The following is a 57,671-nucleotide window of genomic DNA, read 5'->3' on the forward strand; positions in this document are numbered from 1 at the left end:
AACAGACTACAGTTAAAGATTCTACAGTGAAAGATACTACTGTAAAAGCTACTACAACTACTACAGAAGAAGTTAAACACTAGTTTAATTTTACTCATAAAAAAACGGCTTGAAGATACCTTCAAGCCGTTTTTTATTTTTATTTCATTTTTTTTTATTTTTTTGGGTTACCTTTTTAAATAACCCGTATTAACAGGTAAATTAATTAATTACTTAAAAATACTCAAAAATGAAAAATGCATTCAAATTAGGCTTTTTAGCTTTAGCTTTATCTTTATCAGTTGTTGCTTGTAACTCAGAAAAAAAAGCAGAAGGTGCTGATACTACTTTAACTGATTCTTCAGCTATCGTAACTGACACTACAGCAAAAGATACAACTGTAAAAGATTCTACAGTAAAAGATACAACTGTAAAAACTACTACAGAAAAAACTGAAGTTAAACACTAGTTTACCTTACCCATATAAAAAGCCTCTTGATGTTAAATCAAGAGGCTTTTTTATTTTTTATACAAAAATGGGTTACCTTTTTATCTTTTGAGTATAAACAGTATATTTTAACCTAAAACAAAGATCAAAATGAAAAATGCATTCAAATTAGGCTTTTTGGCCCTAGCTCTATCTTTAACAGTTGCTGCTTGTGGCGGTTCAGACAAAAAAGCTGAAGGTGCTGATACTACAGTTACTGATTCATCTACAATTGTTACTGATACTACTAAAGTTGACACTGTTGTTAAAGATTCTACAGTAAAAGATACTACAGTTAAAGCTACAACTGAGAAAACTGAAGTAAAACACTAGTTTAATCAACTAATTATAATAAAAAAGGTCGCGATATTAATATCGCGACCTTTTTTATTATCTAAAAACGAATTAATTTTTGAGTATTTTGCATAAATTAGTAAATAATTAATTTTAGAACCACAACAAAACACAAAAACATGAAAAATTTATTCAAATTAGGCTTTTTAGCTTTTGCTTTATCATTATCGGTAGCTGCATGTAAATCAGAAAAGAAAGATGGTGCTGCAGATTCTTCTACAGTTGATTCAACAGTTGTTGATACTACAGTAAAAGATACTACTATGAAAGATAGCATGGCGAAAGACACTGCTAAGATGGACAGCACTAAAAAAATGTAGTTTTAGCAACACCTATTTTAAAGGCTTTAGATTTATCTGAGGCCTTTTTTATTTTAGCTTCATTCTTTAAGGGATAAACCGACCATTTATAGTAAATTTGCGGCAAAAATATAATCCGCATAATGAATTTAACATCACTACAAGCTATTTCACCTGTTGATGGGCGTTACAGAAAAACTACCGAAGGTTTAGCTGCTTACTTTTCTGAAGAAGCCCTGATTAAATACCGGGTTTTTGTAGAAATTGAATATTTTATCGCCCTTTGCGAAATCAACTTGCCTGGCTTGGAAAATTTTGATCGAAATCTTTATGCACAATTGCGTCTGATACATGAAAATTTTTCAGAAACAGATGCTTTAGAAATCAAGGAAACTGAAAAAGTAACCAATCATGATGTTAAAGCGGTTGAATATTTCATAAAAAGCAAATTCGATACCTTATCACTTCAAAATTATAAAGAGTTTATCCATTTTGGATTAACCTCTCAAGACATTAACAATACGGCCATTCCATACTCAATTAAATTGGCTTTAAATGAAAGTTATTATCCTGCAATTGCTACCTTAATTGAGAAAATAAATGCCCTGGCAACAGAGTGGAAAGATATCCCGATGTTGGCCCATACCCATGGCCAACCTGCCTCTCCTACCAAATTAGGTAAAGAATTCTTAGTTTTCGCCGAACGTTTGAGCATACAGTTGGCGGGCTTAAAGGCCATCCCGAACAGCGCAAAATTTGGTGGTGCCACCGGAAACTTTAATGCACACCATATTGCTTACCCTGAAGTAAACTGGGTTGATTTTTCGAACGATTTTGTTAACGGAACATTAGGTTTAACAAGAGCGCAACATACCACTCAAATCGAACATTACGATCAATTTGCAGCGCAATGTGATGCATTGAAACGCATCAATAACATCATTATCGATTTGGACAGGGATATCTGGACATATATCTCTAAAAACTATTTTAAACAGAAAATCAAAGCAGGGGAAATTGGATCGTCGGCCATGCCACATAAAGTTAATCCGATTGATTTTGAAAACGCTGAGGGAAATGCAGGGATTGCCAATGCATTATTTGAGTTTTTTGCAGCAAAATTACCGATTTCACGCTTACAGAGAGATTTAACAGATTCTACTGTATTAAGGAATGTTGGCGTACCTTTTGGCCACACTTTGATTGCAATTAACGCTACTTTGCGTGGATTAAATAAAATTTTATTGAATGAAGCAGCTTTACATGCTGATTTAGATGATAACTGGGCTGTTGTTGCCGAAGCCATTCAAACGGTATTGAGAAGAGAAAATTACCCTAACCCATATGAAGCGTTAAAAGAGCTGACCAGAACCAATTCTAAAATCAATGCAGTAAGTATTGCCGAATTTATTGAAGGTTTAGCTGTTACAGAAACAGTAAAAGTACAATTGAGAACCATTACTCCTTTTAATTATACTGGCGTTTTTTAGTTGAATTAAATTGACGTTAAGCAGACAGCACCACAAGGTTTTATTAATGAGTAATTGTTAATTTTGTTTATTCAAATTGATTAAGACATGACGATTAACGTATATACAGAACAGACTCCAAATCCAGCTACCATGAAATTCATGGTAAACAAGCTGTTAATTAATGGCAGTGAGGATTTTGCTACTAAAGAAAGTGCAGAACACTCGCCGTTTGCTAAAGAGTTATTTAAGTTCAACTTTGTTTCTGGAGTATTTTTCGCCAGTAACTTTGTAACCATCACCAAAACAGAAGATGCAGAATGGGCAGATATTGAAGCTATTTTGAAAGAATTTGTTAAAGGTGCTGTTGAATCTGAATTAAAAATTAAAGAAGCAACTGCTGAAGAAGCTCCTGCTTTTGAAGGTTCGGAAACTGAAATTAAAATTCAGCAAATTCTTCATGACTACGTTCGTCCGGCTGTAGAGGCAGGATGGTGGTGCAATTACTTACAAATCTTTTGATGAAGGTGTTGTTACTGTAGAATTACGTGGTTCTTGTAGCGGCTGTCCATCTTCTACCATTACGCTTAAATCGGGTATCCAAAACTTATTACAAAGAATGGTACCTGAGGTTACAGAAGTTGTTTCTGAAGCGCTTTAAAATTGTGCATTTTTCATAGTATATATAGTGAAAAGGTCCCGATGAGAATCGGGACCTTTTTTTATTGCAAATCAGCCGTCCTGTAAATATTTGTCAAGCTAAATTTATTTCAGCATCTTCAAGACTAGACACTGAATTAAATCCAGGGTGGCGACATCAATTAAAAGTATTGCTTAATCGCAGTCAACATTTCGGCAGTAAGCTTACCGTTAGTTGCTAAAATTTCTCTTTTTTCAAAGTAATCGTTACCCCCGGAAAAGTCGTAAACTTCTCCTCCAGCCTGTTGAACAATGAAGCATCCGGCAGCAAAATCCCATTGTTGCAGGTTAAATTCGAAGAATGCATCAAAACGTCCGCATGCTGTATAAACAAGGTCTACTGCGGCTGCACCAATTCTGCGTACACCATGGCTTTTCTGCATCATCTCAGCCAATAATTTCAAATACTGGGGCTGTTTATCAAATTGGTAATATGGAAAACCTGTAGCGAGCAAACTCGATTTCAAATCAGGATTTACAGAAACCTTAATTTCCTTCTTATTTAGAAAGGCCAATCCGCCTTTATAAGAATAAAACATTTCTCCCCTATTTAATTCATACACTACCCCAATTACAGGCAAACCATCTTCGTAAAGCGCTACGCTTATGCCATAAGCAGGAATACCATGTATAAAATTGGTTGTACCATCCAAAGGATCGATAATCCAGGTGTGTGTTTTACCTGTTCTGTTGATGGTTTTTTCTTCGGTGATAAAACCAGCATCAGGAATTAGTTTTTCCAGGTTTTGAACCAGTTTCTGCTCTGCTGTTTTATCAACATAAGAAACCATATCATTTAAACCTTTGTATTCAATTTTTTGGGCATCAAATTGCATCGCTTCTTTGCGGATAAAGTTTCCGGTAAGTTTTACAATAGAGATTACCTTATTGCATAGTAATTCGTAATTCATAGTTATTTAACAACAAAAATGTACTGTTGTTGGATTTTAAATGAACTTATTGATCTTATTGAGCCAGTTTATTCTTATTTCTTAAGGCATAAGCACTTAAAGCAATGCCGCCAACCACAAGAAATGTAGAAATCATTTCGGCTTGTGTAAAACTTAAACCAAAAACATGGTATTTTGAATTAACACGAATTAATTCAATGCAGAAACGTTCTATACCGTTCAAAATCATATAAATACCAAACATTAAACCAGGTGCTTTTATTTTATCTCTGATGCGCCATAGAAAAGCGAAGAGAATTAAACAGATTATTACTTCATAAATTGGTGTTGGATATACACCCTGCGCAAGTTCGTTACAAAATTTACCATTGCAGCCCGGAATTGGAATCCCTTCTCCTACTACATTGTTTGGGTATTTGTACGACCAGAGCCAATCTGGCAACCAAGAAAATGGCTTTGGATTATTGTTTACAATTCCCCAGTCTCCATCTCCAGCCAGGTGGCAACCGATACGACCTACAGCGTAAGCGAGCATCATGCCTGGTCCACCAACATCAAGCATGTGCAAAGGTTTAATACCATACCTTTTTGCAATGATTAGTACTGCGGCACCACCACATATTAAGCCACCATAAAATGTAAGCCCACTAAATGACAACAACCTTTCGATGGGGTGCTGAACGAAATCATCCCAATATTCTAAATTATCAAAGAATTTTGCACCCAGGAAACCCCAAATTGCTGCCCAAACAATTAAATTGCTCATGGTTTGGTAAGGGTGAATGGTTACCAGTGTTTCTTTTGGTTTATCCAGTTTATGTTTATTTTTTTCGGTATAATCCCAGTAGGCAAATAGCCCTGCAAAAAACAAACCCCCGATTAAATTGCCTTTGGTAGACATTAAAATACCTTGAGCATCGTTTACAAAAAGTTTGTAATTCAATAATGCATAAACCAATTTATAGCCAATTACAAAACCAAAAAGCCCATTCATGATCAGCTCTGAAGTGGTGGCTGGTTTACCAACTGTAATTGTCTTTTTTAAATGGGTGAAGTATGCCCAGTGCTTCTTTACGCTTAAGTTCTTTGGTAAAAGCCCAATAACCAGCTACAAAGGCCAATGCTACAAAAACACCGAACGTATTAAATGGAAGTGGCAAATTAATGCCAAATAAATATTCTAAAAAATGTGAAACGGTAGGAAACATACAAATAATTTGTTGCGAAGATAGGAAAGAAAGACCAAAGCTGAAAGCTTAAACACTCGAGGCAAATGAGAAACACTTAAATGGAAAATTCGATTTAAAAAGACTGACTGTTGAAGATTGAAAATCATAAATAATACCCTAATTTATAGGTATTTATGAAATAAACTCAAAAGCATCATCTGTTATTTGAAGAAATAAAAAAATCCCCTGGCTTTATGCCAGAGGATTTAAATTTATTATCATTAAAATAATTTCAGCTCTTTAATTTGAGCATTAATGCTGTAATACTTTAGCGATTTCTTTTTCGATAGATTTTATCTCTTTAGGTTTAAGCTTTTTTGCTGCATCAGCCTTGTTACCAGTTTTACTTTCGGGGTATTTTACTCCTACTCTTAAAGCTTTTAAGCCAGAAACACCTTGTAATTCATCCAGTTCCAATTGCTCTAAATCATCATTTAAATAACCCTGAACCTGCATGTATTTAATGTACTCCATATATTCTTTGGCTTCTTCGGGGTTGAAATAAACCATGGCAATTTTATGGGGCTGTGTTAAACGTTCGGTTGTTCCTTTAATTAGAACTTTATCTATTCGTTTCTTAACCACTTCATAACGAATGTTATATGCACCTTCTACATCAAACCTACGTTCATCATTTCTAAAACTGATATCGATCGCATTTGAATGGATAAAAATCAATTGTGTAGTTTCCAATGGCCGTGGCATTTCGCCAATTAAGCCTTTAGATAAACGTGCAATATCAACCATGGATGTTAACTGCCAAAGGCGGATATTTTTCAGGTATAACAGATCAAAAGGTTTATCGGGAGCAATTTCCTGACCGATGTAAATATCATACTCCACACCATCTGTTCTAAATTTGGCAAAATAACATGGATAGGAAGCCTGTAAATTTGCTTGTGATTTTTCTAGATATTGACTAACCTCTGTATTGATTAGTTGCATTGATATTTCCAGTTGCCTGCGGTTTGCAAAAGCTGCTCCGGTTTCTGGAATAATAACTTCGAAATAACGGTCGACAAATTCAGCAGTCTGAGGATAATTTCCTTTAATAATCGACAGGAAAGGGTAAACTTCTACCTCTAAAAACTCATTCAGTTTATTTTCTTCGTTTGATGAAGCGAAATCTCCGATACGTTTAATCCAATCTTTACAATTGAACAATAGTTTATCTGTTAGCTCTAAAGAAACATGTTTGCGAATTGATTTTAAGGTATCAATTAAACTGTTCAATTGCACTTCCATATCATCTTTTAAAGCCTTATTGCGCTCAATAGTGGAGTTACGGATATCAATTGCACCAAATAAAGGATACATGTGTTTAAAAGTGATGGTTTCAATCTCCTTTAACTTATGGTAACTGTTGTTTTGTTGAAGAAAATGCCAAACAGCCTCGTTAAACTTCCATTGTACAGAGGGTTGCAAAGCTGTAAATTTATCCATCAATACTTCATCCATTTTCGAATCGAATTCTTCGATACTGTATTGGAAAAGCTGACCTATTAGCGGCATTGCAGGACGTAATCTTGATAACAACTTATCATCAACCAAAACTTCCTCGTTAGAATACACTTCTAAAACACCAGCCAATTGGGTATTGTAATAAATTGGCAGTACTGAATAAGAACAAACACCTGCTGCTTTTAAAACCCTTAAAAACGGATCTTTATCAATCTGATCGTCGTTTATTGCACTAACGAAAATGGCCCTTGGGTTTTCTTTATATTTATCTACCAGTGAGTAAAAAACTTCTTCTTCGAGATTGGATGATTTAGCGGAGTTGATGAGCATACTCTGCGAAAATTCCTTGTTATCAAAAACCAGCTTATTGTTAACGGTTAAAAAAGGCATTAAACCAAATTCCAGTTTTCCGTTTCCGCTAAGGGTTTTTAAAGCATGGATTACGTGGGTATATGCTTCTGTTTGGTAATTGTGGTTAACCAAGGCATCGCGTATACCATCAATTGCATGCTGTAGGGTAACATCTGTTATCGAAATGATACTGAAACCCTCGAAAAGGAAATTTTGCAATGGTAAATGCTCTACCAGGTAGTCCAATTCGGTTTCATCCTGAAAATGTTTACCAAGTTCTTCAAAATTAAGTTCTGGCAGATCTCCTTTGTGCATAATATCAACAAACTTTGTATCTGTTTGAATATTATAGTATTGCGTAAGGGTGGTTTCCTGATTAATGTGAGCATAAATAATCTCATTTTTCAATACTGAGGTGAAATTATAAAAACGCCCCAAGATGATATTGTAGATAAATTTAAGCTGTTTTTTCTCAACAGGCTCGTTATCTTTCGTTACCTTATTTTTAGGATCATGATCCTTAAAAAATTTATAGAATGCATTGGTACTGAAGAAAATCTGATCTGGAATTGGGGTACTTAAAGCCCAAAACAAATCATCTTCGTTATCCATTAAAGGTGTTAGAATGGTAAAAATTAATTCTAAAGTATCTTTATATTGGGATAAATCTTCGGCACTGATGTTGCCAAGCAGCACATCGTCTTTTTCAATTTTTTGAAGTAAGAACCTGTAAAATTCTGATTTTACTGATTTCTCTGTTTTTAACCTGCCTTTTAAATACTCCACAAGGGGACGAAAAGACAGTGAGGATTCTACCTGGCAATGTATACATTCATTTTTGTGTATCTGTATTACATTGGTATTCATTGTATAAGTTTGCTATAGTGTAAAATTTATAGTTATCTATTTAGTTACTAATTCATTGCAAAGATACAAACTCCTCAAAGCAATGTTAGTCTGCTGAACGTAATACTTGAATATTACATCTATTAATATGTTACACAAATTTAGTACCTAAAATTAAGTGATACGTATGGATACCAGCCATCAGTGGAGTGTCCCATCACAAATCGCACAACTGTGAGTGATGCCGGGGCAAAATAAACGCCCCCTCCTACGCCGTGGTGCCATAATGTTGATGCTTCGTCACGTTTCCATACCCTGCCAACATCATAAAAACCCAATAAGCCAATTTGGCCGGGTAAAACATAACTTACCAGATCGCCAAGTTTGGCCCTAAGCTCTAAGTTGTTATAAAAGGTATGCTCACCGGCAAATCTAAACTGGCGATAACCGAGTAAATTGCCCTGTCCGCCGAGATAAAGTGCCTGATAAAACGCTGGTTTGCCAATGGTTACTCCTCCGCCAAAACGATCTGCCAAAATGAAGTTTTTTCTGCCATCGAGGTTTTTATATAAAGCAATGCTTGCGGTAAACTGTCCATAAGAATTGGAATATTTGTTAACTCCTTTATATCCTAAAAGCTTAAAATCTACGTAACTCCCTAAGGTTGGCAATAAATCGTTATCGCGGGTATTGTTGGTAAAGTTTATAAAAGCACCTGCAAACATCTTTTCGTTACGTACGGTTAAAGAATCGGCTGAGTGCAGAAGCGAAGGATTTTCGATAAAGCGGCCATCGTTATCTTCTTTGTTATACTTATAATACTGCCAAGACGGGCCAACACTGAAAGTAGATTTCGGACGGCGCCACCTGATTGCTGCATCAACCTGATAGAGGTTAAAGCGTGCGCGGTAATACCTGATGTTGTCTCCATCGTTAAATGGTGTTTCATTGCCCAGACCAAAGAAATTTTGTGTATTGTTAGGGGCAAAAGCATCGGCTTTTAAAACAAAATCGGCTTTGCCTAATGCTTTTAACCATTCGCCTTTGTAGTTAAACCTAAAAGCTTTTGTAGAGAAAGAATGAAGAAAAGAGATGGTTTGTGAATTGCCATAAGGCTGTTTTCTGAAACCTGGATTGGTTTGTTTGTAAATTAATCCCAATAAAATACCATCATCCTGATTATAACCTGCATTTAACAGCCAAGAACTGCGGCGATACATATCTTTTGGGATGTAGCTAAAATTCGAGGTATCGTTAGAAATTATTTTTCTGATTTTACTGGCATCTTCTCCATTATAAGTGGCTTTATCTTTTCTACCGTATAATTTTACCGGACCGTTACTGTTTGCAAAATCATAAACCTTGTTTCCTTTGCCGCCTATAATCCTCAATTTAATGTTCGAATTTTTATTGTTCAGGATTAAACTGTCGTTACCATTGTGCATGTAAACCCTAATTTCCTTAGTTACCTTGGGATCGAATTTACGGTCGAAAAGTTCATCTTTAATATTGCCTTCTTTCGAAATTTTATTGATTTTAACACGCAAACCATTATCAGCAGCATCAGAAATGTGGATGAGTTCGTTTTTATTGGTTACTTCAATGTCCACAATCCGGTTAAAGAAATGATAATACTGGTTCATTAACTTTGGCAAAGTGGCTATCCTGTTGCGCATTTGCGCCAAAAAGGCATCGTGGTGTAGCGAATAACTTGGCTCAGGAAGCTTTTTTAATGCTTTTTCAAAAACGGCATCGTTGTAGTTTGCACAAAAATCTTTTACAATTTTATCAAATTCTTCTTCATCAATATTTGCTGTCCAGCGGCTGCTTATTTCTCTACCTTCCCATAAAAACCAATTGATATTTTTGATGCCACGTTCGTAGCCTTGCATCATTGGCAAAAGTGAAGATGATTGGGTGTAACGCTGTAAAAAGCCGTCTGATCTGAAAAATACCTGGTCGCGATCTCTCGGAACCGGCGAATACAAGGATCCATCTTTGGTTTTGGTTTCTTTCCAACGCCACTGGTCTTCGTGCCTGTCCCAATCGCCCAGTAAAACATCAAATGCCCTGGCTTTAACCCAGGCTGGGCCATCTAGTTTATTGTCATTATCTTCCGTTAGTTTTTTGTCCATTTTTGGCGAACTGTCCGATTCTCCCGTAGGTTCTCTTTCCTCGAATAAACAAAGGGTATTGGCAAATGCGGATTCAAATTCTCCAAGATTATCATCTGGTGAAACCCATCCAATAATCGGGTTACTGTGCGCAATACCGCCTGCTTTGGCCAATTCGGGCACTACAAGGGCCGAAAACGGATGCTGGGCCGACATATTATCTTTAATTACATCTTTAGCAAAAGTTTCGCGCAGGGCTGCTGGCAAAAGCACTTCCGGATATTTTTCTACACTACGCAACACATATTCTTTGCCGTTTTTATCTTCCAATCGTAATGAGCGCGATTGATTTCCTCCGCCACGCTGTGTAGCCTTTAAGCCACCCATCATCTGCGAAACCCTTAAAACTGGCACTTTCGTTCGTGCAGCATATTCTTTACGGTAATTTTCACCAAAAACGTAGCGGTGAAAACGCCCAACACTATCGTATTCTGGTTTAACACGAACAAAAATACTATCGGCAGTGAGTGGTTTATCTCTGTTTCTTACCTTTTGAGGAATGGTTTCGAACTTTTTGATGTAACTGTATACTTTTTTAACGCTGGTATCGGAATATATATAATATTCGTAACGCATATCATTGTTTTTTAGCTGATCGGCTACTACATAGCCTTGTTGCATTTCGTGAAAAAGCGAAGTTCTGCCTTCTTTGTTTGGCGATACTTTTGAACCTGAACCGCTAATAATCTGTAACTGTTTTCCTTTAATTAATTGTAAGCCATGCTCGTGCCCGGCAACGTAGGTAACATTTGGATAATCACCAAATACGCCTGTTATTGATTTGATCATATCCTTATAAGCAGGATGATTTAAATCTTCTGGACTCAGTAATGTTGAACGCAACATTGGGTAAACAGAGCCTAAAACAGGCATTGGGATGTATAGATTTTTATTAAGTGAAGTTAAGGGAAAGAGGTGATTGCGCAGGTTAAAATAACCTCCATGTGGCCCATAACTTTGAAATGGATGGTGAGAAGCCAACAGGATTACTTTATCTTTATTTTCTTCTAACAGCTGCTCCATTTTAACTAAAACCTCATCTTTGCTACGGCAATCGCACTCGCCATTTGGATTGGATTTATTATAAGGAAAAACCCACCATTCGCTATCATAGGCAATAATGGTTAATTTATCGGTAAGTTTAATGGCAACGGGATCAGGACATCCGTTTGCAGGAATTAACTTAAGTAAAGGATCGTTTTGTGCGCTAAGATAGTCACCCTGTGCTTTAATTTTTGCCAAACCTTTGGGGCCGGATTTGTCCCAATCATGGTTGCCGGGAACAAAATAAACTGCTGCCCCCATTTTACGCATGGGTTCGAATTGTGAACGGAGAATTTTTTTAGTTTCTTCTTCTTCCAAACTTCCCGGAAGCCCCATACCGGTTGGGTAAATATTATCACCCAAGTAAACAACGGTGGTTTTTTTTGGAAGAATCTGCTTTGCAGCATTTTTGAGATCCTGCATTTGGGCAGGGTTCATTTCCCCTGCATCCCCAAAGAGAATGACCCGATATTTTACATCATCCTGAGCAATGGCAATAAAATTGATTAAAAATAAAATTGTAAAAAGAGTAAATCTTTTGATCATAGACTCAGCGTTTGTATAAATATAGTTATTTTAAAATTATTATGTTTTTGGATTTTATTCCATAATAACGTCACACTGAATTCAATTCAGGGTCTTTCGTGTGGAAAAGACGCTTACATAAATTCAGCATAACGTAAGATTGAGGAAACAACACCAACCTTTATTTTTTCAATTTAAACATCAAAATGTTACCGGCCGCTAGGGTTCCGCCTTCATTAGAGATGTAGAGGTTATTATCGCGATCGAAAGCTATCCCTTCTGGCTGGTTAAAAAGGTTGCCATCCAATGGATATGTTGCCTTTACGTTAAAATCGGCATCGGTTACCACAATCATTTTATTTATTGAAGAAAGCACATACCACTCGTTCGTTTTTGGGTTTTTAGCCAGTGCAGATGGGCGGAACCTTGATTTTGAACTTCCTGATGCTTTTTCAATCGCTTTATGCGAAAGGCTAAATTCTCCGGCAGGGGTTAATGTGGCATCAGTTCCAACCTTAAAGCCATAAATACTTGATGCTTTTGCCTTTGAATCTGGCTTGCTATCTTTTGTTAGCACATAAACCATGTTGTTTTTTTCATCCGCAGCCAAACCTTCATATTCTGCCTTTGGTACAAGATCTTTGGTTTTAACAACATTGGCAACCTCGGGTTTGTTAATTTCAGAAATCGGAAATGTATGCAGCTCACCATTACTTTTTAAAACAATAATATAATTGTTAATGATGGTTAGATCTTCGTAATCGCCTTTACCTCCAAATTTGGTGTATTTAGAATCCTTATCGCTTAAACCCAGGTGAAAAAGATCTCCATCCTCATCCTGGATAGCAAAAACTTCTTTTGGGTCGCCGTTATGAAACACAATTCCAGAAATTTCAAAGAGGTTATGTGGCATGTTGTATTTAACGGGCGCAGATAAATCGTAAGGAAAATCTGATTTTGTAGCACTACTTGTTGATACTGTTTCAGTAGAATCACTTTTTTTATCATTGCGGTTACCATTAACGCAGGATAGGCCTAAAAAGGCGGCTGAAAGTAGTAAACTGGAAGCAAGGAAAGTTTTATTGTATTTCATAAGGGTACAAATTAATTTTAATGGTCTGTGTTATCACAGCTCATCAATAAGTAAAATCATGCGTTATTTATTTTTCAATAATGCATAAATATCATGTTGAGACTGGACAAGAATCCCGCCACTTTTTACGGGAATGTTATTCATGTTATCATCTATACAAACTGCCTGCACATTATCTTGTTTTTGTATTTCGATAATGGCTAAAATTTCTTCTTTAATCTGTTCATTGTAAATCGGGAAACAAACCTCTATTCTTCGATAAATGTTCCGGTTCATCCAATCTGCCGAGCCGAGGTAAACATCATTTTTCCCTAAATTATGGAAGATAAAAACCCGTCCGTGTTCTAAATAACGGTCAACAATGCGCGTTACCTTAATGTTTTCGCTCATTCCTTTTACACCTGGAATTAAGCGGCAAATGCTCCGCACAATCATTTCTATCTTCACTCCTGCCTCGGATGCTTCGTAAAGTTTGTTAATCAATACTTTTTCTTCGAGATTGTTCATTTTAATGGTAATGCCCGATGCTTTACCTTGTTTGGCATGTTCTATCTCTTTATCAATCAATTGAAGAAAAACCTGCTGCAGATTAAACTGCGCCACCAATAAATGCTTAAAATTAATGAGATCTGCACTACTTGGTTTAACTCTTTTGGCCAAAAAGATAAAAAGCAACTCCACTTCTCGGAGCATTTCCTTATTGGCTGTCATTAAAATATGATCGGTGTAAAAAGCAGCGGTGCTTTCGTTAAAGTTACCGGTGGCAAACAAACCCGAATAGCGCATTCTATCGCCTATCTGCCTTTTTACCAGTGCTACTTTGGCGTGTACTTTTAAAGCTGTTACACTGTAAATAATGTCTACACCAACTTCCTTCATTTTTTTAGCCCATTTGATGTTGTTGGCTTCATCAAAACGGGCTTTAAGCTCTACCAAAACCGTAACTTTTTTACCATTTTTGGCTGCACTGATTAAGGCATTTACAATTTTAGAATCGCTGGCCACGCGGTATAGTGTCACATAAATTTCTTTAACATCAGCATCAATGGCGGCTTCGTTAAAAAAGCGCAATACGCTATCGTAACTTTGATAAGGTGTATGTACAATAATGTCGTTTTTGTAAATTGCCTCTGTCAGCGATCCTTCAATTACATCGGTATTGCAAAGTTTTGGCCAATTTTGGTTGGAAAGCTGGGGCACATTTACCGGGAAACCCATAAAATCTTTCAGGTTGTGGTATTGCCCGCCTTCTATCCTGTTGGCTTTTTTTAAATTGAAAAGTTTTTTTAGCAGCTCGAAAACATTTGCTGGTATGCCTGGCTGATGCAGAAAGCGTGTAGCTAAACCTGCATCGCGTTTGAGCAATTGTTTTTCCAATTGTTCTGATAAACTGCCTGAATATTCATCTTTAAGATCAATTTCGGCGTCCCTTGTAATTTTGAAACTGTAGCAACCTGTAACTTCTCCATCAGGAAAAATACGGTCTAAATGAAAGCGGACGATATCATCCAAAAAAACGATAAAGGTTTCGCCTTCGGCTTCTACCTTATAAAAGCGAGGCAGCTGGTTGGAAGGGATGTTTAAAATGATAACTTCGGCATCAAGCTCTTTTTTTAGCGTAACCAGGAAGTACAGTTCATTGTTTGAAGGAAAAAAATCGGTGTTTTGATCAACGTAAACAGGTTGCAGAAAAGCCATTACCTGACTTAAAAAATACCGTGTGATGCTTTTCTGAATTTCTGCTGGAAAGGGCTGACCATAAATTAAATTTATTTTATTTTCTTTCAGCTGAGGAATGATATCAGACTTTAGAACAACGCCATATCGTTGTTGTTGATCGGAAATTAGCTGATTGGCGGTATTTAGTAAATTATCGTCAATCCTGATGTCATTATTTTCCTTATTGCTCAACTTTTCGAGTGCCAGTAATACAGGCATCCGAACACGGTAAAACTCATCTAGATTGGAAGAAAATATAGACAAAAATTTAATTCGTTCGAGTAACGGAACGGTATTCCGCTCGGCTTCCATCAAAATACGCTCGTTAAATTTTAACCAGCTTAAATCTCTGTTAAAAAAAGAGGTTTCTGTAATTTGTTCCATTAAAGTTTACCGTAAGCTGCGTAAGCGATTACAAAAGCCAAAACTGCTGCAATTAAGCCAAACATAAATATGTTATATGCCAGACGGATTAATTTGTATTTACGGCCTAAAACCACACCCTGAGAGTAAACATCGGTAATTAATGTTCCGTATAAAAAATCTTTATCGCTCATTACCTTAATCATTCCATCGGTATAGCTCGGCAAACTCATTTTATAGAAATTACCGAAAAACAGGAGATTAACTTTTTTATTGTCCATATCTTCTTGAGTAAATTCTCCTTTGGGAATGGATGGACGGGTGGACAGGATGGACACCACTACACAGGTTAAACTCACCATTAATAATATAAAGGTTGGTATAATTAGGTTGCCGTGATCTTCTAACCGCCTTAGCAACAAACTCACAATCAACGATAGCATGATTGAATTTACAGTAATGAGAATATGTGCTTTATTATCGGCCATATCGCTCAAACGCTGGTTATTTGCCGAAGTAATCCTGAACATGGTTTCAATTCCTTTGTCTGGACGGTCGTCTTTATCCTTTTTCTTTTTCTCTTTTACAATTTCAGGTGCAAAGTTTTTAGGTTCTTCGAGTTCTGTGCTGATTTCTTCCTGTGCGGTTAATTTACTTTTCAGCTTATCGATATTTTTCTGTTTCTGATCACTTAGCAACAAATTGGCATAATCGGTATGGTAATGGTGAGATTCCATAAACTGGATATCTTTTTTACGCCAATCGAGTTTGCTGATGTCTTTTTTATAGATCAACTCGTTTTCTTTGTGCATCAGTTTTCCTTTCGCTCGGAAATCGGATAACCCTAAATGGAAAAGATCTGCATCGCAAATAATCTTATCGATTTCATTTTTAGGATGCTGAGGAATTTTGGTGGCCAATATGGCGCTTTTAACACTATCACGAACTTCCTGATTTACTTTGTGTTTGGCCAAAAACTGGTCGGCAAGTTCAGCACCTTTAGCCTCATGATTTAAGGCATCTTCAAAATAACCAGTATCGTGGAAGTAGGCGGCTACAGTTATGGTGAAAAAATCTTGCTCATTCAGCTGGTAGTGGTTGGCAATCTGTTGTGCAGCATGTACAACTTCCTGAGTATGTTCCAGATTATGATAAACCAATCGCGGATCGCTGTGGGTATGGAAGTAATCGCTAACATGCTTTTGTACATCTTCCTGCAATTGTTTATAGTTCATGTGTGGAGCGGGATTGTGGTAATTTGTGGTTATGAGGGAAATGCATTTGTTTAAAATGTTTAAAACTGAAAATTGTTTGGTTTTATGGTTATAAAATTACGCTAATTTTTTAAAAACAACGCTGCTCTGCCTTGAACAATAATAATGCCTTATTTATTTTACAATGAGCTTTAATGGATAAGTAGAAATTAGGGGTGGTATAATCAAGGTTAGGAAGTAAAAACTGACGTATTAAAGTGCATTAAGATTGGCATTGAAGTTTGGTATGATGATTTAATGATGGGTCCGATTCGAGCGGAGCACAGTCGAGAAATCTTTTAAAGTTGCACAGAAACATGTTCAAAGATTTCTCCACTTCGGTCGAAATGACGATTCGACTAATATTTAATTCACCGGTCGTCATCCTCGCGCAGGCGGGGATCTTACAACTCAGGCAATATTTAAGCATTAAGAATTCCCAATCAACCCAATAGCTATCTGGTGGGAATGACGATTACACGAGGATTTATCGCTTTTTCCGTTATTTCGAGAAAGCGCAGCGCAGCCGAGAAATCTTTTAAAGCTGCACAGAAACACGTTCAAAGATTTCTCCACTTCGGTCGAAATGACGATTCGACGAGGATTTATCACTATTTCCGTCATTTCGAGCGAAGCGCAGCATAGCCGAGAAATCTTTTAAAGTTGCACAAACATGTTCAAAGATTTCTCCACTACGGTCGAAATGACGGTTACGAGAAATGAAGAGTTGTTCAATTAGTGTCCTTCCTCCTCTTCGTTTTTAACTTTGCTCAATAAATCATAAGCTCCTTTTACCACTATTTTCGGTTTGGGAAGTGCTTCTGCAAATGATACCTGAGTAAAGCCATTTTCTGATACATCTGTTTTCACCTCTATCATTTGGTAATGAAAGGCTGATTTTGAAGCAGATTTTTCTATAAATACATATTTTTTACCTTCAAATTCAACAATAGCGGCATCGGGCAAAGCTTCTACCTTATTGGTACCACTTTCTACATAAGCTTTGAGGTACATGCCAGGCAGCAGTTGCGTATCTTCTTTATCAAGGTGGCAATGCACCTGCACTGTACGTTCTTTACTAATTTCCCTGCCGATCAGGTGCACGGTAGCCATGCGCTCTTTATCTTCGTTCGCTAAAGTAAACCGCACTTTTTGGCCAATTTTTAGTTTGGGTACATCTTTTTCGAACACGGTAAGTTCTGCATGTAAATGTTCGGTATCGGCAATTTTAAAAAGTTCATCCGTAGTACTCGCGAAAGCACCGATATTGGTGTTTACTTGTGTTACGTAACCTGCCATAGGCGCATAAAGGTTAAAAGTTTTTAGAATCTCACCTTTCTCAAGCGCAGCAAAACTGATGTTTATAAGCGAAAGTTTAGACCGCTGACCAAGCAATCGGGCACTTACACTTTGGTATTCGCTCCGGGCTTTTTGCAATGCTTTTTTTGAATTTACGTTTTCTTTTGCCAGTTCTTCCTGCCGATCTAACTCTTGTTTTAAAAATTGCAGCTGACTTTTATAATCCAAATAATCCTGCTGCATCTGAATAAATTCGGGATTTTGCATTACAGCAACCAAAGCACCTTTTTTTACCTTCATGCCCTGGAGCATATCCGTGCTTTTTACAATGCCCTCTAGCGGTGTAGAGATTGAAACCAAACTTTGGGGAGGCAAATCGAGCATCCCGTTTACTTTTGTTGTTCCGCTTAATGCTTTAAGTTCAATCTCGCCAAGGGTAATGCCGGCAAGTTTGTGCTGCTCTGGCGTTAAAGTAACCATATCGTTCTCTTGGTGAACGGGCTCTTTTTCTACTGCATTTTCCTCTTTGGGGCTTCCGCATGCTGCAAGGTAAAACGTTACCACGATTAGAACAATATATTTATATATGGATTTCATGTTTATTATTTTATAATGATTTAAGGTCACCAGTCAAAAATTCGATATGGTTAATGCTTTGATTAACCTGTAACAAAGCCATCAGGTTGCTTTCATAAATAGAATTTACCTGTTTAAGGTTTAGCAGATATTCGGAGTATCCAATTTCACCATTCTGGTAGGCAATTCTGCTGTTTTTTAAGATTAATGCCGCATTGGCAAGTGCCGAAGTTTGGTAATAACCGTAACGCTGTTGGTTTTTAAGGTATTCTTGAAGCACCTGTTGAAACTGTCCTGTTAATTTAAGTTCTTGCAATTCAAGGTCGGTGGTGGCGATATCTTTACTTATAGCCGCTGCTTTTGCCTTTGCCGAAAACGATTTGTAAAACAAGGGAACAGCTAGTCCAAGCTGGAAACCCTGGAAACGTTTATTTTGATTAAAATACACTTCTGAGCCATTCACATTTTGGAAACCGGTAAGCGATTGGTTAAAGTAGCCAACTGTAATATCTGGCAATGCTTTTGCCAACTCTATCTTTCGTTGTTTATCGGCAATAACGATTTGTTGTTTAAAATAAGCCAATAAAGGATTTTCCTGAACGGATAAACTGTCAGTCAAAGTGATCATTTTTTGCTCCTTGAGGGACTTTTCGGCAATTTCTTTAATTGGCCCTCCAATAAGTATACTTAGCTGATTTTTGTAAATTTCGATGTCGGCATTATTTTGTTCCAATTGGTTTTGCACATCTTTCAACTGTGTTTCAGTAGCTACTTTTTCTAAAAGATTGCCTTCTCCAGTTTTATATTTTAACGAGGCTGATTTAACAAAGCCCTTGTAAATACTATCCTGTTGCTGTAGCAGTTTTTCTTTAGTGTTGAGGTATTGAAGGTTGGTGTAAACGGTTTTTACCTGATAAATTAACTCATTTTTTGTAGCAGCAACCTGAAACTGACCTGCTTTAATGCGTTCATCACCCAAAGCTGCATTGGCTGTAAAAAATGTTGGAAATGGAATCGTTTGAGAAATGGTAAAGTTTTTATCGTTTTTAACCAAACTATTATATTGTCCGTAAAGCATCGAAATATCCGTTTTGGGCATTTCGAAAGCTGTTTTTTTTAATTGCTCTTGTAAACCTACGTTGAGGTTTGCACTGTTTATGGTTTTGTTTCGCTCAAGCGCAGATGAAATGGCCTGGTTTAACGTAATATCAGTACTTTGTGCCTTAACGGATGGTAATCCAAAAAGAAACATTATCAAAACAAGCGCCCCCGCAAGTGAAGATGTACCGCGTTTTCTTGTTCCTATTTTATCTACCCAAATGTAGAGGATTGGCAATACCAATAGGGTAAGTAATGTGGCCGAAAGCAGGCCGCCTATTACTACCGTTGCCAACGGACGTTGTACTTCGGCCCCACTCCCGCCAGAAATTGCCATTGGTAAAAAGCCAAGTGAGGCTACCAAAGCGGTCATAATTACAGGGCGCAGCCTTATAGTGGTTCCTTTTTTTATAATTTCGATGATATTTGTCATTCCTTCTTTTTTTAAGCGGTTAAACTCGCTGATCAATACAATTCCATTGAGCACTGCTACACCAAAAAGTGCGATGAAACCGATACCTGCAGAGATACTGAAAGGCATCCCCCTGGCCCATAGAGCCAGTATGCCACCTATTGCAGATAATGGGATAGCTGTAAAAATTAACAGCGCATGTTTAATTGATGAAAATGTTAAGTAGAGTAAGAGCAGGATGAGCAACAATGCCAATGGAACAGCAATACTCAGCCTTTTATTTGCCGCCTGAAGGTTTTCGAACGTTCCGCCGAAGGTTGGATAGTAACCTGGCTCAAATTTAATTTTGCGATCTATTTTTTGCTGAATTTCTTTAACAATGCTTTCTACATCCCTGCCACGAACATTAAAACCGACAGTAATACGTCGTTTTGCATCATCGCGCTGAATTTGGTTTGGCCCTTCCTTATATTGGATATCAGCCAGCTGTTCTAAAGGGATTTGATTGCCATTGGGTGCAGTTACGAAAAGGTTTTTTACATCTTCCAAAGATTGCCTGTTCTCCTTTTCAAGGCGCACCACCATGTCGAAACGTTTCTCACCTTCAAATACAAGGCCTGCTACCTCACCGGCAAAACCCGAGCGGATGGCGGTATTTACATCTTCAATATTTAGCCCGAATTGTGCAATTTTATCCCTGTGGAATTTAATAATCACTTGCGGTAAGCCTGAGGCCTGTTCTACATAAATATCCTGAGCACCCTCTATTTTACCTGCAATGGCACCGATCTTTGATGCATAACTGCCCAACTTGGCAAAATCTTCACCATAAACTTTAATTACAACATCCTGTCGCGCACCCGTCATCAACTCGTTAAAACGCATTTGAATAGGTTGCTGAAAGCCAAAAGTTACCCCCGGAATATACTGTTCTAACTTCTGCTGCATTTTTTCGGCAAGTCCATCTCTTGATGAAGCACTCGTCCAATCACTTTTATCTTTCAGGATAATGATTAAATCGCATGCTTCAACAGGCATTGGATCGGTTGGAATTTCACTTGAACCAATCTTCCCGATTACTTCTTTTACCTCCGGAAAGTTGGCTTTCAATACCTTTGCTGCCCGTGTTGAGGCCTCGATGGTTTGCGACAAACTGCTGCCAGTTAATACCCGTGTTTCTACAGCAAAATCGCCTTCTTCCAAAGTGGGGATAAATTCTGCCCCAAAGTTGCTGAAGATAACCAATGAGATTGCAAATAGCGTTAAAGCAATACCTAAAACTACAAGTTTTGCCCTTATCGCAAAATTAAGCATGGGTGTATATACCCGTTGAAGATATGACATGATCCTATCTGAAATATTTCTTTTGGTGCTGATGGTTTTATTCAGGCATAGGGCACTCATCATTGGCACATAAGTTAATGATAGTATAAATGCACCAAGAATGGCAAAAGCCACGGTTTGCGCCATTGGTCTGAACATTTTACCTTCGATGCCTACAAGTGCAAGAATGGGCAGATATACAATGAGGATGATGATTTCGCCAAAAGCGGCACTGTTGCGGATTTTAGAAGCAGATTCAAAAATCTCCGCATCCATTTCGTGTTGGTTTAAGCGGTTCTTATTTTTTCGAATACCCAGATGATGAAGCGATGCTTCTACAATAATTACAGCGCCATCTACAATCAGTCCGAAATCAATTGCACCAAGGCTCATCAGGTTGCCGCTTACGCCAAAAAGATTCATTAAACACACCGCAAAGAGCATGGCTAATGGAATTACAGAAGCGACTATGAGTCCGGCGCGAAAGTTGCCCAATAGCAAAACCAACACAAAAATAACAATCAGCGCACCTTCAGCCAGGTTTTTGGCCACAGTTCCTATTGCATTGTTTACCAGTTTTGTACGGTCAAGAAAAGGTTCAATTACCACACCTTCGGGGAGGTTTTTAGCAATTTGCGCCATCCTGGTTTTAACATTGGCAATTACCTTTGATGAGTTGGCTCCTTTAAGCATCATTACCACAGCACCTACAACCTCTCCTTGGTCGTTCCTCGTCATTGCACCATATCGGGTTGCGGCACCAATTCTTACTTCTGCTACATTGCGGATCAGTACGGGAATGCTATTGTTGTTGGTTTTTACAACAATGTTTTCAATATCTTCAATGCTTTTAATCAAACCTTCACTTCTGATGAAATAGGCATTGGGTTTCTTATCAATATAAGCACCTCCGGTATTCTGGTTGTTTTTTTCGAGTGCCGAAAATATATTACTGATGGAAATGTCCATACTCCTGAGTTTATCAGGATTAAGTGCAATCTCATATTGTTTAAGGTACCCGCCGAAACTGCTTACATCGGCAATGCCTTCTACACCTAAAAGCTGACGGCGTACAATCCAATCCTGAATGGTACGGAGTTCGGTTGCATCATATTTTTTTTCATATCCTTTTTTAGGGTGGATAACATATTGATAAATTTCGCCCAAACCAGTAGTTAAAGGTGCCACTTCTGGTGTTCCTATCCCCTTTGGAATGGCCCGTTCCACTTCGGCAAGCCTTTCGCTTACCTGTTGGCGTGCCCAATAAATTTCTACATTTTCTTTAAATACCACCGTTACTACGGAGAGGCCAAACCTGCTAAATGAACGAATTTCTTCAATTCCGGGGATGGTTGCCATGGTTTGTTCTACCGGATAGGTTACAAACCTTTCGATATCTTCGGCACCGTTGCTTGGCGAATTGGTAATAATTTGAACCTGGTTATTGGTAATATCGGGAAGTGCATCAATAGGCAATTGCTTTAGGGAGTATATACCCCAGGCAATTAACGCCATCATCATAATCGCCACCAGTAATTTCTGCCTGATGGAGAACAGTATTATTTTGTTCAGCATTGTTGTAATAAATCAAAAATTAGGAAATAGCGGCATAGCCTGGCACGTAACCTTATGGTTATTGCATAATGCCCACTAAACTAATGGCCGGGCCATGGTGAAGAAATTATTGATTAAACAAGTTTAGGCGGTTGCCAAACATCAACAGGCTGTTTTTTTAAATCGGAACAATAAAAGCCTGGGTAAGATTGCTGAAAAACGGAAGCCATAACAACAACATTTTTTTCAAGAGGAAAATGCCGGGCTACTGAGCAGCAGGCACAACTACAAAACGGCGGACACATTTCGCCTCCGGCATGTTCTCCCTTGGCTGCATCATGATGAACAACGGTTTCGAACTGGTTATTTGTAAGCATATCTTCCCTATCCTGACAAGGCGTAATACCCAGCAAGATCAGATAAAAAGAAAATAGCAATACAAAGTATCTCATTGCCAGCAAATGTAATGATTATTGGGGAAAGGGAAAAGTGGTTGGCGGAGAGCGGACCACATTGGGCGAGAGTGACTACCTTAATTAGAAAAGATTAAAAAGATATTTTCACTTTTTGCAATTAAAACAAGCTTTTTATGCTTAAATGTTTTTTATAAATTTTGCTGGTATGCCACCAACAACTGTATTTAGTGCAACATCTTTAGAAACAACTGCTCCGGCAGCAACAACAGCGTTTTCTCCAATGGTTACTCCAGGCAAGATTGTTGCCCCTGCACCTATCCAGGCATTTTTTTTAATGTGAATTGCTTTTGGAATTAATGTATGGCGATCTTCAATTGAGGTAGGATGACCTTCGGATAATACACTAACTTTTGGAGCGATAAATACATTGTCATCAATGGTTATTCCCCCCAAGTCCAGAAACACACAGTCGAAGTTGATGAATACATTTTTACCGATTTTAATATGCTTACCGTAATTTATATACAAAGGTGTGAACACATTAACCGTACTGTCGATTTCAGCATTTGTAATTTGACTCAAAAAATTTCTGATTTCTTCTGGTTCGGTGGCATTATTCATTTGAACCAAAAGTTTTTTTGTTGCATAAGAAGCTGCTAACATTTTATATGCATCCGGATCGTTTGGCGAAATGGCTTCTCCATTACGTAACTTTTCAAAAATATCTGTGTTGCTCATAATCGTATATCTATCCGGCAAAGATAGCGGTTACAAAAAAGTGATTAGTTAAATTAATGTCGCAAATCAATCTAATCCTGCTTAGTCCACACCAGTTTACTTGTATTATAACCTAAACTTTGGGCCTTTTTAAGGTAGGCGGCTTTAACTTCATCTGGTATCCTCTTATCACGGGAAAGAATCCATAGATAGCTTAAGTTATTTCCAGCAACCAATGCGTATTTATAATCGGGATCAAGTGCGATAACATTGTATCCGGCATAAAAAGGTCCAAAAAAGGAAACTTTCAAACGGGCACTTTCCTCTCCTTTAACCAGCTTTGCTTTGCCCACACTTTCTTTCCATTTCTCTTCAACAAAATTATAACCCTTGTTTACCACACGTATCGATCCGTCAGCATTTTTTGAATATTCAGCAGTTACATGATCCAGATTTTTTTCAAATTTAAAATCCATTCGTGCAATTTCATACCATTTACCCAAATAGCTATCGGTACGGAATGGACTAACGGCTACCGCCCCTTTTGGAATAGACACGCAAGCCGCAAAATTAACAGCCACAGCTGCTGCACCTATTCCGATGGCCAGACCGAGCTGCCATTTTTGAAGTTTAAATATCATAACCCAATTAACAAAATAGTAGCCTCCAGGTTTGACCATTTCTAATATTATAATACTTATTAAAGCAATTAGTGGCGGGTTTGACTTACAGTCACAAACAAATTCCTTTACTCGTTGTTCAACATAAATCTAAAAACACTCATATGGACCAAAAATACACTCCTGCCGGGCATGCCTCTGCTTCCAGCATTTTAATTACCCTTGGTATAGGCATCGTTGCTTCTTTATTACTTTCCATACTTTATATTATTCTGTCGCAATTGATTCCCAATATCTGGTTTATTGCAATATGTGCGTTTTCACTGGGCATGTTGTTAGGCTTGGCTATTGATTTGGGAATCAGAATAGGAAAAATAAGGAACTTAAAGGCGGCTGTGGTTATTGCTTGCGTTTGTGGTTTGTTGGCATTTTATGTGCAATGGGTTTTCTTCGACGCCGTAATGTATAGCCAAAAGGGTTTTACTTTTAACCAAAGTTCTGCTGAGCTTAAACAGTTACTTGCAGATATGGGCTTTTTATTTTTACATCCCGGTATTCTGTTTCGCGAAATAATGGCGCTAAACAACGTTGGCACTTTTAGCATTCAGGGAAGTGGTAATGTTTCCGGCATTTTACTTTGGATAATCTGGTTTGGAGAATTTTTAGTGATTATAGGCGGAAGTTTGGTTGTAGCTTGGAATGGACAGGTAAGCAAGCCTTTTTCTGAGTTGAATGATGCTTGGATGAAAGCCAGAACTCCAAATCCTCTTATTCCATTTGTTGCCGATAAGGACCAGTTTTTAAATGAGCTAAGAAATAAAAATTTTGAGATCTTAAAAAACCATCCTGATGCCATCAGACAGCCAGATTATGCAGAAGTGATCATTTATGAATCACAAGGCGACCCTACAAAATATGTGAGCGTTGTTAATGTTACGCCACCTTCTGGCAGAAATAAGCAGGTTAGAAAAAAAAGTGTATTCACCCATTATTTCATCGGGAATAATCCTCCGATATGATTAATCATAAATTGGGTAAATAATTACTGAATCTATTTGATAACGAGAGATTTACGTATAAGAGAATTTCCCAAACATTTTATAGCTATTCTAAAGTCGATATAACTAGGAATTATTTTCTTTTGTACTTTGAATGGCCGATAAATAAATATAAATTTAGGCATGGGCGAGCTGATTCGATCCATGATAACTTAAAATAAATGAACCAGAACCACAAACCATCATTTGGAAACGCAGAAAATAAATTTACTCAGCTATTAAGCTTTGAAACTTTAGCAGGAAATATTTACAAAAACGGACCAGATGAAGAAGAAGAAGATGACCAAAGTGACTCTGCCGGAGCTGCTGCCGGATAAATTGAAATAATGCTTTGCCTGGAAAAATCTAACATTCAATTTTTCCAGGCAGCAAATTAAGGTGCATATTTTATTAATACTTAAACGCAAGATTTAAAAATCTGATTTAACTCCCCCGGTAGGTAGAGTAGCCATAGGCTGAAAGCGTGATGGGAACATGGTAATGCTTTTTGTCATTTATTTCAAATACCACATCAATAAACGGATAAAAACTTTTGATTTTTTTATTGGAAAAATATTCCTGCACCAAAAATGTAAGCTTATAAATGCCTGTATTTTCCTGTCGTTGATCCAAAAAATCTTTAATTCTTCCTTGTTCATCAGTAACTTTTTCTGCAACAAAAGTCCACACTTTGGTTTTTGGATTCAACTTATTTAATTGAACTGTAACCCCGGGGGCTGGTAATCCTGTTGAAACATCCAATATATGGCTTGATAACTGGTAAGTTTGCTCCTGCCCATACGCAAGTTGGAGCATTGTTGCCAACAGGATACTTAAAATTATTCTCTTCATTTTTTATCTATTTTTGTTTATATCTGAAATTGCATTTAAAGCAGCTTTTGCAATTCTATCATCGTTTTCAGCACTTCCGCCTCCTGCCACACCAATACTTCCTACCACTTTGTTTTCGTACCACAAAAGGCACTCCGCCTCCAAGCAATAACAATTCTGGTAAATTGGCAAGGTTTTCACTGTCGTGGTCTTCCCTCACCTTCCTGGCTAGAGCAAGCGTTGCTATTTTGGTAGAGAGTGCCGTATAGGCTTTTCTACGGGCGGCCTCGGTATTATGTGGACCAACACCATCACCGCGACTAATCAATATGGTAACGCCGGATTGATCGAGAATTGCAATACTAACATCTTTTCCTAAGGTTCCTGCTGCATTTCTTGCAATTTCTGTTAAGGTATAAGCTGCTTTTAAGGTAAGCTGTGTATTTGATGTAAAATATAGATTGATAGGTAAAACTGGGTTTTCGAAGTGTTTTATATTCGCGGTTTTAACCTGGGCAACAATTAAATTGTTTAAGGAAATTAGAAAAAGCAGGCATAAAGGATACTTTATTTTCATGCAGCCAAGGTAACTCGCTATTTATGCAAAAACGTTGACCTGGGTCAACATTTACATTTTGGCTTTTATTCGGCTAAGCGTAGATGGTGATATGCCTAAATATGATGCAGCCATTTTATTGGATAACCGCATTAAAAAATCGGGTTGAAATTCAATCGCCCAACGCACTTTTTGCAGCGCATCGAAACCCTGGAAACCATAAATTCTTTTTTGTGCGTTGATAAATCCCTGTTCAAGTATTTCGCGGTAAATCATGGCAAATTGAGGAACGCTATCTACAAGTTGGAAAAAATGCTTGTGATTAATGTACAGCAGTTCTGATTTTTCTATTGCCTGAAGATATTCCTGAGCAGATTTTTGTTGAATGAAACTTGGTAATGCGGTACAGAATCCTCCTTTAAATCCAAAATATCGTGTAATTGGATTTCCATCATCACTATAGGTAAATAACCTTAAGCAGCCTTCGTTTATAAAATAATATCCCTTACATACTTCATCAAAACCAACAAGTATTTCATTGCGTTTGGCTTTTACAATTTTAAAGTGACTGCAGATTAAATTTAGTGTAGCTTCTGATGCCTCACTTCTTTCTGTAATAAAGTTTTTTAATAAACTGAACATCATTTATTATTATGGACATTGATAATTGGCAATTTATATACTACATTAAAATTTCTTGATGACAACGATTTTACTTATCAATGCAGCCTGTGATCCATCTGTTAGGGGTACAACCGTTCCATTTTTCCAATATTGCGCAAATCCTGAACCTCCATCGCGGTAGCCACCAACAAAAACATCAGAACCCGAAACTGCAATAGATAAACCAAAAGCACTTTCAGGTCCGTTGGATAAAATAACTGGAGATCCGTTTTTCCAATATTTAGCCATAATTGCACTATTCAAATTTGTAGTGCCTGATCCGCCAACATAAACATCATTTCCACTTACAAAAATCGAGTTTCCCCTCACATCCGGGGTACCATCGTTAATCAATGTCGGGCTACCTAAGTTTTTACTGTAGCTGGTTCGCGACTGGCCGGAGTTATTATAAGTTTCAGACCATAATAAATATAAATCGCTTCCAGATACTGTAATTGCCTGCTCTGAAGCACCTGTAGTTCTGTCGGTAAGGTCAAAAAGCTGGCCATTTTTCCAATATACTGTGATAGAGGTAAGCCAATCGAGGTTTCTCCGCTCGCCGATAACATAAACATCATTCCCAATTAGGGCTATCCCCGTGGCAATGGCCTGCTGTGTATCATTAGTTAAAACAACCGGCACACCGTTTTTCCAATACTTGGCCTGGTAGGTCGATTTGCCGGGTGCAATTTCCTGTCCGGCAATGTAAACATCAGTTCCTTGTACAAATATATCATTCGCAAAAGCATCACGGCTACCATCGGTAAGTGAGGTTGATACTCCGTTTTTCCAGTATTTGGCCACATATTTTCCTTGTGCATTAACTTCGTAACCAGCAATATGAACATCAGTACCAGCTATGGCTAGGGCATTAGCAGCAGATGAGCCGACACCACTACCAAAATTTACAGCTTTACCGTTTTTCCAGTATTTGGCTACATAACCCTCTCTCCCAGCTGCATATATATCAAATTGTGATGTAGGCGCAGGAGGATTTTCAACTGGCGTTTTCTTTTTGCAGGCCTGAAAAGAAAAAGTTAATGTGATTAAAAGGATTAAAGCTGTTTGTAAATGATGCCTCATATTTTCTGATTTTATTTGCTTGTTCAACAGCCATAAGAGGATATAGTTTCACATTTAGCCATTTATTTTAATATGTGGAGTAATTTAAATGGCAGTATTCAGAATAGTTGGGATTTTCCTCAATTGCTTTATCAAATGGATAAAATTTAGCCTGGGAGAGAAATTCCTGTTATGAGGGTAAATCTATTAAGAAGGTCAAAAAATATGGTTGTGCATACCATATACCTAAATGGTTGATTATGTAGCTTTAATGTATTTGTTTAATCCAACTCTTGGGGTATATTATTTGCATTAGCTTCTGCCATTTTACCTGATTTAAAATCATATCCAAAGGCATCAAAATTATCATTCCCTTCACCCTTGGGATTATCACCATACTCATTTGGCCCATAATCACCAGCTGCAAAAAACATAAAAATTGCATAGAAAGGAATCAACTGCCACCAGCCCGATTTACCCAGATCATGGCAGCGTTTTGCTCCCTGAGAAATTAACAGATAGAGCGGTAAAAGCAACGTAATTTCAATCCAGCTACCAAAGGTTTTATTTTCTTGCAGGATAATAACAAAAAAGTTAATAATCATATAGAAAATTTGCGTTAAGGCTAATTCGGCACGGCGGATTCTGCCATAAAAGGAAAAGGGATCTTTAAACATTGGAGGGGCGTTAATCTGTTTGTTGGTTAATTTTGATTAAACATACCAAATATTAAATTTGATCTCAAATTTTTTACTAAAAAAATCCAATAAACGCAACTGCCTGCTAAACATGAATCATCCTCCAATTTAATTCAGCAAGAGAATTTATACTTAATATAAGTAACACATTAACAAATGGTTACAACTTATTATTTAACCTTTAATTGTTGTATTAAATTTATCGCTCTATCCCATTTTTTATATACCTGGATGGGTTTTGGATAAGCAGGAATATCGAATATCCATGGGATTAGAACTTCAATATTATTTCCATCCGATAGTTCGGGCACCCACTTCCTGATAAATCCTGTGCTTTATATTTATTGGATTGATGAACGGGGTTAGTGTACCAAATTTCAAAAGCCTGCATGTGCCAGTTCATCCAGTTTGAGCTTACATCATAATCGATTAATTTGGCTTCGAAATAAGCTGCACCCAAGGTCCAGTTTATCTTTAAATCATGCACAAAATAACTTGCACAGTTAACCCTGCCCCGATTGCTGATGTAACCGGTTTGGTTCAATTGCCTCATGTGAGCATCAATAAAAGGAATGCCTGTAGTACCTTTACACCACTTATCAAATTTCGCCTCGTCATTTTCCCACTCCATCGTCTTATTTTTGTAGCCGGTGGTTTTAAAAATCGAAGAACCAAAATGCATGGCCTTAAAGGTAAAATAATCCCTCCATACCAGTTCAAAAACGAGCCACCATGTACTCTGGTTTTTTTTGACGTTTTTTTCGTAGTCGATTACCTTTTCATAAATTTCCCTTGCCGAAATGCAGCCTAATGCCAGGTAAGGCGAAAACTTAGAACTATAGTCTAACCCATCCGATTTATTTCTGCTCCAACGGTATCCTGTTAAAAGTTCCGATTTAAAGGTGTAATATTCAAGTCTTTCCAAAGCTGCTGTTTCGCCACCTTTAAGCAAAGGCTTTGCATTTTTATATTCATCCTCATCAAATCCATAAATGCTGTAAGCAGGAAAAGGCTTGTTCTTTATATTCGGAACCTCATTTAATTGTGTAGGACGGCTAAAAGTTTTACGTGGGGCAGCCTGGTTTCCAACAGGAATTCTAAAAGCTTTGCTCGTGAGCGGGATATTTGGTATTGAAAAAGGAATATCGTCCTGATGATAAAGCGTTTTTCCCCAGAAGAAATGAAAATTAGTTTTAGGAAGCTTATCGATGAGCTTGTTTACCAAATCCAGCTCATAACTTGCGTATTCTTCTTCGGCATAAACATCAGTAATGCCATATTTTTCAATCAGCTCGGGAATGGTAACAAGTGCCGAAACCTCTCCGATGATTAAATGCACACCGAGAGATTTCAAATTCTTTTTTAAATCAAGAAGAGATTGCTCCAAAAACCTGAACCTCACCACATCTACCCTTCTGAAAACAAGCTCAAGCGTTTCAAAATCTTTCTTTTCTATACAATAGCAAAATACAAGCGTTTCACACGCTTCACTCGCTTTGGTTAAAGCTTCATTATCGTGCAGTCTTAAATCATTTTTGAACCACACGAGGCCACATTTCGCCATTTTAATAACTTTAACTCTTTTATAAATAGATTGTATAGCATTTAACTGATGTATAGCACATTAACATCAGTTATAGAAATTTAAAACAGCAAGTTTTGGTTATTAAAGCTGTTTAAATATTGTGGCAGGTTGCTAAATGCTGTTGTTATGCTCGGTAATTTGTTCCCCAATTGTCAATACGAGTTGATCATCCAGTTCATCCATGGTGCGCCATTGAACAACACCTTGATCGCCAGGCTCGGCATATACTGTACCGATTTTATTTTCTTCCTGAAGAATACGATAGGTACCATTTTCCTGTGGTTCGATGGTATATTCGCCATCATCCGTAATTATATTAAAGTTTTCCATTTTAAATTGATATGTTTTTTTCAACTGAATAACATAACAACACGGCCTGGTGATTAAAGTTTAAGAATATATGTTAGGCCTTGGTAGATAGCGGCATTTTATTCCTGTTAAGAATGAATATTTATATTTTTGCTCAAAAATAACCTTAATAAATTAGCAAGAATACATATTAATGTATGTGCGCTTCTCCCTGATGTTTGGTTTGGGCACTGTCTGCATCACTGGAAATAATAAACTGCCTGATTTTTCCTTTTTCCCATGCATTGGCCAATGGATCTACCTTTGGCATGGCGATATCTGCCCTTTTCTGCTTAATTTCTTTGCTCGAAACCTTAAAACGCTTGTCTCTTGCAACTAAAAGATTGGGTTTTAACTGGCCGTTTTTGGTAAAGCCCATCATAATCATCGGTGATCCTACAGGCAGTGATCTTTGTTGATCTGTATGCCAGGTATGTATGGTTTTACCATAAGTTGATACCAATTTCTCCATTAATTCATGCTCGGCAACATCAGGAATTCCCGGGGCGATGAGCGAACCCGATTTTACTTCATAGTGATGCGAGTGCCACAATAACTTTTCCTCATCAGAAAGCATTTTAAATAATTTAGGCGTTATAATGTATTCGATCCCCATGAAGCTGGCATCCCGCCCATTTCCATCGAAAATGATGGCTTGGTAAAAAGTCTTCATTTAATTGATTAACATAGTGGTGTGCCTCCATTTGGGCATTGAGGTTTCCGTTATAAAAGTGGAAACCATCAAGATAGGCATCAAAGCCCGCAAGTGGACGTTTATCCTGCAGCAAATCTGCCCCGCTGTTCAGGGCCTTATCTTTTGCAGTTTTCTTGATCTCCCGGACTTTGTACATTTGATTTTGTATTGTTTCCGCCGCAGGCAACCAGAAAAATCACTAAAAACCAATAAACTTTAAGAATAATAGCTTTCATTATCTGTTTAATTTAATGTTTGGAAAATTATAACTGGAAGTGAAGATTAATTTCTTAATAATCAGGATCGATAGCGGTATTTTAGCACCAACATGGTGATGTTTAAACCCAGTGCCAAAAAATTGGTGGAAATAATTGCAACGTCGGATTTATCGAAACCATAGTATACCCAAAGTGCGTTACCTGTCATCATTACAATAAACATAAATACCGAAACCTCTGTAGCCTTTTTCTTTTTAAGTGTTTTTACAATCTGCGGAACAATTGAAGATGAGGTAAGGATACCCGCTACAATGCCTATGATATCGATTAAATCCATGTATTACGCTAAATTTAAGCTCAAAAAATTATTCGTACGCCGAACGTATTTCAGAACATCAAATAAGAATTTGATATTCTGATGCCTTTTCTTTTCCTCTTATCCATTAACATAAGCCATTAATAACGAGGTATTTAATTGATTAAAGGAAAAATATAGAGGCCTTGCGTTTCGGTATTTGCTGCGTTACGGTTGAGGATCTTGTTGATCATGACCTTGGGTTTTCACTATTTTATTGTAAATACCCAATAGCAGAAATGGAGCTGCCCATTGGCCCACAAATAAAGCATTATGACGGTGACCGAGGCATTTTAACGTTAATGAAACACCCATAGCAGCTATTGAAGCCCATAAAAAGGTATCAGATGGCAGCTTTGATGTTTGTTCTTCGATTACGCGGGCAATTTTCCCTTCGCTCTGTGATTCGTTTTGCAATTCCATAACAATAAATTAAAGTGAATGAAGTTTTGTAAGTTTTAGTTACCCTTATTTCAGTTCTATTATTATGACAAGCTGATTCTGCCGAAAGTTCGGCATTTTTGAATTACAGGTATTTTTGCACCGCCAACAGGTAATTATCGGATGTAGACCAGTATATATCGCGTTTTAAGGTCGCATTTTGTAAAATACAGTCAGAATTGTTTAAAAATCAGTCCCCTTTAAGTTTAATTTTATATTTCCTCGGATAGGTCTTTATAAATTCCATATGGATGATGTGCTTCAATTTTATCAGCCAGTAAATGAAGCAGTTCTTCATTAAGCCCCGCGGGATTTTGGCAGATGTGAAGAAAATTATTCGGATCGGGCTCAAAAGCTGCTACAAATTTGCCCTGCTGAAATACTTTCACTTTGCAGCTTTGACCGTTATGATGCAGGTATTCAATAATCTCAAAATGATGAATTTCTTTATCTGCACTGATATTGATCTGATAATTTTCCATAGCTTTTTGTATTTTATTATAACAATAAGAACAGCAGCTTGGTTTTTAAGGGGGAATTGAGTGGAATATTCCAAACCATTTCAAGAATCATATGGTTAAATAATTGTAGTTTAAAATTCTGTTATGAAAAATACAACCCACCAAATGCAATCTTTTAAAAATCTGGATGAGCAGGAACTGGAAAGATTCATTTCCGCGCAGGAACGTGATTATGCCAGGGCATTTGATGAAATTACCTCAGGAAGAAAACAGTCGCATTGGATGTGGTATATATTTCCGCAGATCCAGGGATTGGGGTTTTCTGATACTGCTAAATATTATGCCATCCGCGACCTTAAACAGGCTTCAGATTATTTAGCTCACCCCATATTGGGTAAAAGGCTTATAGAAATTTCGGAGAAACTGTTAAGCCACAAAGGGCTTAGTGCACACAGGATTTTTGGCAGTCCGGATGACCTTAAACTCTGTTCTTGCATGAGTTTATTCGCTTCGGTGCCTGGTGCACCTCCTATTTTTAACCAGGTAATTGATCAGTTTTTTTCTGGAGAAAAAGATTTAAAAACAAAACGGATTCTGGAGCTACAATCCTTTTATAAAAATTGATTGATTAATGTTTTTTGGAGTTTTAATAGGAACTAAATCGCTTTTGGGATGGGTTATTTTTGGTGTAAAGCACCAATGCTGGCCAACTATAATTTAACCACAGATAAAAAGAATGCACACAGATATGAAGATTCGTGTATATCTGTTTTTAACTGTGGTTAAAAACGCTTAAATTGATGTTGAAGATACTAAGAACAAATCATTCGCAATTAACTTGCAACAGCACTTCTAAAAGCTTTCAAACTCAATCCCTTTTGCGATTTAAAGAATTTATTTAAATGACTTTCATCTGTAAAGCCCAATTCGTAGGCAATTTCGTTAATCCGCATACTGCTAAAGCGTAAACGTGCTTCAATAAGTTTTATCCTTAAATTGGCAATGTACTGTTGTAATGTTTCGTTGGTATGTTTTTTAAAATATTTACCGAAATAGTTCTCCGAAATGCCAAATTCTCTACTTAGTTTTTCTGCCCTCAACTTTTCCGGATTATAAATATTGGCCTGAATGTAATTAAGCAAGGCCAACGTTTTTTCTTCAGCATCTTCTTTTACAGCCGCGGGCATGTATTTAGCAATATTTCTGGCAACCACTACAATCATCGTATCAACCATTTTAGTAATCAGCTCTTTATTGTATAAATCGTGGTTAAGGTGTTCTGCTATTACAGCTTGTATAAGTGATTTGATAAAAGGTTTATCTGATTGGTTTTTAAGGATACACCCTGCCTGGTGACTTGCATTTTGCAAAATATATTCCATCCGCTGTACATCACCGGTATTAAAATCTTTGGAGCGGATGTACACATTACCAAAACGGAGAAAGAAAAATTCGGTAGTCGTCTCAATTTCAAACGAATGGCAATCTTCCGGAGTAATCAGGAACATATGGCCAGGCCGGTAATCGAACTTATTGTTGTTTATACATTGTTTCCCTGTGCCTGATAAGATATAAACCAGTTCGAAAAATAGGTGTTTATGGCCGTACTTAGGGCTTTCATCTAATTTTTCGTAAACAATTTCGTAGGGATTATATATAGTTTCTCTATTCATTACGCTTTAATATAGCGCAAATTTACCAATAAAAAGCAAAGTTATACTGAATATGAACACAATATCAGTTTATATTTGCTATATAAAATAATTAAGCATTGCACATTTATATAAGCAAATAATATGAAAGCTATAGGATTTAAAACATCGCTCCCGATTGCAGAAAATGAAAGTTTTATCGAATTTGAAACCCCGATTCCGACCGCACAGGGGCGTGATATTTTAGTAAAGATTAAGGCCATCAGTATAAATCCGGTTGATTTTAAGATTCGCCAAAGCGGGGCTAAGGATACCACGCTTGATACGCCTAAAATAATTGGCTGGGATGCGAGTGGAACAGTGGAAGCTGTTGGAGATGCAGTTACACTTTTCAAAGTTGGCGATGAAGTATACTATGCCGGAGATTTAACCCGCAGCGGATCAAATGCTGAATATCAGTTGGTAGATGAGCGTATTGTAGGTACAAAACCGACTAAACTTAGTGATGCTGAGGCCGCAGCAATGCCATTAACTGCCCTAACCGCATGGGAATCGCTTTACGACCGCATCCGTATTGATGCTGAAAAGGACAAAGGAAAAAGTATACTGATTATTGGAGGAGCTGGTGGCGTAGGTTCAATTGCAATTCAGCTTGCAAAAAAAATAAGCGGATTAAAGGTAATTACCACTGCCTCGCGCAATGAAACCAAAGAATGGTGTAAGGCTATGGGTGCAGATTTGGTGGTTAACCACAACAACTTAATTGAAGAAATACGGCTGGCAGGTTACAAGGAAGTAGATTTTGTGCTTGATTTTGTTGACTTAAACAGCTATTGGGATGCGATAGTAGAATTGATAAAGCCGCAGGGACATATTGTTTCTATAACCTGGCTCTGCCACCCCAATTGTACTGAATAAACTAAAAAACAAAAGTGTTACGTTTTCATGGGAACTGATGTATACCCGTTCGATGTACCAAACAGAAGATATGGAGGAGCAACACCGTATTTTAAATAAAATGGCGGTACTACTGGATAACGGAACGCTTCAGGCAACTTTAAACACCACATTAAAAGGGTTTACAGTTGAAAATTTGAAGGAAGCACACCGTTTGTTAGAAAGCGGAAAAACAATTGGTAAGGTTGTAATCGAATATTAAGGAGTAACGATTGCCGCTAAATCGGAGCGTTGACTTCGGATGAAAGCAAAAACGGATTCATCATTGCGAGCCGGCTTTTTCAGCCAACGAAGCAATCCTACAACGATCGCTACCAAGCGTCTACTTTAAGATTGCTTCGTTCTTCAGCAGTGGCGATTGCCTTAATGAAAACCATCGATATTAAAAGTTTGATTTCTTCATGGGTGTTTTACAGGCTTCAGACTGGCAACATGATAGATGTTATTAATAAGTATGGTTGTCATTTACATTTGCCCGAAAACAAGAAAAGGCCACTCCTTTCGGAGCAACCTTCCCGTATATTATTAAAAAATTATTCTACTGTAACCGATTTTGCCAAATTTCTTGGCTGATCTACATTACAACCCCTCATTACAGCTATATGATAGGCCAGCAATTGCAATGGAATGGTGGCCAACAGTGGTAAAAATGCTTCATCCGCATCGGGTATTTCGATAAAGTAATCAACCATATCCCGTACCTTTGTATCTCCTTTAGTTACAATGGCAATTACAATTCCTTTACGTGCCTTAACCTCCTGAATATTGCTGATTACTTTTTCATAAGATGAATTGTGCGTAGCAATAAAAATAACCGGCATTTGCTCATCAATTAATGCAATTGGTCCGTGTTTCATTTCTGCCGCAGGATAACCTTCAGCATGGATGTATGATATTTCTTTGAGTTTTAAAGCACCCTCCAGGGCTACAGGGAAACCACTACCCCGGCCCAAAAACAGGCAGTTGCTCGATTCTTTTATCTCAGCTGCAATGTATTTAACCAACTCGTTGGCCGCTAAAGCCTCCTGAACTTTGTTCGGAATATTTTCCAATTCGGCAAGTAGGCTTACTAATTTCTCTTTACTGATGGTTCCTTTTTGCTGGGCCATGTAAAAGGCCATTAAGGTTAAAACCGTTACCTGTGCGGTAAAAGCTTTGGTTGAGGCTACTCCAATTTCTGGTCCGGCATGGGTGTACACTCCGGCATGACTTAACCTCGGTATAGATGCTCCGGCAACATTGCATATGCCAAAAATGGTTGCTCCTTTTTCTTTGGCCATCTCAATCGCTGCCATGGTATCTGCCGTTTCGCCAGATTGAGAAATGGCAATAACCACATCTTTTTCTGTTATAATGGGATTACGGTACCTAAATTCGGAGGCATACTCTACTTCTACAGGTATCCTTGCGTACTCCTCTATCAGGTATTCGCCTACTAAACCCGCATGCCAGGAGGTACCACAGGCCACAATAATAATCCGGTCTATATTTTTAAGTTTTTCGGCAAATTCTTTAATCCCGCCCAATTGTACCTTGCCTTGTTGCGGGTAAATACGTCCGCGCATACAATCCTGAATGGAACGGGGCTGTTCAAAAATTTCTTTTAGCATAAAATGATCGAACCCGCCTTTTTCCAGCATCTCGAGTTTCATGTTTAATTCTTGTATGGTTGGTGTTTGAATAACGTTATCCAGGCGTTTGATCAAAAGTTCACTTTTACTAATTATAGCGATTTCATTATCATTCAGGTAGATTACATTTTTGGTATATTCTATAATGGGTGTGGCATCAGAAGCAATAAAATATTCGCCACTGCCTACACCAATTACCATCGGACTGCCTTTACGTGCAACCACCAAACAATCTGGTGTCCGCTTGTCCATAACCACAATTGCATAGGCACCTACTACCTCGTTTAAGGCCAAACGCACAGATTCTAGTAAATCGGTACCTTCCATGTTCTGTATTTCTTCAATCAGATGAATCAAAACCTCTGTATCTGTATCGCTACTAAACTGATGTCCTCTGGTTAAAAGCTCTTCTTTAAGGGTTGCATAATTTTCGATTATTCCGTTATGGATGATGGAAAGTTGTTTATTATTTGAGGTATGAGGATGCGAATTACGATCAGATGGCTGTCCGTGGGTGGCCCAGCGCGTATGTCCCATTCCAACATTACCTGTGCAATCGAAATTTTTGGCATAATCTTCTAAAACAGAAACCTTACCTGCCTTTTTGTACATATTTTGCTTTAGGCCATTCATTACAGTAATGCCTGCACTATCATAACCACGGTATTCTAACCGTTTTAAACCTTTTAATACAACTGGCCATGCCGCTCTAAAACCGATGTAACCTATAATTCCGCACATAATTTTTTAATTAGTTGTTATTGAATTTTCTTTATTCCGCAACCGCTTTGCACGGTTATTTTAATAAAATGCTCAACTGGCTGTTACTTTTTGCCGCTCATATCCATAAAAATAGACTTTATACCTTCCAGGAGTTCTTTCCTATCACTGGCCAAAACCAATGGAAACCACTCATCGGTGTGCAGTTCTACCACATGCTCATGAATCAGATAGTGCCGCCCTGATCTAACCCTGCGCCTGTTACCGGAAATAATTGTTCCGGAGAGCATTTTGATTATAATTTTCGTAATCATCCTGATATACTTAGGCGAATCTTCGTATTTGCAGTCGATAAAAAGGATCCACAACCCATTCATGGTATTGTACTGTATACTTGCTTTCATGTATAAAGCGATTAAAGATGATCACTGAGGCGCCTCACCTTTTTACAGGCTGAAGCCCCAGGCAATTCTGAAACCAACAAAGTTGTTGGTATGATCGCAGAGGTAGAATTTGCCATTGCTTTCAAAGCGTAGCCCTGCATCGATATAATTGCTATCGTGCAGGTAAAATATCATTCCAACCTGCGGTGCATAAATAAAGGCTGCATTTTTTCCTTCAACGCAATCTGCTTTGTTGAGCAGGAAGGAAAAACCGATTTCAGATTGGAGATAAAGATTGCTCCGGTAAAAATATTTTAGTCCTGCTTTAAAGGGAACAAGTTTTAAATCGTCTACCAAATGCGCATAGCTGGCAGAAGCAAAAATGTTATTGAAACCGGTATTTACGGTAGCATAAAGTATGCTTTCGGTTATTGGAAACTCCGCCTGAGCTGAAACACCCAGTGGAGCTTCATATTTATCGGCCAAATAACCAGTTGCAAGGCCGGTTTCGATACCTACAGAATACCGGATACCTGTGCCACCATAAACCTGAGCATTGGGCTTTAGCGCCCTGAAAAATAAATAGTGATAACAGTAGAGTTAACGCGTTAATTGTTTTCATGATTCAAAAAAATTTAGTGAATAGAAATCCAGCACCATAAAAAAAATTATGGCGCATGTGTTTAGAGAGATAAATACTAATTAAAAAAGAGCCTGCAGGGCTGCAAACTCAAAGGAATGTATTGAATTTTTAATGGAAACTAAAAGATTATAAGTTGGTGTTAAGAAATTGTACGGTGGTTGTTTCTGGGCATGGTGTGATGGGCCACTGTTTCAGAAGCGTTTTTTTCAAGATTGGTGTGGCTTAATATTTCATTATATTTTTCCAGCAGCTTAATGTATTTGTTCATCCAGAAATAAACAGAATTGGGATCGCCTTTTGTATAATCTTCAGTATGGGTATCGAAAGCTTCGTTAAGCTGATTTCCACTTTTAGAAAAGGTTTCTGGTAATTCTACAGAAAAATCATGACCGATTACGGTACCCACTTTCCAGATAATTTCAGGGTTTAAGCTTTTTTGATCAAACCAATTGTAAATGGTTCTTCTACTTACATTCAATTTACGGGATAATTCACTTATTCCCATTCTATCCCGGCGTACAACACGCTCAAGAACCTGGCCTACATTTAAACTCATAGCAGTTAATTTAATTTAAAATAAACATTTAAACTCGATCAACAATCTGGGACGACTACTTGATGCAATTTAATAATTATTTAGATAACTAATACTAAATAATTTTATTAGGGTGATTTTACGGTAGTTAATTAGCCACCAACAGATCCAACTCTTCGTAACGTGAGTTGTTGCTGATGTAATCTGGTATAATTTCTTTCATTTTCTTTACCATGTTTAAATCATTTCCATTGTTGTTGAGCACAATAAGATCTTTAATAATCTGGTTAACATAGAGGTAATTATATGCTACTTTTTGAGAAATTTTTATTTTAGGATGGTGGGTTGCCATAATTTCTTCTTCCATAAGCAAAAGTTCTTCGTAAAGTTTCTCACCCGGCCTTAAACCAGTAAACACAATATCGATGTCGGCATAAGGTGTTAAACCTGCCAATTTGATCATATTTACAGCCAGATCTACAATTTTAACGGGCTTGCCCATATCAAAAAGAAATATCTCGCCTCCCTTTCCCATTGCTCCGGCTTCCATCACCAGCTGAACGGCTTCAGGGATGGTCATAAAATACCGCGTAATTTCCGGATCGGTTACAGTAATCGGACCTCTTTTTTCAATCTGGCTTTTAAACCTTGGAATTACCGATCCGTTGGAGCCCAATACATTGCCGAAACGGGTGGTTACAAAACGGGTACTGGATGCTTGGGTAGTAATTTCGCCATTGGCTAATATTTCAGGACTGTTTAAAGATTGAATATAAATTTCTGCAAGGCGTTTGGATGCGCCCATAACATTGGTCGGTTTTACAGCTTTATCGGTAGAAATCATTACAAATTTTTCTACGTTATATTCCATTGATACATCTGCCATGTTTTTTGTGCCCAACACGTTGGTTAAAACGGCTTCGGCAGGGTTATCCTCCATCATGGGTACATGTTTGTAGGCTGCCGCATGAAACACAATTTCGGGCTTATAGAGTTCAAACAACGTTCTGATGCGGTTTACATTCTGCACATTGGCCATAAAAATTTTCACGTTGGCCGATTGAAAATTATCTTCGAGTTCGAGTTTTAAATCGTGAAGCGGAGTTTCAGCCTGATCGCACAGAACAACAGTTTTAGGATTATACTGCAAAGCCTGGCGAACAATTTCTGAGCCAATTGAGCCCGCAGCACCCGTTACCAGAATACATTTCCCGCTTAAATCTTTAAGGATATTTTTCTTGTTCAGCTTAATTGGTTCGCGCTCCAAAAGGTCTTCAATTTTTAAATCTCTTAGTTGATGGGCATCCAATTTGCCATACAGCCACTTATCTGATGGGGGCACCATAATTACTTTAATGCCCTGGTTAACGCAGATGTCGATAATTTTCTTTTTATTCAGCGTATTCAATGCATCTTCGGCAAACAGAATTTTTTTAATGCTGTGTTTATCTTTCAAAAGTTCAACTGAGCACGAATGATAAACTTTTTTCTGTTCGAGGTATTTGTCTACACGATCTCTGTTATCATCAATAAAGCCAACAACATTCAAATCTGAATCTTCATTCTGCTCTATTGCCTTTTTAATAAGGATTGCCTTTTTTTCTGAACCATAAATTAAAATATTTTCTTTGGTTTCTGATTTAAGCTCTTTAAAAAACAAGAACACCCCTTTTACCAAAATCCTTAAAAGAATAAGTAGTGATGATGAGATAAAAAAGTTCAGGATCAAGGCCTTATCCATCTGGCTCCAAAGCAATTGAAACCGTTGAGACAAGATTTTATTTACGCTGATAAAAAGCAAACTGGTTACAAAAACAGCCATAAAAACCCGCAAAATATCTTCAGTATTGGAATAGCGGATGATACCGGTGTGGATCCTTAACGACATAAAAACACCCGCCGCAATAAAGCAATATAAGGCTACATAAATGGAGTTGCTGGAGCTAAACACATCTGCATAGCTCAAAGTATTGGTTAATACGATTGATACAAACAATGTCCAAACCACAATTAACTGATCGATCAGTAAAATCAACCATCTTGAGTGCGCTTTATCGGGAAAAAAAATCTTTTTCATAATTGAGAATCATTAAATATTTGTGTAAGGTTTGGTTTAGTGAGGAATCATTCTGTAAAGGGGAAAAAAATCTGCATTGCTTTGCAAGTGGTTACCCGAGTTTTCTACCAATTGATTGTAAACGGCTTTATTGGCAACATAACGCCAACTGTAATAATCTAAAACCATATTGGAAAAGCCCAATTTCCATTCGAAAAGGGAATCTTCTTTAAAAGCAAGGCCACCACCTAAGTGGTAATATTTCATATTCCATTTCCGCCCGAGTTCACTCACTTCATCCACTAAAAACTTGGCCGGGGAGTTTTTAAGGTAAATGGCATTGGTAGCAATTAAGTGGCCTTGTATAATGCCGTTGGTACACATAATAATACTTCCGCAAACAATATCCTGGTTGGCATAAATCAAGATCAGTTTACAGTCGAATTCGGTGGAGTTAATAAGGTTAGTAAAATATGCTTCATCAAAAAGGTAAAAATCTGCCGCACTGATGCGGGTCATGTTTGATTGATAGAGTTTGGCAAAAGCAGCAATATCAGGTTGCAACTTACTTTCTACAGCAACATAACCAAATTTACGGCACTTTTTAATGCTATCTCTTGTGGTTTGCCTGTATTGTTTACGTTGTTCTTCTATATTTTGCTTTAAATTAATGGCAATGGTTTTTCCATTTTCAAATAAACCCTCAGTTCGCTGTAAAAGTTCATTCTGGCTGAAAAACGGATGCAATTTTGAAAAAACCGATATGTAATTGCCCTTATCTAGAAATAAAAAAAAAGCTTTTAAAAAATTATCCATTAAGCCATCATCCAAATCGGCAAACTTTAAGTTTGAAATCGGTCCGGTATAACCATAAACACAATGCAGATCATAATAGATGGTATCCGGAATGGCACGTTCCAATAACGGGATGGCAATAAAGTTACCCGCCTCTGCATATACAAATAAAATGGGGTTACCATTTGCTGCTAAAGAATGATAATGCCAGGAATGATAAAAATCATAATCCGCAGCAAGCTTAACATACTTTATCCAATCGTCTTTTTGTTTTAACGTAAATTGTAAAGCAGTACCGGTAGCATTATTTTCAATCTGCATAACAGTGTTTTAAAAAAACTTAATTGATTAAGAAGCAATTACGGGACTACGGTAGAGTGGAAAAAAATCGATGTTTGAGAAAGGATCAAGCGATCTTTCGTTTAATAAACTATTGTATAAATCGTTATTGGCAATGTAACGCCAACTGTTAAATTCGAAGCATAAATTAGAAAAACCCATTTTCCAGCCAAAGAGGTTATCTTCTTTAAAGTTAACCCCACCGCCCAGGTTAAAATACTTATAGCCAAGCTGCCTGCCGATTACGGTAATTTCATCTGTTAATAATTTTGCAGGAGACTCGAACAGGTAAGTGGTTTTGGTGGCCAGCAAATGTACCTGCATAATTTCATTGGTACAAACCACAATCGCCCCCGAAATGGCTATACCATCTTTGTACACCAGAAAAAGTTTACTGTCAAACTCATCCGAAGAAAGCAGTGCCACAAAATATGCATTGTTAAAAAGATAGTGATCTTTGGCCCCAATGCGGATCATGTTTTCTGTATATATTTCAGAAAATATGCTTGCATCATTAATATCAGTAGAAATTTTGACTTCGTAATCGCGCTTGCGTAAACGCCTTATTTTTTCTTTTACACTTTTTCGGTAACCTGCACGCTGGCTTTCAATTGTTGTGGTTAAATCAATCGCAACGGTTTTCCCATTTGCATGTACGCCCGAAAACTTTTCCATCAATCTTTCCTGGTTAAAAAATGGATGTAACCTCGAAAAAACCGTTACATTTTGCCCTGTTTCTAAAAAACCGACAAAAGATGTTTTAAAACGCTCCATAAAATCATCGTCGAGGAATTCGAAATCCATGTTGGATATTGGGCCTGTATATCCATAAACAGAGGTAAAATCAAAAAAATCGGAGCCCGGAATATTTCGTTTTAAAAGCGGAAAAGCAATAAAGTTTTCATCTTCTTCGTATACAAATAATATTGGCAGGCCACTTTTATCTAATGAATGGTAATACCAGGTGTGATAAAAATCGTAGTGAAGCGCACGTTTTACATAGTCAGACCATTCTTGCTTATCATCAATTGTAATAATCTTTCTCATTTGGAAGTTGTATTTATTGTTTTTCTTTACAGGATAGATTAATGTATGGTTGCTAGAACTGAAGCATTAATTACCATTTTTATAAAATCTGATTGTTGCGAAACAGGTTGAAAGCCAACTTTTTTATAAATTGAATATGCTGCCAAATTCTCTGCATGCACTTCTAAAAACACATTTTTAAGGTTAAGGTTATAAAAGGCATATTTAAGCAGCATTAATGATGCATGGTAGCCAATACCCTTGCCCCAGTATTTTTTTTCGCCAATAAAAAGATGGAATTCGGCGGTTTCATTTGCAATATCAAGCAGCTGGATGTTGCCTATATATTCGTTGGTGTTTTTTACACAAATGGCAAAACGTTTTTCATTTGTTAAATCAAGCTTATTCAGTAACCATTGTTTCTCAATTTCGGCCGTGATGGGTTGTTTAAGCATAAATTTGGTATATAACCATACTTCAGGGTCATTCCGCCATCTGTACGATACCTCTGCATCTTTCAATGCCAATGGCCTAAGGTAAATTTCCGTGATCATATCAGTTGCTTTAATGCTTTAACTATCAGGGCCATATCTGCTAAGCTGTAGCGATGATCGATTGGTATTGAAACCAGATTTACCGCCAGGAAAAATTCAAAACTATCGGCATGGGGCCCATTCAAAAACATTGGGCCAATACGTAGCCACAAAAATTTTTTGATTGATGAGCTGCTTTTTTATGGAAGGATCTTCTAGCAGAAGCGGATAAACCATCGGAACATCGTTGCCTGAGAAATTTAGCCTTAAAATATTTTCCTCACCTAAATGCTCATCGAGGTAAGCAAAATTGCTCTTTCTAATTTGAGCACATTTTTCATAATCAATGCTGGCCAGAATTGTTGCTGTTAAAACAGACATCTTTTTGATTTCGTTATGGCAAAGCACATTGTTATTTGCAATATAATCGGCATAACCTTCCTCAATATTCAGATCGATACTTTTAATCAGGTGCGAAAAACGGTCTGTAGATTGATCTTGTTTTAAACTTAAACCAAGTTGGGTAGAAATATTAAGGTACGCACCATCGGGTACGCCAAAAAACTTTCTACAGGAATAAAAAGTGTCGCAATTTGCTATAGGCTCACAAAAAAAGGCCTGTGCATTGTCAATAATCAGATGTTTAATCTCTTTAGCCAACCTTTTAACGGTAGCAGTTTTTATCCCAAAATAATTGGTGTAAAGGAAACAGCTTCGTTCGCCAATTTCGAAATCAATTACCGGATCTAAATCCTCGTCTATATGGTAAAAATGATATTTTACATTTAATTTTTTTAAGGGCTCCAATAAAACTTCACAGGTAAAGTATGGCAGGTAAATGCTGGTGTACTTTCTTATCCTCAGTATATATTCCAAAGCATTCCTACCTGTGTTAAGGGCAATTAAATTTGGATAATAAACTGCTCCTTTCGATAATTCGAGTGGTATATAGCCTCCAATTGTTTTGGCTGCATGCGTTATTGTTTCCATTGTAATCACATCTATCCCTGATCTGTTTTATACATTCTGCTTTCTACCGGCCTGTAATATTCTTGTAAGCTGGCAGGCACCCTGGCATTATAGCCAATGATCTGCCTTAAATCGCTATCTATTTTTTCGCCAAATTCGTAACCCAGAAAACGAGGGTAATCGAACTGTTGTTTAATGTAAGGTTTTGTAAAGCCCAAAGTTAAAGCCCTGCGGTGTTTACGGGTAAAATTGATTCCTCCAGCATGCCAGATATTGGAATCAAAGAGGATGATACTACCCTTTTTAGCAATGGCCTGTTTAGAAAAAGCCTTAAAATGCTTTTCATCAGGCTTAATATCCAGCTTATGAGAACCTGAAAGAAAATGTGTGGCTCCATTGAAAATGGTAAAATCATCAAGTACAATAATCATCTGGATCATAAATTTCGATTCGGATGAAAAGGTGCGCACATCACGGTGGATATTCTGGATATAAGATTTACTTTTTTTGGAGTTAATTACCCCGTTAATGCCATTGAGGATATAGTTACCGCCCAAAAAATCGCGGATTTCCCTGTGGCAGTATAATTTGCTCAAAAGTTCAATTGCAAAATTGTCTTTCTCGAGCAAATGATGCAGCGTGCCCTCCATATTTTCATCAATTCCATTCAAAACCTGTATTTCTCTCCTTAAAAGATAAGATGTTTCAAAACCTGTGGTGATTTCTGAAATTAATTTCTGACTGATTGCTTTTTCATATACAACCCATCCATACTCATCTATAGCTTCTCTGAAATCGGCTAAGGTGGCTCGTTTGTAAATAAATGTATTGTTCACAGTTTAAGGTTTAGTTTATTTATTTGGTTAGTTTATTTGTGTGCCCGGGCTGGTTAGGCCTGTAATTGCATAATCTTAAAAAGTGCTGCATTAACAATGTTTACATCAAATTTTGCCTTTGCAAATTGATGCCCATTGTTTCCATAAGCAATAATATCATCACTGTTATTAATAAAGTACTCCATTTTACTGGCCAGTGCACCGGCATCTTTAACCGGGATAAGAAAGCCGTTAGCTTGTTTAGGATCGTTATTAACCGTTTCGCGGCAACCCACAGAATCGCTGGTAATTACCGCTCTTCCCATAGCCATTCCCTCCAGTACAGATCTCGGTACGCCTTCGCCATAATAAGATGGAAGCACCATTACAGAAGAACTTTCTACTTCTGGCCGCACATCATCAACCTGCCCCATGTACTTTATGGTATCTCCAGAGGCTATTTCCTGATATAAGGCAGGGGTAATTGCATCTATATTGCTATCATAAGGACCAATTAATTTAAAAACAGTTAACGGAAAGCGGCTTCTGATCATTTTTGCAGCATCGTAATATTCTTTTATTCCTTTTGCATTGATCAATCTGGATACCATTAAAAAGGTAATGGGCGATGTACTTGGTTTTGAGTAGTTGTAGTGACTTAAATCTACGCCTGAGCCGTTTACCACATATACCTGATGTTTTTTATTTAGGATTTTTAAATCAATCAATCGCTCAGAATCATCCTTATTTTGAAATATGATATTTAAACTGGGATTGGGTTTTAGACTTAACTTTAACAGTAACCGGGTTATTTTAACAATCAGTTTGTTACTAGTGCTATTATCTGTAAAATTATAGCCTAACCCGGTGAGCATTGGGGCAATTAATTTAACCTTGCATATTTTGGCTAAAAATGAGCCATAAATAACCGGTTTAAAAGTGTAAGGAAAAAAAACGTCGGGCTTAATTGCCCTGATTAGTTTATAAAGTGAGTAAATAAACCTCAGGTCGGATAAGATAGAAACATTACTGCCATCGAGCTTACTTTCGTAAGTAATTACCTGGAGTTCTTTTAACCTGTTCCGAACCGATTCTAGTTCTATTTTAGGTGTAAAAACATACACCTGGTTGTGCTGCTGCATCTTTTCGATCAGTTTGCCGCGAAAATCGAGCAATGACCTGGAAGAATCGCACACGATAAAAATCTTTTTTTTGGTCATATTCATCATGTCAAAATTTTAATTTAAACTGCAAAGCCACCTATCCAGGTGGCTTTTTGCAGAAAAAATATGAAGATTTTGGTTTACTTATCTGGCACCAGCATTTGCCATAACAATGGCAGGCACACTGGCTGCATCGTTAAGGAATGATTTGTAATCATAATCTGGAATCCAGTTAGAAACTGTCGTCGTTATATTGTTTGCACCACATTTATCGTAAATATTGGTGTCAATGCCGCTAAAATATCCTTCAGGATCGCTTGCTACTTTTGTTGTTAAAGGTTTGGCACAGTTAGAGAAATATTCGTTATCTGTTCGTACAATACCACCAGCTCTTGTGCCGATAGAGTAACCGGCATTGTTAAGGTGATAATTGTTAAACATATGCACACTTCCATAATTCATTGAAGGCTCGCGACTTCGGTAACATTGTACCACATGTTATGGTGCATGGTGATGTGTAATTTTCCTTTATCGGATTCATGACCTTCAATACCGCCGCTAATCAGCACAGATAAATTTGTATCGTGAAACTTATTCCATGATACCGTTACATAATCAGATTCTCTGGTAATGGTAATATCTTTACCCCAATATTCCCAACCGCGTGAACGGTCTGTAGAAAAATCACAATGATCTACCCAAATGTGGTGGGCAGCCTCTTTAATCTGTACCGCAGCTTGTTCTACATAATTTTTAAAGGTAATGTTCTGAATTACAATGTTGTTTACCGTATAAATAAATAGGTTAACACCTTCTATAACAGCACCAGATCTACCAATAATGGATTTGTTGGATTTTACATAAACCGGATCGGTACCCGCGCCTTTAATGGTACCATTAATATAAACTGTACGGGTTACATTATCGCCAAGTGCAGCTTTTAACTGCGCCAAAGTACTTACAGTAGTTTCTACCCCGCCCTGGCCACCTGTTGTTTTACCATTTACCAAAGCATAACCTACCAACGCTGCATTAACCGTGGTGTTTGCTGGTGTGCTGGGTGTTTGTACCTCTGCCGGAGGCAAAGCCGCGCTTGTACCGCCTATTAAATAAGTATAAGAACGGCCGTTGGTTCTCGGGTCTGAATTATCAGATGCTGAAAATATAACCGTGGTGCCCCAATGGCTAAACCTTCCTTTACCAATGTTTCTTATATCATCGTGTACGCTATGGGCAGGGCCAATTTCTACACCGTTTTCAAATAACCTTAATACTGATTGCTCTTTTGCGCTTTCACTATCACCACCAGAAATTGATTGTGCAATTTTAAAGGCGTAACCACCTTCGGATTTTAATCCTGAAAGGCTTAATTTGCCAGTACTGCCACTGGTTGCGGCCAATACCGCGCTCGAATCTTTCGAAAACAGCTGAGTACTATCAACCAGCACATCATTCGCTTTCACACTTTTTTTACAGTTACTAAAAAAAATAACTGTCATTAATATTAAACCAATTAAACTCACTTCTCTAAACAATTTTGTCATTCTCTGCATTTTTATTTTTTTAAATTTACAACTTAACGCTATGCGCGATAAATGAGTATATCTAAGAAAATGCAGGTAAAACGCTGATAATTAATTAATAGGAATAATATTTACGATTATTTATACTGTAAACCAATTGCTTACAGATTGTAAAATGAAGATTTAATTATTCAATATATAGTAGTTTATTATACACCTAGTTTACAAATAAATGACAAACCAAATTGCATGTTATGCTGTTTTGAGCGAAACCTGTAAATCTGGGTGGTAAAAAGCTGTAAACCAGTTTACAAAATTCTTCACACCTTCATGCACGGATACTGATGGTTCATAATTGAGCAGGTTTTTAAGATCATCAATATTTGCCGATGTTTCTGCTACGTCTCCATCCTGCATCGGCATAAAAATTTTCTGTGCAGTTAATCCGGTTTCTTTTTCAATTTCTTCTACAAAATCAAGCAGGTTAACGGGTGCTCCCCTTCCTATGTTAAATACAGCAAAGGGTGCTGCAGAGGTTGCCGGATCAGGATTTTGATTGTTCCAGTGCGGATTTGGCTGTGCAGGCTGATCGAATATTCTTACGATACCTTCTATAATATCATCCACATAAGTGAAATCTCTCTTCATCTCCCCATTATTAAAAACTTCGATCGGTTTACCTTCCAAAATTGCCTTGGTGAATAAAAAAAGAGCCATATCCGGGCGGCCCCACGGACCATAAACGGTGAAAAAACGCAACGCGGTAGTTGGCAAATTAAATAAGTGGCTGTAGGCATGCGCCATTAATTCGTTGCTCTTTTTAGAGGCGGCGTATAATGAAACCGGATGATCTACATTATCATGTGCCGAAAAAGGCATTTTTTTGTTCAAGCCATACACGCTGGATGAACTTGCATATAATAAATGACCAACCTTAAAATGGCGGCTACATTCTAAAACGTTTAAAAAACCTTTAATGTTGGCTTCAATGTATGCATCTGGATTGGTAAGACTATAGCGTACACCAGCTTGAGCAGCCAGGTTACATACCGCATCAAACTGGTAGGTTTTAAAACAGTTTTCCAGGCTTTCCTTATCGCAGATGTCCAATTTTATAAAAGTATAATTTTCATATTTATCACTAACCTGAGGGATGCCATAAACAAGATCATGATGATCGATACCACTTTGGGCCAAACGGGCATGTTTTAAGTTTACATCGTAATAGTCGTTAATGTTATCAACGCCAACAACAACATCTCCCCTTTCCAATAAGCGTTTTGCCAGGTGGAAACCAATAAATCCGGCTGTACCGGTAATTAAAATTTTCATAAAGTTTGAGTTTGAGAAACTGTTAAGAATTGCCCGTTCAAAGGGCTTAGTTTTCGTTTTTTTCGGGACGCAAGAATGCATCCCATTAGCAATGCGGTAATAATTGTTTATATTTTTTGGGTTTTAGTTTTGTTGTTTTAGCGCACTCAGAATAGATTGCGCAAATATTTCGGGCTTACGGCCATACAAATACTGCATGGTGATTTCAGCATTGTGATTTGCTTGGCCTTTAAGTGTTTTACCCATCGCCTCGGCAAGTGCTTCTACATTGTCTACCTCCACTTTGGCAATGGCCGGAATTTCGTTAATTCCCCCGGCGCAAAGTGTGGCCACCACTGCATTGTTTACCGACATCATTTCTAACAGCACATTTGGGAAACCTTCTTTTATAGAGGATACTACACAAAGTTTAGCCTGTTTAAAATACGGGACCGGATTATCTATTTGTCCTTTTAAAAAAACCGAATCCGTTAAATTATTTTCCTGGATAATGCTGGTGAGTACTGCTCTTTCTTTTCCTTCTCCCAATAAAAGTAATTTCATTTCCGGATGCGCCTGCTTTAGCAATTTAAAAGCTCTTATCAAAACCGGAAACCCTTTTTCAGGGATCAGCCGGCCTGCCGAGCAGATAAATTCGAGTTTTGCATCACCATTAATCAGCGGTTGGGTAGATTTAGCTATAATTTTATCAAAATCAACCGGATTTGGCTGCACCAGTACCTTACCTTCAACCAGGAATTTATTATGTTCCAATAGCTGTGTTTTCATTAGTTCGGTTTGGCAAACCACTAAATTTACCGCTGGGTAACCCATGCGGTAAATAATTTTATATATGCGTTTTTTAATTCCGCTAAAACGGGTAAATACTGACGTACATTCGCGTACAATCAATTTTGATTTGAGGTAACCGATTCTTTTTAAAAAACCTAAAAAGGCATTTAAATAAGGATGCGTGCTCATTACTACATCATCTTTTTTAAATTTTCTTAGCATAGGGGTCAGTTTAATAAAACCCCAAAAAATGGTATGCTTTGAAAGGTATCGCTTAGTAATCTGTTCAGAAATTTTGAGTCCAGAAAAAGGATGTTTTTTTAAAAAGTACATTTCTCCGCCAGCAGCATTAGCCATCATTAACAGTACATTTTCTGCACCATTTGGCGCATCAGTAAGTGAAATGAGAATTATTTTTTGTGGAGCGATAGTCATTCGGTTGTTTATCTGTTTTTAAAGTTCCTTACAAACTTCTTAAAGGGCATTATCATACTGAGTACTTTGCGTTTGCCATCTATTACGATAATATTTTGAGCGAAGCTTATGTTGTGCAATCCCTGGTTGTAGGCTTTATCAGGTAATATTTCGAACTTAAGGCTAGTTTTAAATTCCTTTTCATTAAGTTTTTCTATTTCGTTGATGATAATTGATCCCCCATAACAATTGCTTGGGTTCTGCGTTGGCCGATAAAGTGATTCACCAACCTTAAAAAGATTGCCGGCAGCCCGGCAAAACTCCCTTTCTACAGGGATAGGATTTAGATTATGCCCCGTAATATTGGCCATCCAAAGTTTTTGAATGGTAAATGTAGAGTTGATGATGATCTCCGGATACACTGGTAAAAAGCCAATAGCTACCGGCATGGTAAATGACAGAACTATCTACAAAAGCTTTTCCGCTCACCAATACTTTTATTTTAATCAATTGGCTGGGGTTTTCCTCATCTATTTGATAGAGCGCAATTTCCTTTCCTGCGGAGGTTTCGGGGATGCAGTACAAAACACCATTTTCTTCAATTAAATACGGATAGGATAAATGAATCTGACCAGGTTTAATACCCTTTACTTTCTGTTTATTTTTAAAATCAAAACCATCAATTACCATAATCTCTCTCCTTTGCCTTTCCAGAAATCGAGTTCTTCATAATAAATCCGAGGTTTATCGTTTACATTTACCACAAAAGGATCTGCAGCATAATCTACGCGGTCTTCTTTTAACCAGTTGATGGATGGAGCAAGCTTTTTAGTCCTGATCAAGCTCTTCTGCCGTTTGGTGCACATAGCCGATATTCCATTTATCAGCAGCAAAAATTTTATTGAAAAGGTTAACTGTTGCATTCATCATATTAGGCTACTAATGGAATTTGACGGGTGGTTGATTTATTTTTAATCAGCCATTGCGAAAGCACCAACAATTTCCATATTTGAGGGTACCTGTTCCACTTCCCGCTCATGTGTTCGTTAATAATTTCCTGTGTTCTTTTTAAGCGGATGCCAGGAATGTTTTTCAGGTTATCTGCTGATAAATTATCCATTACATAATCTTTAAGTTCATTTCTGAACCAATTTTGAAACGGCATGGTAAAACCCGCTTTTGGCCTATCAAACAACTGTGCAGGCACCCGTTCAAACAATAAATCTTTTAAAATCCGTTTTTGGTTTCCGCTGGTATATTTAAAGGAAGTGGGCAAACTCCTTGCAAATTCCATTACCCGGTAATCCATTAAAGGAGAACGCGATTCCAATGAAAATGCCATTGATGCACGGTCTACTTTGGTATTGATATCACCATTTAAATAAGTTTTAATATCAAAATCAGAAATCCGCTCCAATAACGGTTTGGATGGATTGGTGAGAATATGCATCAATGGATTAAACTTTGCTAAATCGGGTTGTTTTACCCATGAGTTTTCCATATTGCCGAACATTTTTACATAGAGTTTTTCTACATCTTCCATCGATATGCCCATGGCAATAAGTTTATGGCGGTAGCTTGGCGAGTGATTAATTAAACCCGCCAACGCTTTTCTTACGCCATGTGGGGCGTAAAACAGGCTATTTACCTGTTTAATCCATTTATAACGGTGGTAACCCAAAAAGGCTTCATCACCGGCATCGCCACTAAGGGCAACGGTAACATGCTGCCTGGTATTTTTGCTGAGCAGCATGGTTGGTATGGCACTCGAATCTGCAAAAGGTTCATCATAGTAACGGTTAAAGTTTTCAATCAGCTTAATTCCGTCATCATAATTGCATTCAATTGTATGGTGATCGGTGCCTAAATGTTTGGCTACCGTGTGTTGCATAAGCACTTTCATCAAAACCTTTTTCGTTAAATTTTATAGAAAAAGTTTTAACATGATCGATCTCTTTCGTGGCCAGCGCAGCAATAAGCGACGAATCTATCCCGCCTGATAAAAAAACACCAAGTGGCACATCTGCATTCATCCTGATTTTAACAGCATCGGTAAGGATCAGTTCCAAAGCCTCTTTTGCTTCATCATAAGTGCCTGTAAACTTGTTCTTCCATCCATAATCAAGTGTCCAGTATTCGGTAATTTTAATTTTATGGCTGCCCAGATCGTAAGTAAAATAATTTGCCGCAGGCAGCTGTTTTACTTCCGCAAAAATAGATTGTGGCTCTGGTACATATCCCCAGATTAAATATTGGCTAATGGCATCTTCATCAACAGTTAAGCTCCTATCTATACTAATTTGTGATGGTTGGCTTGCAAATTCAAACGATCCATGGTGATGAGCATAATAAAATGGCTTTTTGCCAAAACGATCTCTTGCACCAAAAAGTTCATTTTTTCGGGTATCGTAAATTACAAAAGCGAACATTCCGTTAAAACGGGTAAGGCAGGCTGCGCCATATTCTAAATAGGCAGCGCAAATTACTTCGGTATCAGAACTGGTGCTAAACTGGTAGTTTTTACGTTCTAATTCTCTTCTGATATCTTTGTAATTGTATATTTCTCCGTTAAAAACAATACGAAGATGCAAATAGGAAAACGGCTGGTTTGAGCGGGCATCAAGATCGATAATTGCCAGGCGGTTATGCGCAAAAGCAACTTGATCGTAGCGTTGAACCCCTGTATAATCGGGACCACGAAAACTGATCCTTGCCATTTTCTGGCGGATTGTTCCGTCTGAGTAAGGTATAGTTGTGCCGTATATTCCACACATAACAATAAAAATTAAGATGGTTAACTGATTAATTCTTCATATGCTGCACTGATTTTATCGAGTGCGCATTTTTGATAAACATTTTCTCTTATTTTGGAAGGTTTCCAGTGATCTTTTGTGCAGGCCTGGATAATTTTTGCCCTAAACCCGGCTAAATCGCCTTGTTCAATAACATAACCATTAAAACCATCTAAAATTAATCCCGGTATGCCGCTCACTTTAAAGGTTACCACAGGCAGGCCAACGGTAAGGGCTTCTAAAACAACATTAGGAAATCCTTCAGTGTAAGAACTCAGCACCATTAAATCATGCTGTACCATTACTTCGTGAATGTTTTTAATTTCTCCTATTATTTTAAGCCGATGATCGAGTTTCAAATCGCGAATTTTAGCGGCAATCTTCTCTTTAAGTACTCCGGTACCTACAAAATCGAGGTGGTAATTTTCGGGCAGACCAGCCATAATATCAACCAATCTTTCCAGGCCTTTTTCGAGGGCGAAACGCGCCACTACCAACAATTTATAAATCTTATCGGGTGTTTTAAATTCCTTTAATTTACTGGTCGGCAAAACCGGATTGGCAATTACTTTAATGAGCTGCTGGTTAACGCGATAGGTATTTACCAGCGATTGTTTCATTTCGTTTGATTGACAAACAATCTGTTTATAGCCCCGGTAACTTGCACTGGCAAAAAGTTCATAAAACCTTGATTTAAAGCCTTCATACAGCCTTTGTTCGTGCGGAATGTTAGATGCACGGGCAATAAGCATCGGGATTTTTAAAAACCTGCCAACAAGCGAAACCAGAATGTTTATATGATCCGTAGTAGAAAAAACAGCATACGGAGATTCATTTTTCAATACATTGTAAAGGGCAAAAAACGACTTTGAAGCTTTTCTGGTTTTTAAATCAATAAAACGTACGCCTGGTAAATCCATCGAGAAACAGTTTACCGTAGAATCAAGGATAATGATGGTTACATCAAAACGGTTTTTATTGAAGCCTTGTGCCAAATTCCAGAATACCCTTTCCGATCCACCAGAGGTTAGTGAGCTAAGCACAAAAAAGACTTTCTTTTTCTGCTTAACATCTTCGTTAATAATATTTTGTAACGCGTACATACTATTTTAGTTGATCACAATTTTATTAATCGTTAGCCAGATAATTTTAAAATCAGTTAGAATATCGTGTTCGTTGATGTACCGCATATTCTGTTTAATTTTTGCTGGTATAATCCTTTCGATGTAATACGTTTCTGGATCTTCGGCATGTTTAAGGAGTTCGTTTTCATTGCAGAATTCTACTGAAGCCCAATCGGTAATGCCCGGTTTTACAGATAATACGTAACGTTGTTCTTCATTATAGAGGTTAACATATTTCCGTACTTCAGGCCTTGGCCCCACAAAACTCATCTGCCCTTTTAAAACATTCATAAGTTGTGGCAGACTCATCCAGTTTATACTTGCGCAGCCAGTAGCCAATGCGTGTAATGCGGCTATCCCGGTTTCCAATAGTTAACAGGCTATCGCTGCGCTGTGTTACATACATGGTTCTGAATTTAACCAAATGAAAATCTTTCATGTTTCTGCCAACCCTGATCTGTTTAAAAATCACCGGTCCTTTTGAATCGAGTTTAATTAAAATTGCAATCAGGATTAAAAGCGGACTGAACAATAGCAAACAGAAGATTGCAAATACCACGTCGAATATTCTTTTCTTGTTTATTTTCATGATGCTACTGCCATTTGTTTGTGTTTAGAAAAACCATCTTCATCTAGTGCTAAATGGCTATTTAACTGAATTTGCACACAACTGATTACCGAAGTAATGATAAATTCTAATTCTGATGCTGTTAACTGCGGGTAAATGGGTAAAGAGATTTCGCAGGCATAATTTTGGTAGGCCATTGGATAATCTTCAATTTTGTAACCTAAATTTTTAAAGAGTGTAAGCATTGGCATCGGGATAAAATGAACATTGCTTGCTATACCTAAAGAAGCCAGATCATCGATTACCTGATCGCGCTGTTCTTCCTTTAAACCGCTCACCCGTAGGGGGAAAAGGTGGTAACAGGATTCGCGTTGGGTACTTACTAAAGGCGGGGCAATAAACCAATCTTCATTTTCAAAGCCATCACAATATTGCTGTGCAATTTTTTTCCGTTGTGGCAAAAGTTCCTGGTTATATTTCCTGATCTGTGCCAAGCCAATTGCGGCGCAAATATCTGGCATATTGATCTTTAAACCCTGAAATAGAATATCGTAACGCCAGCCGGCACCTCTCGATTTTGAAAGCGCATCTTTGTTCTGTCCATTAAGCGTATACATTTTTAAATAGTTGTATTCTGCCTGAGGATCAAATGCTGACGGAAGATTTAAGCAAATGGCACCACCTTCGGCCGTTGTGATATTTTTAACCGCATGGAAAGAAAATATGGTTACATCACACATCTGTGCAGCAGGCCTATTGTAATACAAACTACCAATAGAATGTGCTGCATCCGAAATCAATAAGATTCGTTTAAGCAAAGCTTGTTTATCAGATTTACATTTAAACTTTTTCTTAATATCGAACCGATTAATCAACTCTTTAAGAGCTGGATAATCACAAGGCCAGCCTGCAATATCAACAGCAATTATGGCTTTTGTTTTTGAGGTTATGGCCGCAGCAACCCTTTCAGGATCGATGTTAAAATCATCCAACACATCTACCATTACAGGCGTTGCGCCGCAATGCATAACTGCCAATGCTGTAGCACTATAGGTAAAAGCAGGCACAATTACTTCATCGCCAGCTTTAACACCAAACCACTTTAACATCAATATAGCACCCGATGTCCATGAGTTTACACAGATTACCTCATCAGTACCTGTAATTACTTTAATTTCCTGCTCAAGGGCTTTAACTTTTGGTCCGGTGGTAATCCATTTATCGTTAAGTGTTTCCAATACCTGATCAATAACCGACTGATCGATATAAGGCGGAGAGAATGGGATATTCATATTCGTCAATTTAATTGTGTTAATTATATTCGACCAGAAGTGGGTCTTCCATTTTTATTTTTGAAAGTTGTAAAATGGCAAAGTAGAGAAATAAGGTAGGCCCGCTTGTTGCCAGCAACCATTCGTTATGAAAAAACGAGTTAATCGATATGGCTATAAATGAACAGCTTAAGCAAACCAGCAAAGCATTCTTTTTATCTTTGATGTGCAAAAAGGCGTAAAAAATGATCTTGCCAACCTTTCGGTACAATAAAACAAGCAAAATAATACCCAATAGAGGCCCTAAATAGGTAATAAACATTAAATAAGCATTATGAGAGGTAATTACGATAGGCCCTTTTTTGTATACAAAATTGTGCTGTACCACATCATTCCAGGTTTTACCATAAAACAATAAACCAAAAGGATAATCGGTAAT

General features: G+C 37.6%; 60 protein-coding genes and 1 pseudogene (1 of these 61 running past the window's edge). 10 read left to right on the forward strand and 51 right to left on the reverse strand.

What is annotated here, in order from left to right:
- Window positions 1–229: 229 nt before the first annotated feature.
- The 5 genes and pseudogenes from AC0IWE_RS09150 to AC0IWE_RS09170 all read left to right on the forward strand — a co-directional run bounded on the left by AC0IWE_RS09150 (window position 230) and on the right by AC0IWE_RS09170 (window position 3,249).
- Window positions 230–448 (forward strand): hypothetical protein, encoded by a 219-nt coding sequence (locus tag AC0IWE_RS09150; protein ID WP_055911574.1) that lies wholly within the window; start codon window positions 230–232, stop codon window positions 446–448.
- Between the two features lie 129 nt (window positions 449–577).
- Complete coding sequence (locus AC0IWE_RS09155; protein WP_463494298.1) at window positions 578–799, forward strand: hypothetical protein; 222 nt, start codon at window positions 578–580, stop codon at window positions 797–799.
- 140 nt (window positions 800–939) lie between these two features.
- Entirely contained in the window at window positions 940–1,140 is a 201-nt protein-coding gene (locus tag AC0IWE_RS09160; protein ID WP_055911580.1) for a hypothetical protein, read from the forward strand.
- Window positions 1,141–1,262: 122 nt separating this feature from the next.
- Window positions 1,263–2,609 (forward strand): adenylosuccinate lyase, encoded by a 1,347-nt coding sequence (gene purB / locus AC0IWE_RS09165; RefSeq protein ID WP_055911583.1) that lies wholly within the window; start codon window positions 1,263–1,265, stop codon window positions 2,607–2,609.
- Between the two features lie 87 nt (window positions 2,610–2,696).
- Window positions 2,697–3,249 (forward strand): annotated as a pseudogene (locus AC0IWE_RS09170) (NifU family protein).
- Window positions 3,250–3,409: 160 nt separating this feature from the next.
- On the opposite strand, the gene AC0IWE_RS09175 reads toward AC0IWE_RS09170, so the two are convergent.
- From AC0IWE_RS09175 to AC0IWE_RS09235, 13 genes are all read right to left on the reverse strand, one after another.
- Window positions 3,410–4,198 (reverse strand): inositol monophosphatase family protein, encoded by a 789-nt coding sequence (locus tag AC0IWE_RS09175; protein WP_055911591.1) that lies wholly within the window; start codon window positions 4,196–4,198, stop codon window positions 3,410–3,412.
- Between the two features lie 55 nt (window positions 4,199–4,253).
- Window positions 4,254–5,192, reverse strand: a complete 939-nt coding sequence (locus tag AC0IWE_RS09180) for a prolipoprotein diacylglyceryl transferase (RefSeq protein WP_471792839.1) — start codon at window positions 5,190–5,192, stop codon at window positions 4,254–4,256.
- A gap of 25 nt (window positions 5,193–5,217) precedes the next feature.
- Complete coding sequence (locus AC0IWE_RS09185) at window positions 5,218–5,406, reverse strand: hypothetical protein (protein WP_471792840.1); 189 nt, start codon at window positions 5,404–5,406, stop codon at window positions 5,218–5,220.
- Between the two features lie 273 nt (window positions 5,407–5,679).
- Complete coding sequence (locus AC0IWE_RS09190; RefSeq protein ID WP_463494291.1) at window positions 5,680–8,106, reverse strand: GAF domain-containing protein; 2,427 nt, start codon at window positions 8,104–8,106, stop codon at window positions 5,680–5,682.
- Between the two features lie 140 nt (window positions 8,107–8,246).
- Window positions 8,247–11,849: a BamA/TamA family outer membrane protein gene (locus tag AC0IWE_RS09195; protein ID WP_471792841.1), complete on the reverse strand. Its 3,603-nt coding sequence runs from the start codon at window positions 11,847–11,849 to the stop codon at window positions 8,247–8,249.
- Window positions 11,850–12,009: 160 nt separating this feature from the next.
- Window positions 12,010–12,921, reverse strand: a complete 912-nt coding sequence (locus AC0IWE_RS09200; protein WP_471792842.1) for an SdiA-regulated domain-containing protein — start codon at window positions 12,919–12,921, stop codon at window positions 12,010–12,012.
- 63 nt (window positions 12,922–12,984) lie between these two features.
- A complete protein-coding gene (gene ppk1, locus AC0IWE_RS09205; protein WP_471792843.1) occupies window positions 12,985–15,024 on the reverse strand; it encodes a polyphosphate kinase 1 in 2,040 nt (679 codons plus the stop codon).
- Complete coding sequence (locus AC0IWE_RS09210) at window positions 15,024–16,238, reverse strand: Pycsar system effector family protein (RefSeq protein ID WP_471792844.1); 1,215 nt, start codon at window positions 16,236–16,238, stop codon at window positions 15,024–15,026. The genes ppk1 and AC0IWE_RS09210 overlap by 1 nt, the downstream gene beginning before the upstream one ends.
- A gap of 753 nt (window positions 16,239–16,991) precedes the next feature.
- Complete coding sequence (locus AC0IWE_RS09215) at window positions 16,992–18,152, reverse strand: efflux RND transporter periplasmic adaptor subunit (protein WP_471792845.1); 1,161 nt, start codon at window positions 18,150–18,152, stop codon at window positions 16,992–16,994.
- A gap of 10 nt (window positions 18,153–18,162) precedes the next feature.
- Window positions 18,163–22,539: a CusA/CzcA family heavy metal efflux RND transporter gene (locus tag AC0IWE_RS09220; protein ID WP_471792846.1), complete on the reverse strand. Its 4,377-nt coding sequence runs from the start codon at window positions 22,537–22,539 to the stop codon at window positions 18,163–18,165.
- A 113-nt stretch (window positions 22,540–22,652) separates the two neighbouring features.
- Window positions 22,653–22,970 carry a DUF6660 family protein gene (locus AC0IWE_RS09225; protein WP_055911619.1) on the reverse strand — a complete coding sequence of 106 codons (318 nt, stop codon included), beginning with the start codon at window positions 22,968–22,970 and terminating at the stop codon, window positions 22,653–22,655.
- A 141-nt stretch (window positions 22,971–23,111) separates the two neighbouring features.
- On the reverse strand, window positions 23,112–23,672 hold the full coding sequence (locus tag AC0IWE_RS09230; RefSeq protein WP_471792847.1) for a DapH/DapD/GlmU-related protein: 561 nt from the start codon (window positions 23,670–23,672) through the stop codon (window positions 23,112–23,114).
- A gap of 71 nt (window positions 23,673–23,743) precedes the next feature.
- The gene (locus tag AC0IWE_RS09235) at window positions 23,744–24,292 is read right to left on the reverse strand and encodes a lipocalin family protein (RefSeq protein ID WP_471792848.1); all 549 of its coding nucleotides are present in this window, start codon (window positions 24,290–24,292) and stop codon (window positions 23,744–23,746) included.
- A 143-nt stretch (window positions 24,293–24,435) separates the two neighbouring features.
- Between AC0IWE_RS09235 and AC0IWE_RS09240 the strand changes: the two genes are divergently transcribed.
- Window positions 24,436–25,290 (forward strand): hypothetical protein, encoded by an 855-nt coding sequence (locus AC0IWE_RS09240; protein WP_471792849.1) that lies wholly within the window; start codon window positions 24,436–24,438, stop codon window positions 25,288–25,290.
- 200 nt (window positions 25,291–25,490) lie between these two features.
- Entirely contained in the window at window positions 25,491–25,646 is a 156-nt protein-coding gene (locus AC0IWE_RS09245) for a hypothetical protein (RefSeq protein WP_471792850.1), read from the forward strand.
- 106 nt (window positions 25,647–25,752) lie between these two features.
- On the opposite strand, the gene uraH is transcribed toward AC0IWE_RS09245, so the two are convergent.
- The 12 genes from uraH to AC0IWE_RS09305 form a co-directional block, all read right to left on the reverse strand.
- A complete protein-coding gene (gene uraH, locus AC0IWE_RS09250; protein ID WP_471792851.1) occupies window positions 25,753–26,160 on the reverse strand; it encodes a hydroxyisourate hydrolase in 408 nt (135 codons plus the stop codon).
- Between the two features lie 67 nt (window positions 26,161–26,227).
- A complete protein-coding gene (locus tag AC0IWE_RS09255) occupies window positions 26,228–26,716 on the reverse strand; it encodes a heme-binding protein (protein WP_471792852.1) in 489 nt (162 codons plus the stop codon).
- A gap of 51 nt (window positions 26,717–26,767) precedes the next feature.
- Complete coding sequence (locus AC0IWE_RS09260) at window positions 26,768–27,340, reverse strand: Crp/Fnr family transcriptional regulator (protein WP_471792853.1); 573 nt, start codon at window positions 27,338–27,340, stop codon at window positions 26,768–26,770.
- Between the two features lie 42 nt (window positions 27,341–27,382).
- Window positions 27,383–28,441 carry a Kelch repeat-containing protein gene (locus AC0IWE_RS09265; protein WP_471792854.1) on the reverse strand — a complete coding sequence of 353 codons (1,059 nt, stop codon included), beginning with the start codon at window positions 28,439–28,441 and terminating at the stop codon, window positions 27,383–27,385.
- Window positions 28,442–28,701: 260 nt separating this feature from the next.
- Window positions 28,702–29,097, reverse strand: coding sequence for a DUF805 domain-containing protein (locus tag AC0IWE_RS09270; protein ID WP_471792855.1), 396 nt, complete (start codon window positions 29,095–29,097; stop codon window positions 28,702–28,704).
- Between the two features lie 292 nt (window positions 29,098–29,389).
- Complete coding sequence (locus AC0IWE_RS09275; RefSeq protein WP_471792856.1) at window positions 29,390–30,682, reverse strand: DASH family cryptochrome; 1,293 nt, start codon at window positions 30,680–30,682, stop codon at window positions 29,390–29,392.
- 132 nt (window positions 30,683–30,814) lie between these two features.
- Window positions 30,815–31,033, reverse strand: a complete 219-nt coding sequence (locus tag AC0IWE_RS09280; protein WP_055911647.1) for a hypothetical protein — start codon at window positions 31,031–31,033, stop codon at window positions 30,815–30,817.
- Between the two features lie 169 nt (window positions 31,034–31,202).
- Window positions 31,203–31,724 (reverse strand): DUF1264 domain-containing protein, encoded by a 522-nt coding sequence (locus AC0IWE_RS09285; protein ID WP_471792857.1) that lies wholly within the window; start codon window positions 31,722–31,724, stop codon window positions 31,203–31,205.
- Window positions 31,639–31,902 carry a DUF1264 domain-containing protein gene (locus AC0IWE_RS09290; protein ID WP_471793004.1) on the reverse strand — a complete coding sequence of 88 codons (264 nt, stop codon included), beginning with the start codon at window positions 31,900–31,902 and terminating at the stop codon, window positions 31,639–31,641. Before AC0IWE_RS09290 ends, AC0IWE_RS09285 begins: the two co-directional genes overlap by 86 nt.
- A gap of 140 nt (window positions 31,903–32,042) precedes the next feature.
- Window positions 32,043–32,300, reverse strand: coding sequence for a SemiSWEET family sugar transporter (locus AC0IWE_RS09295; RefSeq protein ID WP_055911652.1), 258 nt, complete (start codon window positions 32,298–32,300; stop codon window positions 32,043–32,045).
- 186 nt (window positions 32,301–32,486) lie between these two features.
- Complete coding sequence (locus AC0IWE_RS09300; RefSeq protein ID WP_471792858.1) at window positions 32,487–32,741, reverse strand: hypothetical protein; 255 nt, start codon at window positions 32,739–32,741, stop codon at window positions 32,487–32,489.
- 230 nt (window positions 32,742–32,971) lie between these two features.
- Entirely contained in the window at window positions 32,972–33,241 is a 270-nt protein-coding gene (locus tag AC0IWE_RS09305) for a hypothetical protein (RefSeq protein WP_471792859.1), read from the reverse strand.
- A 123-nt stretch (window positions 33,242–33,364) separates the two neighbouring features.
- Here AC0IWE_RS09305 and AC0IWE_RS09310 point away from each other — a divergent pair, with 123 nt between their 5' ends.
- Window positions 33,365–33,844 (forward strand): DUF1810 domain-containing protein, encoded by a 480-nt coding sequence (locus AC0IWE_RS09310; RefSeq protein WP_471792860.1) that lies wholly within the window; start codon window positions 33,365–33,367, stop codon window positions 33,842–33,844.
- 209 nt (window positions 33,845–34,053) lie between these two features.
- Here AC0IWE_RS09310 and AC0IWE_RS09315 read toward each other — a convergent pair whose 3' ends face one another.
- The gene (locus tag AC0IWE_RS09315; RefSeq protein WP_471792861.1) at window positions 34,054–34,893 is read right to left on the reverse strand and encodes an AraC family transcriptional regulator; all 840 of its coding nucleotides are present in this window, start codon (window positions 34,891–34,893) and stop codon (window positions 34,054–34,056) included.
- Between the two features lie 123 nt (window positions 34,894–35,016).
- Here AC0IWE_RS09315 and AC0IWE_RS09320 point away from each other — a divergent pair, with 123 nt between their 5' ends.
- A complete protein-coding gene (locus tag AC0IWE_RS09320; RefSeq protein WP_471792862.1) occupies window positions 35,017–35,790 on the forward strand; it encodes a zinc-binding alcohol dehydrogenase family protein in 774 nt (257 codons plus the stop codon).
- Window positions 35,791–35,842: 52 nt separating this feature from the next.
- A complete protein-coding gene (locus AC0IWE_RS09325) occupies window positions 35,843–36,031 on the forward strand; it encodes a zinc-binding dehydrogenase (RefSeq protein WP_471792863.1) in 189 nt (62 codons plus the stop codon).
- 331 nt (window positions 36,032–36,362) lie between these two features.
- Here AC0IWE_RS09325 and glmS read toward each other — a convergent pair whose 3' ends face one another.
- The 25 genes from glmS to AC0IWE_RS09450 form a co-directional block, all read right to left on the reverse strand.
- Window positions 36,363–38,201 (reverse strand): glutamine--fructose-6-phosphate transaminase (isomerizing), encoded by a 1,839-nt coding sequence (gene glmS, locus AC0IWE_RS09330; RefSeq protein ID WP_463494247.1) that lies wholly within the window; start codon window positions 38,199–38,201, stop codon window positions 36,363–36,365.
- Between the two features lie 83 nt (window positions 38,202–38,284).
- The gene (locus AC0IWE_RS09335; RefSeq protein ID WP_055911670.1) at window positions 38,285–38,584 is read right to left on the reverse strand and encodes a hypothetical protein; all 300 of its coding nucleotides are present in this window, start codon (window positions 38,582–38,584) and stop codon (window positions 38,285–38,287) included.
- Between the two features lie 42 nt (window positions 38,585–38,626).
- On the reverse strand, window positions 38,627–39,049 hold the full coding sequence (locus tag AC0IWE_RS09340; protein WP_471792864.1) for a hypothetical protein: 423 nt from the start codon (window positions 39,047–39,049) through the stop codon (window positions 38,627–38,629).
- A 296-nt stretch (window positions 39,050–39,345) separates the two neighbouring features.
- A complete protein-coding gene (locus AC0IWE_RS09345; RefSeq protein ID WP_055911676.1) occupies window positions 39,346–39,762 on the reverse strand; it encodes a helix-turn-helix domain-containing protein in 417 nt (138 codons plus the stop codon).
- Between the two features lie 127 nt (window positions 39,763–39,889).
- Window positions 39,890–41,818, reverse strand: a complete 1,929-nt coding sequence (locus AC0IWE_RS09350; RefSeq protein ID WP_471792865.1) for a polysaccharide biosynthesis protein — start codon at window positions 41,816–41,818, stop codon at window positions 39,890–39,892.
- Between the two features lie 36 nt (window positions 41,819–41,854).
- On the reverse strand, window positions 41,855–42,913 hold the full coding sequence (locus tag AC0IWE_RS09355; RefSeq protein WP_471792866.1) for a GNAT family N-acetyltransferase: 1,059 nt from the start codon (window positions 42,911–42,913) through the stop codon (window positions 41,855–41,857).
- Window positions 42,914–42,940: 27 nt separating this feature from the next.
- Complete coding sequence (locus AC0IWE_RS09360; protein WP_471792867.1) at window positions 42,941–43,978, reverse strand: GNAT family N-acetyltransferase; 1,038 nt, start codon at window positions 43,976–43,978, stop codon at window positions 42,941–42,943.
- A 38-nt stretch (window positions 43,979–44,016) separates the two neighbouring features.
- Entirely contained in the window at window positions 44,017–44,511 is a 495-nt protein-coding gene (locus AC0IWE_RS09365) for a GNAT family N-acetyltransferase (protein ID WP_471792868.1), read from the reverse strand.
- A gap of 102 nt (window positions 44,512–44,613) precedes the next feature.
- Complete coding sequence (locus AC0IWE_RS09370) at window positions 44,614–45,480, reverse strand: hypothetical protein (RefSeq protein ID WP_471792869.1); 867 nt, start codon at window positions 45,478–45,480, stop codon at window positions 44,614–44,616.
- Window positions 45,481–45,491: 11 nt separating this feature from the next.
- On the reverse strand, window positions 45,492–46,295 hold the full coding sequence (locus tag AC0IWE_RS09375) for a phytanoyl-CoA dioxygenase family protein (RefSeq protein WP_055911694.1): 804 nt from the start codon (window positions 46,293–46,295) through the stop codon (window positions 45,492–45,494).
- 53 nt (window positions 46,296–46,348) lie between these two features.
- Window positions 46,349–47,494, reverse strand: coding sequence for a glycosyltransferase family 4 protein (locus AC0IWE_RS09380; protein ID WP_471792870.1), 1,146 nt, complete (start codon window positions 47,492–47,494; stop codon window positions 46,349–46,351).
- 87 nt (window positions 47,495–47,581) lie between these two features.
- A complete protein-coding gene (locus AC0IWE_RS09385; RefSeq protein WP_471792871.1) occupies window positions 47,582–47,878 on the reverse strand; it encodes a hypothetical protein in 297 nt (98 codons plus the stop codon).
- Window positions 47,879–47,895: 17 nt separating this feature from the next.
- Entirely contained in the window at window positions 47,896–48,981 is a 1,086-nt protein-coding gene (locus AC0IWE_RS09390; protein WP_471792872.1) for a pectate lyase family protein, read from the reverse strand.
- A 231-nt stretch (window positions 48,982–49,212) separates the two neighbouring features.
- The gene (locus AC0IWE_RS09395) at window positions 49,213–50,292 is read right to left on the reverse strand and encodes an NAD-dependent epimerase (protein WP_463494229.1); all 1,080 of its coding nucleotides are present in this window, start codon (window positions 50,290–50,292) and stop codon (window positions 49,213–49,215) included.
- Window positions 50,293–50,415: 123 nt separating this feature from the next.
- Window positions 50,416–51,498, reverse strand: a complete 1,083-nt coding sequence (locus AC0IWE_RS09400) for a glycosyltransferase (protein ID WP_471792873.1) — start codon at window positions 51,496–51,498, stop codon at window positions 50,416–50,418.
- Window positions 51,499–51,506: 8 nt separating this feature from the next.
- Window positions 51,507–51,926 carry a hypothetical protein gene (locus AC0IWE_RS09405; RefSeq protein ID WP_471792874.1) on the reverse strand — a complete coding sequence of 140 codons (420 nt, stop codon included), beginning with the start codon at window positions 51,924–51,926 and terminating at the stop codon, window positions 51,507–51,509.
- Complete coding sequence (locus tag AC0IWE_RS09410; protein ID WP_471792875.1) at window positions 51,826–52,167, reverse strand: glucosamine inositolphosphorylceramide transferase family protein; 342 nt, start codon at window positions 52,165–52,167, stop codon at window positions 51,826–51,828. The genes AC0IWE_RS09405 and AC0IWE_RS09410 overlap by 101 nt, the downstream gene beginning before the upstream one ends.
- Entirely contained in the window at window positions 52,161–52,319 is a 159-nt protein-coding gene (locus AC0IWE_RS09415) for a hypothetical protein (protein WP_471792876.1), read from the reverse strand. Before AC0IWE_RS09415 ends, AC0IWE_RS09410 begins: the two co-directional genes overlap by 7 nt.
- Window positions 52,320–52,408: 89 nt before the next feature.
- Complete coding sequence (locus tag AC0IWE_RS09420; RefSeq protein WP_471793005.1) at window positions 52,409–53,380, reverse strand: asparagine synthetase B family protein; 972 nt, start codon at window positions 53,378–53,380, stop codon at window positions 52,409–52,411.
- Window positions 53,319–54,251: an asparagine synthase (glutamine-hydrolyzing) gene (gene asnB / locus AC0IWE_RS09425; protein ID WP_471792877.1), complete on the reverse strand. Its 933-nt coding sequence runs from the start codon at window positions 54,249–54,251 to the stop codon at window positions 53,319–53,321. The genes AC0IWE_RS09420 and asnB overlap by 62 nt, the downstream gene beginning before the upstream one ends.
- 20 nt (window positions 54,252–54,271) lie before the next feature.
- A complete protein-coding gene (locus AC0IWE_RS09430; protein WP_471792878.1) occupies window positions 54,272–55,372 on the reverse strand; it encodes a glycosyltransferase in 1,101 nt (366 codons plus the stop codon).
- A 6-nt stretch (window positions 55,373–55,378) separates the two neighbouring features.
- Complete coding sequence (locus tag AC0IWE_RS09435) at window positions 55,379–55,663, reverse strand: sugar transferase (RefSeq protein ID WP_471792879.1); 285 nt, start codon at window positions 55,661–55,663, stop codon at window positions 55,379–55,381.
- A complete protein-coding gene (locus tag AC0IWE_RS09440; protein WP_471792880.1) occupies window positions 55,638–55,982 on the reverse strand; it encodes a sugar transferase in 345 nt (114 codons plus the stop codon). Before AC0IWE_RS09440 ends, AC0IWE_RS09435 begins: the two co-directional genes overlap by 26 nt.
- Window positions 55,979–57,253, reverse strand: a complete 1,275-nt coding sequence (locus AC0IWE_RS09445; protein WP_471792881.1) for a DegT/DnrJ/EryC1/StrS family aminotransferase — start codon at window positions 57,251–57,253, stop codon at window positions 55,979–55,981. Before AC0IWE_RS09445 ends, AC0IWE_RS09440 begins: the two co-directional genes overlap by 4 nt.
- Before the next feature lie 19 nt (window positions 57,254–57,272).
- Window positions 57,273–57,671 carry the 3' end of an O-antigen ligase family protein gene (locus AC0IWE_RS09450; RefSeq protein WP_471792882.1) on the reverse strand. The gene runs 819 nt beyond the window's last position, so the window shows 399 of its 1,218 coding nt (coding positions 820–1,218); its start codon lies beyond the right edge, outside the window; it ends in the stop codon at window positions 57,273–57,275.

The organism is Pedobacter sp. AC402, from assembly GCF_979252805.1.

Coding starts and splice junctions, on each gene's coding strand:
- AC0IWE_RS09355 (WP_471792866.1), bottom strand. CDS start 42,913: ATGCAGATTGAAAATAATGCTACCGGTACTGCTTTACAATTTACGTTA.
- AC0IWE_RS09320 (WP_471792862.1), top strand. CDS start 35,017: ATGAAAGCTATAGGATTTAAAACATCGCTCCCGATTGCAGAAAATGAA.
- AC0IWE_RS09305 (WP_471792859.1), bottom strand. CDS start 33,241: ATGGAAAATTATCAGATCAATATCAGTGCAGATAAAGAAATTCATCAT.
- AC0IWE_RS09360 (WP_471792867.1), bottom strand. CDS start 43,978: ATGAGAAAGATTATTACAATTGATGATAAGCAAGAATGGTCTGACTAT.
- AC0IWE_RS09380 (WP_471792870.1), bottom strand. CDS start 47,494: ATGACCAAAAAAAAGATTTTTATCGTGTGCGATTCTTCCAGGTCATTG.
- uraH (WP_471792851.1), bottom strand. CDS start 26,160: ATGAAGAGAATAATTTTAAGTATCCTGTTGGCAACAATGCTCCAACTT.
- AC0IWE_RS09200 (WP_471792842.1), bottom strand. CDS start 12,921: ATGAAATACAATAAAACTTTCCTTGCTTCCAGTTTACTACTTTCAGCC.
- AC0IWE_RS09385 (WP_471792871.1), bottom strand. CDS start 47,878: ATGTTTAACAATTATCACCTTAACAATGCCGGTTACTCTATCGGCACA.
- AC0IWE_RS09430 (WP_471792878.1), bottom strand. CDS start 55,372: ATGTACGCGTTACAAAATATTATTAACGAAGATGTTAAGCAGAAAAAG.
- AC0IWE_RS09350 (WP_471792865.1), bottom strand. CDS start 41,818: ATGAAAAAGATTTTTTTTCCCGATAAAGCGCACTCAAGATGGTTGATT.
- AC0IWE_RS09175 (WP_055911591.1), bottom strand. CDS start 4,198: ATGAATTACGAATTACTATGCAATAAGGTAATCTCTATTGTAAAACTT.
- AC0IWE_RS09290 (WP_471793004.1), bottom strand. CDS start 31,902: ATGTACAAAGTCCGGGAGATCAAGAAAACTGCAAAAGATAAGGCCCTG.
- AC0IWE_RS09245 (WP_471792850.1), top strand. CDS start 25,491: ATGAACCAGAACCACAAACCATCATTTGGAAACGCAGAAAATAAATTT.
- AC0IWE_RS09335 (WP_055911670.1), bottom strand. CDS start 38,584: ATGAAAGCAAGTATACAGTACAATACCATGAATGGGTTGTGGATCCTT.
- AC0IWE_RS09235 (WP_471792848.1), bottom strand. CDS start 24,292: ATGATATTTAAACTTCAAAAATGGCAGCTCGGTCTGGCCATCGGAATA.
- glmS (WP_463494247.1), bottom strand. CDS start 38,201: ATGTGCGGAATTATAGGTTACATCGGTTTTAGAGCGGCATGGCCAGTT.
- AC0IWE_RS09230 (WP_471792847.1), bottom strand. CDS start 23,672: ATGAGCAACACAGATATTTTTGAAAAGTTACGTAATGGAGAAGCCATT.
- AC0IWE_RS09440 (WP_471792880.1), bottom strand. CDS start 55,982: ATGAAAATAAACAAGAAAAGAATATTCGACGTGGTATTTGCAATCTTC.
- ppk1 (WP_471792843.1), bottom strand. CDS start 15,024: ATGGAACAAATTACAGAAACCTCTTTTTTTAACAGAGATTTAAGCTGG.
- AC0IWE_RS09270 (WP_471792855.1), bottom strand. CDS start 29,097: ATGTTTAAAGATCCCTTTTCCTTTTATGGCAGAATCCGCCGTGCCGAA.
- AC0IWE_RS09155 (WP_463494298.1), top strand. CDS start 578: ATGAAAAATGCATTCAAATTAGGCTTTTTGGCCCTAGCTCTATCTTTA.
- AC0IWE_RS09325 (WP_471792863.1), top strand. CDS start 35,843: ATGTACCAAACAGAAGATATGGAGGAGCAACACCGTATTTTAAATAAA.
- AC0IWE_RS09445 (WP_471792881.1), bottom strand. CDS start 57,253: ATGAATATCCCATTCTCTCCGCCTTATATCGATCAGTCGGTTATTGAT.
- AC0IWE_RS09265 (WP_471792854.1), bottom strand. CDS start 28,441: ATGAGGCATCATTTACAAACAGCTTTAATCCTTTTAATCACATTAACT.
- AC0IWE_RS09195 (WP_471792841.1), bottom strand. CDS start 11,849: ATGATCAAAAGATTTACTCTTTTTACAATTTTATTTTTAATCAATTTT.
- AC0IWE_RS09150 (WP_055911574.1), top strand. CDS start 230: ATGAAAAATGCATTCAAATTAGGCTTTTTAGCTTTAGCTTTATCTTTA.
- AC0IWE_RS09400 (WP_471792873.1), bottom strand. CDS start 51,498: ATGACTATCGCTCCACAAAAAATAATTCTCATTTCACTTACTGATGCG.
- AC0IWE_RS09185 (WP_471792840.1), bottom strand. CDS start 5,406: ATGTTTCCTACCGTTTCACATTTTTTAGAATATTTATTTGGCATTAAT.
- AC0IWE_RS09410 (WP_471792875.1), bottom strand. CDS start 52,167: ATGGTAATTGATGGTTTTGATTTTAAAAATAAACAGAAAGTAAAGGGT.
- AC0IWE_RS09160 (WP_055911580.1), top strand. CDS start 940: ATGAAAAATTTATTCAAATTAGGCTTTTTAGCTTTTGCTTTATCATTA.
- AC0IWE_RS09260 (WP_471792853.1), bottom strand. CDS start 27,340: ATGATGTTCAGTTTATTAAAAAACTTTATTACAGAAAGAAGTGAGGCA.
- AC0IWE_RS09220 (WP_471792846.1), bottom strand. CDS start 22,539: ATGCTGAACAAAATAATACTGTTCTCCATCAGGCAGAAATTACTGGTG.
- AC0IWE_RS09370 (WP_471792869.1), bottom strand. CDS start 45,480: ATGGAAACAATAACGCATGCAGCCAAAACAATTGGAGGCTATATACCA.
- AC0IWE_RS09280 (WP_055911647.1), bottom strand. CDS start 31,033: ATGGAAAACTTTAATATAATTACGGATGATGGCGAATATACCATCGAA.
- purB (WP_055911583.1), top strand. CDS start 1,263: ATGAATTTAACATCACTACAAGCTATTTCACCTGTTGATGGGCGTTAC.
- AC0IWE_RS09345 (WP_055911676.1), bottom strand. CDS start 39,762: ATGAGTTTAAATGTAGGCCAGGTTCTTGAGCGTGTTGTACGCCGGGAT.
- asnB (WP_471792877.1), bottom strand. CDS start 54,251: ATGTGTGGAATATACGGCACAACTATACCTTACTCAGACGGAACAATC.
- AC0IWE_RS09300 (WP_471792858.1), bottom strand. CDS start 32,741: ATGGAATTGCAAAACGAATCACAGAGCGAAGGGAAAATTGCCCGCGTA.
- AC0IWE_RS09315 (WP_471792861.1), bottom strand. CDS start 34,893: ATGAATAGAGAAACTATATATAATCCCTACGAAATTGTTTACGAAAAA.
- AC0IWE_RS09240 (WP_471792849.1), top strand. CDS start 24,436: ATGGACCAAAAATACACTCCTGCCGGGCATGCCTCTGCTTCCAGCATT.
- AC0IWE_RS09225 (WP_055911619.1), bottom strand. CDS start 22,970: ATGAGATACTTTGTATTGCTATTTTCTTTTTATCTGATCTTGCTGGGT.
- AC0IWE_RS09210 (WP_471792844.1), bottom strand. CDS start 16,238: ATGAACTATAAACAATTGCAGGAAGATGTACAAAAGCATGTTAGCGAT.
- AC0IWE_RS09190 (WP_463494291.1), bottom strand. CDS start 8,106: ATGAATACCAATGTAATACAGATACACAAAAATGAATGTATACATTGC.
- AC0IWE_RS09275 (WP_471792856.1), bottom strand. CDS start 30,682: ATGGCGAAATGTGGCCTCGTGTGGTTCAAAAATGATTTAAGACTGCAC.
- AC0IWE_RS09435 (WP_471792879.1), bottom strand. CDS start 55,663: ATGAGTTTTGTGGGGCCAAGGCCTGAAGTACGGAAATATGTTAACCTC.
- AC0IWE_RS09295 (WP_055911652.1), bottom strand. CDS start 32,300: ATGGATTTAATCGATATCATAGGCATTGTAGCGGGTATCCTTACCTCA.
- AC0IWE_RS09420 (WP_471793005.1), bottom strand. CDS start 53,380: ATGAAAGTGCTTATGCAACACACGGTAGCCAAACATTTAGGCACCGAT.
- AC0IWE_RS09365 (WP_471792868.1), bottom strand. CDS start 44,511: ATGATCACGGAAATTTACCTTAGGCCATTGGCATTGAAAGATGCAGAG.
- AC0IWE_RS09285 (WP_471792857.1), bottom strand. CDS start 31,724: ATGAAGACTTTTTACCAAGCCATCATTTTCGATGGAAATGGGCGGGAT.
- AC0IWE_RS09310 (WP_471792860.1), top strand. CDS start 33,365: ATGAAAAATACAACCCACCAAATGCAATCTTTTAAAAATCTGGATGAG.
- AC0IWE_RS09395 (WP_463494229.1), bottom strand. CDS start 50,292: ATGAAAATTTTAATTACCGGTACAGCCGGATTTATTGGTTTCCACCTG.
- AC0IWE_RS09180 (WP_471792839.1), bottom strand. CDS start 5,192: ATGAATGGGCTTTTTGGTTTTGTAATTGGCTATAAATTGGTTTATGCA.
- AC0IWE_RS09255 (WP_471792852.1), bottom strand. CDS start 26,716: ATGAAAATAAAGTATCCTTTATGCCTGCTTTTTCTAATTTCCTTAAAC.
- AC0IWE_RS09215 (WP_471792845.1), bottom strand. CDS start 18,152: ATGAAATCCATATATAAATATATTGTTCTAATCGTGGTAACGTTTTAC.
- AC0IWE_RS09390 (WP_471792872.1), bottom strand. CDS start 48,981: ATGACAAAATTGTTTAGAGAAGTGAGTTTAATTGGTTTAATATTAATG.
- AC0IWE_RS09405 (WP_471792874.1), bottom strand. CDS start 51,926: ATGCCGGTAGCTATTGGCTTTTTACCAGTGTATCCGGAGATCATCATC.